Genomic DNA, 56,560 nt, shown 5'->3' on the forward strand with positions numbered 1-56,560 from the left:
CTTACGCTCCTGTTCAGTGAGGTTATAGTAGCGCCACATGGGGTTCTCATGGCTGAAGTCGATGTCGCTTATGCCATTGAGAAGCGTCTCAAGATTTTCCTCAGCTTGCGCACCGCGCCGGTTGCTGAACGCAAAGTCGTACACAAGTTTAGCCAGCGCCTTGAGTACAACCGGCTGCGCGGCGACAGTTTTTTCCCGTGCCTGCTCCTCGCCCAGCCCCTGGATTGCCCATGCCGCTTCCCAGAAGTGATAAGCGATCTCCGTCTTCGGCGTGACTGCAGCAGGGGTGGCTCCGCCAATGTTAGTCTTATTCAGGAACAAGATAGCATTTACGCCAACCAAGTCCTTGCGCGTGATTGCCCCTGTATCGTTATGCCAGTCCTTCTGGTCTTTTTCCTGAACCTGGATGTTCAACCCTTCGATAAGCCGTTCCTTGATAAAAAGGTTGATCGGATTCGAACTGTCGAAGTGAAGCGCCAAGCTAACTTCAACTTTCTTACCGAGACGGTTCAGGTCGTGGAACAGTTGGCGCTCCTGTTCAATGTCCAGTCCAAGGTGAATCTCAACAGCTACCGTGCAGAAGCTGCGAGCCACGTTGAAGCACTCATTCCAGAGCATCATCTCTGCCGCAGTAATTTCCTTTTCGGATGAGTAGAGACCGCCTTTTTTAGGATAAGCGCGCTTGCTCAGAACACTGTCCAGGAACTCAAAAACCAGTTCCATTGCCTTTCTACGGTGTTGGCCGTCGACGACCCACAACACGTGACGTTGGGACAGGAAAATCTTAAACGACGCTGTTTCTTGTTCCAGCGTCACCAGCCGGTGCCCGCGCAGCGACTGCCCGGAAGCATCACAGTCACGGATATTCACAACAATTGGCTGAAGCGTCAAGTATGGCTGTTTGCCCACGACATCCTGGACTGCAATGAACTCGGGCGGTACCCCCTTTCCGTCGATGGCGCGCTTTTTGATTGCGGAATCAACTAGACCCTTCAAAATGTAGATTGCCAGTTTCTGCGCATGCGCCGGGTCCAGCTTCCGCTGCGAAATCTGTTCACCATCACGAACCGGGTCATTCGCCACTTCCGACATCTTGTAAAACTCGTGCATCGGCACATAAACAACAAACGTACGAAAGCCTAGGTTATGGCCAATAAAAACCTTCATGGGACGTTCGGACGTGTCTCCATATTCCATCAGGTCGTCCAAGGATGCCAGGGGCGTAGGGGCACCTCCAACTGCGCTGTGCATTATTATTCTCCAGGGTGTGCAGGCAACATAGCCTGGAAGAATTATATGACAGTCCTGGAAGGAAAACAACAAGTTCCCAGGATGATTTCTGGCTGCTATCCAGGGATCGAAAAAGTGTTGAAGCCAGCACCCCAGCGGCTGAAGAAGCTATGGTCCTCCCCGCCCCGACGGGAACTTTCGATAGGTATGATATTCCTATCGGAGTTATTACATAGCACGTGAAAGAGGGTTACTTTCAGAAGAGTGCAAGCGCGAGGCACTCAAGCTGGTAGGCCAGCCCTAGCCCGATACAGTTTGAAAATCTAAAATGCGCCTCCGTATCGATGAAGGAAGGCTAGGTTGAAGTCACTGTTGAGGGTACGATCCGACTTACTTCGGACTCCAGACTATCTCGCTTGTTGACAGGTACGTTATTGCTTTGGTCCAACGATGTCTCGTAGCAGAGCGGCAGTTACTCAACAGAACTTTGAAGTGCAGGGATTGTTCGTCTTGCTCACACATTTATCAAGGCCCGACAGCAGCGGCAGTAGCCATCGAGCTTCGAAATTTGCGTCCGATTGCTAATTCAATTCTGGACACAACCGTATGCTGACGAAAGAACCCCGCATTTTGTGGATACGGGGCTGACCGGCCAAGCAAAACATGCAGCACCAAGCCTTGGCAAGCTGATGACAGCGACTGAGCCACGCGGATGATTACTGAGCAACATGGCGGTGCCTTGATTAGTCAGCACAAACGACATACCTTATGAGCCAAACTAATCAATTTCCCGGTTCGATTGGTGGCCCACAACCGTGCAAAGGCGAAGAACCTACCCCACCATTGTCAATCGGCTCGAGTTGGATAATGGCGGCAGCAGTAGACCGCCGCCCGGTCAGTGGCCGAGTTTTTCTGCAAGGATCACCGCAGTCCCGGCGCAGGCGGGACATTCGACTTTAATGACATAGGTGGGGTTGCGCGCCGAGTGGCTGCCAAAGCATCTTTTTCGCTCAAACGCTCATGGAAGCAGGTGCGACCGAAGTGCTCACGTAAACCCTGGAGGATCCCGCTACCATGATTGGCGGTTGTAAAGGTACACCTGCAACCTCGCTAAAATAAGTGAGATTGAAAGTTTTAGCGAAACAGCAGCTGTGGGGATTCTACCTCTCTCTTTCAACCGCCTTTGCTCGTGGCGTCTTTCCTTGGTCAGGGGAATCGGTTGCCGTGATGGTCTGGTCTCCTACATCAGGGGTCTTTGCAGGCGTCAGGTAAATTTTCGGCCCTTGAATATGCTCGCCGGCCAGGATCTTTTCGACCATGTGACGCTTTGCGATATCGACGAAATCGTCACGCGCAGCCTCAGGGAGCTTGTCGATAGCAAACGCCTTGGCAGCGGCGACGATTCCATAGGCTGCGGCCAGATCCGGATACTTCTTCACGACAAACGCCGGCTTGGCGTCTTGGAATGCCTGGGCCTTAACTACCAGCTCCTGGTCACGCTGCGGACCCTCGGGCCCTGGCGTCGTTGGCGCTGCCTCCGCGGTGGCCGGCGCTTGCGTAGAGTTAGCATGCGCTGTCTGCTTCTCGGAGAATGGCGACTTTATCCCGCCGCTCGTCTCCCGACCTGCTCCTTTCTCGACGGTATTATTTGCTGGCCGGTTAGCAAGCTCTGCCAGATCAAGGGGCGTGGGCTTGTAACCGGCCACGGCCAAGCCCATATGGGCCGCCTCGATCCAGACGCTTCGGCGAAACTCTTCAGTACCTTTAACGGTGATGGTGTCCCAGCCACGGGCCTTAGCGATCTCGACCAGCGAACGGACTACGTCAGGATCAGCGCCGTGCGTGGCCAGCTTGTTGCCTCTGTCCGAAAATGCTGGCGTTCTGTCGTGAAAATAATACTCGCGCTCGACTTTGAGAAAACGCCATGCGACCGACTCCGGCACAACGTCCGACTTAACGTCGGCCGCTGCTGGGCCAGCTGTAGACTTGTCTAGTAGCACTCGCGCGCCAGCGGCATGCTTCGGCCTATCCTGACCATTGCTTGACCACCAGCCGATCGCCCAATTCGCCACATCGCCAAGGACAAGCCCGAGACGTCGGCGGAAACTCGAACGTGGTGCGGGATCTAGTGCATGCTTTTCGCCTGATGCGTCGGTTGCAGTTGGCTGTTCAGGAAAGTTTTCCGCGGTCGGGGACGGTTGCGACGTGGCCACTCGGGGCGCAGTGGAACCATGCTGCACCGCTGTCACCAACTGTAGTGGACTCTGCTCGATCGAGTTTTCGAGCCCATGAAATACTTTCCCGCCAAGCGCCGTCTTAGCCTCTTCCGCCCTGTAGGCCGTATCCGCTAACGCAACAAGATCCGGAGCCTGACGGGAAAACGCTTCCTTATACAGCGGTTGCCAGTAACCGATCTGGTGGCTGAGCGCTAATGCATCTTGCCGGTATTGACGATTCTCGATCGCACGAATCGCCTCGATGGCCTTACTTGCTATCGTTGTTGTTTCTTCTTTGGTCAGAGGTTCGCCGGCTTCTGCGACGTAGCTGAGAGTACTGCTGACCTCATTGGTCAAGTGCCAATCAGCCATAATTGCCTTGTGCGCTTGCTTAGCCGGCTCTATCAAATCGGGGGGCTGCTTTACGAGCTCAGCCTGATACCGTGGCTGTGCAAGGCCACTCTCGCCCATTGCATTAAGCGCGATTCGCCGTCCGGCAATGCCCAACATGCCACGCACCTCCTCAACATCGCCCGCGACCAGATCAGTGGCCTCCTTTGGGGTAAGGTCGCTGACCCGAGCGCTCATTATGATACGCGCGGTCCCGAGTACATTATTTGCGCGCTTACGATCATCCAGCGTAGACTCACTGACCGGTGCCTGCACGGCCATCTTGTCGAAAGGGAGTTCAAGCTTGCGGAGTTGAACAACGACAGGTGCGTAAGCCGAGATAGTCACTGTCTGCTGGCTATACGATGAGATGGCTTCGTTCGCCGGTTGCCTCTTAATCAATTCTGGCACTTCAACTTTAGTTTGCACGGCCGTCTGGCTGCGCCCGTGGTTGCTTTGTTTCGCCAGCGCATCAAGGAAGTATTGGAAAGCCGGGCCGACCGGTCTAGCATTAGCAATGAGGTATGCGTTTGTCGATTGGCTAACCGCCTCGAGCTGTTGCATGTGCTTGAAGTGGTATTGGACGAACGCCAGGCTATCTGGAGCGAGCTGGAGGACGTCGGCAGCCGTAGCATCCTGCTTTCCCAGGAACTCGATTGCTGCGGGCGTGATCGGCGGTATGTCACTGCGAGCGGGCGTCGTCGGAGCGTCAGTAACGACAACCTTAGCGGCTTTTCTGGTCGATGTGCGCCTCGGCTTGCTTACAGTTTCGCTCTGATCTTTCACCCCCCTATCGGGCTGTGTTCTGGCGCGCTTTGGGGGCGACGGCTTGGCTGCTGGAGTACCAGGATCCAGAGCTTCCGTCTGCGCCTGCCCGCGGCTCTTACCCGCCCTTGTCCGGGCCGTTTTTTGGATATGGGCCATCCCTGCCACCGGATTGTCGACGACGCCTTGCCTGGCCCCCGCGGCTCTGGGCGTCTCCTGGGCAGATTCAGCAACTACTGCAACCCCTGCCTGGAGCTCTCCCTGCTCAAGCGTCGGATGCTCCATGGCTATGCTCAGCGAAAGCTGCTGGGTGTTGCTCTCTTCGTTCTGTGTGCTCATGTTTTCGGTCCTTAAGCTTCAACTGCTGTCATAAAGGAATCGAAAGTCTTTCGCAAGTCGTCACTGGTCAGCTGTTCTCCTTTCGGTACCTGGACCTTCGAAAAATCTGCCGCGAAGTCGGTCAGCTTCAATTTGCCGACCTTGGAAACGTCCTGGGGCGTGATGTCGCGCGGCGCCCTGCTCTTGCGCGAAATTTCCTCTGTCTCTTTGAGCGGCGGGGGCGGCGGCGGCATCGTGAGCTCGATCGGCCGGATCTGAGGAAGAGATCGGTTGGCGCGCCGAAGGAAAACTAAACGCTGCCAGTACCAGATCTTCCGACAGAAGATCGGCGGACAATGCTCGATGAATACGATCTCGTTATTAATCCCCATCATCTTCACTTCCTGGGGATTCAGCAGAGGCCGGGCCACTTTAGACTTGGTGACACTTCCAACCTGCGAACTCCTGGCTGGACGGGAATGCGAAATATGCTCGGCAGTAAAGGTCCCGAGCTCGCGGGATATATCGGCCGCATATTCGCTGTCATTGGGGGCGTAGACGACCCGCGCCCCACAGCACGCGATAATGTTCTTGGTCTGATCCGGGCCATACACAGCGCGCAACTGGGGGATCGAGTGCGCAATCAGTAGCGGACGTATCCCGTAGCCGCCCATCAGCTGGATGCTGTTCTCAATAATTGGCATGCGGCCTAACGCAGCAAATTCATCCATGATCGGCAACAATTCATGCTTGATGGTTGGATCGTCTTCCGGCATTGCGTCCATATTCGCGTCCAGCAACTGAGTGAAGAAGAGATTCATCAGCAGCGACAGACGGGTCAAATCTCCAGGATTGACGCCAAGGTAGATCGATAGGCGCTTACGGCGTAGGTCGTAGAAGTTGAAAGAATCGGCACTTGTGGCCGCGTCGATGAGCGGATTAGTCCATAGCTGTAGTTTGGCCGTGAAGGTTTTGCGCACCGATGACTGAGTCTGCGGGCTCAGGGCAATGAAGTCGTATAGCATTCGCTTGCAGGTCGAGGACAGGGGAGCGCTGGCCTCATCGCGCTCTCTGATAATTTTCCTCCAATGGTCGCTAACGGAGTCATCCGCACCATGCATGATCTGGCGGACCATTTCGCCCAAGGTGCGCGGAAGCGAAGGTGTCTCGATCACATACAGGCCGACGCCAAGGAACAGATCACGACAGGACGCTGGCCAGAACGGGTCGCCGGACGCGGGATCTGGCGAAAGCTGGTTGGCGAGCTTCTGCAGCGCGCTGACGCGCAGCGGTGGATCGTCCGGCACGTAGTGTGGCGATATCGGATTCCATTGGGCGGTAAGGCCTTCGGTCGACAGAGGATCGAACAAGTACACTTGGGAGAACAGACGGCGGTAGCCCGCCGTGATCCGGTAACACTCCCGGCGAACGTCATTGACAATCAAGCTCCCTTTCCAGGACAAAGCGTTGGGCTGGACGAGACCGGCCCCCTTCCCAGAACGTGGTGGGGCTACGACGATGGCCGCGAGCTGCCGGCCAAGGACCAGATACCGCCTCCCCCATCGTCCGAGCACGATCCCGAGTTCGCCAAACAGGCCGGCCTTGGTTACCTCGCGCAGCGTAGCGAAGCGCGCATCGCCGTGCAGCGATCGACTGATCGGCCTAAACAGATAGGATACGCCTGCAACTGCTGGCAAAGCGCCCGCGGTCAGGCATCCGATCAGCCACTGTCGGGTGTACGGGTCGGAGCCGTAGTGCTGCCAGTACCGTACCACCGTCATTGGCGTGGCGGCCGTAGGTGGAAGCACGGGACTGGAAAGCCTGATCAGGAATAGGTAGCTCGCCAGGTAGAGGGCGATGAGCACGCTTCCAAGCAGCAGTCCGCTAAAAGCCAGCGCTTTGTAACGCAGGCTGTCGATCGGCGTGATAAGCATTGGGTCTCCTATCCAAGTTGACGCGCCGCGAAAGCCGGGTCGTAGTACACCTCGGTTGCGACCCGGCGACCGCCGGGCAGGCGCTCCATCTGCACCACGATGTCGACCAGTGTGTACAAATTGTCGGTAATGTCTGCCAGCTCCAAGCCCGCGCCCTCCACGCTACCTTTGATTAGTAAGGCCAGGCGGCGAAACGCGAGCTTGGCGCGGGTGGCGTGTACAGTGGTAATCGTCCCCGGGTGGCCTGAATTGAGAACGTTTTGGATGAAGAAGAACGTTTCGTCCCCGCGGAGCTCGGCCAACAGCACGCGATCGGGACGCATCCGTAGCGTCGCTTCGAGCAGATCCCGCGCTTTCAGTTTCGACAGGCCGTTCTCGCCCTTTTTGTATTCGAGGTTGACCTGGTTTGGATGCGACAAGCGCATTTCCCGGGTGTCCTCGACAGTAATGATCCGCTCATGTGGTGGAATCATGGCAGCCAGGGCATTGCTGAGTGTGGTCTTCCCAGATCCGGTTGCTCCAGACGACACGATGTTCTTGCGCCCTCTAACGGCGGCTCTGAAGAAATCCGCCCAAGCACAATTGCGGAACAGGTCAAGCATCGCACGCTCGCCGTCTGGCAAGCTGTCTTCGAGTCTGGTTCGGTCCTCCGCAGCCAGCAGCAGCGATTGTTCACAGCGAGTGCTTTCGAAAGTGCCGCCGTCAATGATCTCATCCACTGTGAGTATCTTCCCAATCGGGCGCCGGGTCGTGAACGAGATCTTTCCCGCCTCGATCGCTGGCGGAATCACAACCTGGACGCGCAGGCCTCCTGGGATTTGCGCGCCAAGCAAAGGCCAACCCTCGGTCAGGTCCTGATTGGCCTGATTCCGCAGGAGCATGGCCAGTCCTTCGCACCACTTATAAGAGAGTGCGTCGTTGAGTACGGTCTCCCAGCCGTCGCGTCGTTCCAGCAGTACTTCACCTGGCCGATTGATCACGAGCTCGGTGACGGTCTCGTCGGCCAAGTGCTCAGCAATGGGCTGCAAGTGCAAGTCCAGTGTCGACGCGTTCGCGTCCAGAGGCAGATTCTCGGCTTTCATGCTTACCTCACTCTCTCAAGCTGGTAAACGTCGCGAAAGTCCACATCTCCGGCCAAATAGATCAGGACTTGGGCGGCGTGCGGCCGCGTAATGGTGGGCGGAATGTTGACCGTACTTTTCAGCACCTCGGACAAGACATCTTTTGGGCCCGTGATAGGCGGGAACGAAACCGTCGTATTGTTGCTTCCGCTCTGGTGGGTAGCGATCAGGTATGGGCCAATGTCCGTAATCAAGCTCAAGGCGATTGCCGCTCCGAAGCGATCCCAGAAGTGGTTATCAACTTGTCCGGGAATGCCTGGACGTCCAAGAAAATCTGCGGCGTCCGCAGTGAGAGGCACCATCACGTGTTGAGGAGTTTCGCAGCGGTGCCAAATGATTCCGACCCGGCGTTGGCCTTGGGTGATGCCTCCGCCCTGCCTGCCGATGCAGATTGTACCGCGGTCCATCAGCGATACCTTGTTGTCGGCGCCGGTTGCATCTTCGCCGGTAACGCAGCTGACGATGCCGCTCAGCGTAGTGTCGATCGCCGGCAGTACCGTGCACGGGATGAGCTTTCCACGGGTCATCATCAGAGTCGGGTCGGGCAACATATAAGCGCGCGAATCAGCGACGTTGGCCAATGCGGAATTACTGGTACCCGCCGGGTGTGACATGCCGTGCGCCTTTGCTTCAACCATCGGTGCGCCCGCTTCGATCGCCGCGGCATGATCGCCCGACACCGCGCCGCCAGCGGCGCTTAGATGGCCATCCAGGCTGAAGCGCACTTCGCCTTTCAGACGGCGCTCGCGCACCAGCTCAGTCACGGTTTTCGCAGGTGGCGAGCCAGGGGCGACGCCCGCGCAGCCCGTCATTCCGCCGCTCTGCTGCAGGGGCGGCGGTTTGCCAAGCGCGTCCCCTGGAGGCGCAACCGATACCAGCTCGGGGCCGGGATCTGGCATCGTCAGCGGCGGCAGGCCAACGGTAGCTACGGTACGACTGATATCCTTCGGCGGGACCTTCTCCTCCTGATATTTGTCGTACATGCTCGCGTAATACTTGTACAGAAAGACCACAGCCAGCGCGCAGGCCCCGCACGCGACAGTCCAGTTAATGACCTTGTTCTGCCGCGTAAGGCCCTTGTTGACTGAGCCAAGTTCACGTTCGCCCTCGATGCCTTCGTCTTCTTCTTCGGCGTCCAAAACCTGATGCCGGGATTTGAACAGGGACTTAAGCAGGTTCATTTTCCGGCTCCTTTCAGGACGCGGTTCACTTGAGGCGATGCCGTACTAGTGGCGGGGCGCGGGGCACCCGGGTCATAACCTTCATTGAATACGCAGGCGATCTCTTCCCCAGTCTGTAGAATAAGCTTGCGGCGTACGCCCTGAACATGCACAACATCGTCGCTAACGTTAATGTTCTCGATTCGCTTCACGGTACCGTCTTCGTCGGCCTCGTAAATACCTGGGATACTCGACCGGGCGCCAAAACGCAGGAATGTCGTCCGGCCGTCATCCCATGCCTCAATCGGAGCCAGATCGCTTGCCCCCTGAACCGAATAGCGGCGATTGGCAACCGGAGATGCGGCCTCGAGCAGGTCACGTATCTGTTCGGACTCCTTAGCTGCCGTCTCCGTGATCTGCGCGGGGACTGGGTAGCGGAAGTAGACGGTCATGAAAGCGATCTCGCCCTTCCCCTTGTTGGCCAACTTCAGGTCGAAGCTATAGGCGCGTTTGTTAGTCACGACATGCAGGTTTGCATCCGCCATTGCCGCAGCAGGCTTGAGGAACACGCCATCACGCGCCTTGCGGGTAGCAGCACCCCATGCCTCGACGTCGCCACCCGTCATGTCAACGATCTTCTCGTCCTGGTCAAAGACAATCTGGGTCAGGATGCCTACGCGGGTGTAGATCGTCACTACGTCGTGCGGATCGTAGGTGGCGAACCGAATTCTCGCGTCCTTTTTTCCGGCCTCAGGCAGTTGGGCGCCGTGCGCGGTGGCGGCCATTGACAGACCTGTTAGCGCACATAGAAGTCGCTTGTTCATGGCGTAACTCCCTGGGCGTTTCCCGGAGCAACCAGTGCCATTTGAGACCCGTGGGTCTGGTGGGAAGCCTGCCGCACTGGCGTAGGGGGCGGGGCAGGTTTGGTAGCAGTGAGGTCACGATCGGAAGTGTAGTCAGTGACTTCCATCCCCAGATCATTGACGCGGCGATCGCGCTCGTTCGTAGGTTGGTTTACCCAGCGGAACGAGAGGTTCGCAACCCAGGTGCTTGGCGAAGGATCCTCAACGCCGTTCAGCGTTTCAGTCCGCGTGAAGCTGGCGCGCGCGCCGATCGCCACGCCCAGCCCGTTGCGTAGAACCGTGATTGCACCGACCTTGGTGCGCACCTTGCGTTCTTTCTTGAATTTGTTCGGTGGGGACTCCGGGTTGGACTTGTCCCACTTCCGCGCCCACTCGGCCTGCAATTGCGGACTAAGGAAGGCCGCGCAGTGGTAGTAGTGCGTGTCGGCCTGCTCATAGCTGTAACCTTCGCAGGCTGTCACCAGGGTGTCGATGTTTCGGCGAATCGTGGCCTCTTCCGGTGACATCTGAAAATCAGCCAGGGAAATTAGCGGCTGCACGACGCCGCCGGCCTTGTCCACCACAAGTACTTCGGGCGGCGGTGCTGGCCGCATCGATGTCTGGACCGCTCCCCAGGCAATAGCGAATGCTGCGACTGCCAGGCCGCCGAACGCGCCGGTAACACGCCAGGCAATGCGGCGCGAGCGCTCATCCGTCACGGCACGCCGGTCGGCTTCGTCGGCTGCCAGATCCAGCAACTGCTGTACCTCCGTGTGGGTCTCGATCAGCTCGCGTATAGCGGCCATTTGACTGATTAATTTATCGGCATCACGTTGCTTTCTCATCACATGCTCCTTAAACGGCGGTCCCGCAGCTTGGATGAAACACGTCGGCATGGGCCGGGATATTGATCGGGCGACGGTCTCTGCCATCGCAGGTTCCGAGGGTGCTCGCACATCCGGCAAAGGTACTGGCCATGGCCAGCAGGATCAGTATTCTGCGCATGGTCTTCCTCACGGTTCGTAGGTAAGGTACATCGTCTCAGACCGGTTCTTAGCCGAGCCATACCCCTCATAGTTAAGGCACCTATCCGGCTTCTTCGCCTTAGCCGGTTGGATCGTATTGCGCTTGCGGTTGTGATACGAGTTCCAGGCGCTGCGGGCGATCTTCTTGCTAGCACGCTCCATCGGTCTACCTGCGTAGGCCCCAAGCCTTGCCCCTCCTTTGCCGAGCTTCAGACCGCCGCTTCTCAGTAATCCTGCAGTGAGCCGGCCCATACCGAACGAGGACAGAGATACTCCACCCGCAAGGCCTGCGGCGATGGTCAGGACTGAAGCAAGGGCAAGGAGCGAAACAAGTCCCATGGCAAAGAACGGGAATACCTGGGCCACCTCGGTGGTAGCCGTCATGGCGGCGGCGCCGCTCGCGGCGCGGGCGAACAGCTTCATAATGAGCAGGTTCACCATCACGACTAGCACAGGAATCAGGAAATAGTTTGCCAGCTGGCGGATCCATGAATTGAAGAAACCGGCTGTCGCCTGGAATAGTAGGCCGAGGAAGAATAGAGCTCCGAGCCCGATCAGCACGGTCAGCGCAACTTTCGAAAGTGACATCAGGAAGAAGCCATAAGCGGTAACAACGATGGTCAGAAACCACACCGCCAGCGCCACGAAGTACATGCCCATGTCGCCGTCGAGTACGCCAGCTTTCGCCCAGAACCGCGCGCCGAGATCGAAGCCTTGTGCGAGCATCGCATCGAGACCGTTCACTACACCGTTTGGTCCGCCCGACCTAGCCAAGCCAGCCACAAACTCGTCTGGACCGCGCAGAAGAGTATTGGTGATGAGGATGTTGTAGTTTGCGAGATTGAACCCGATCCCGAACACGACGCACACCATAATGATCCGGTTGATGAATTCGTTAGCCGGCTCCTTAATCAGTCCGCGGTAGTGAGCGAAGCCCCACATGGCCACGTACAGCGTCAACATGGTGAATGCGAACGGTCCGATGGCGCGCGTGACAGCGACGACGCTTTCGCCGACATAACTTTCGCAAACTGCATTGATGTAGTTAAGGCTATCTGTGTAGAGGGTTAGCGGCGCGGCCATGATGTCGCTCCTTATGGAACGGCTCGCGGCATGCCGGAAGCATTTCCTGCAGAAGCCACTCGGTCAGCACGATGCACATTGACGCAGTTCGGGTCCCGCCCGATGCGTCCAGGATCATTACTGCACGCGGCGCTGACGCGCAGCCGAAGGTCCGGGTGCGCCAGATATTCTTCGACGGTGTAAATGCGGTCTGCTGGTACCAGCGGTACTTCCCTCTTGCAGCCGGTCACCGCAAGGTGCATCAGCAAAATCGGAACTAAACGTTTCATCGAGTTCTCCTCTGTGGATGGATGCGGGTCCGTTAGAGTTCTGGCATATCGAATTTCGGGATCTCGGTACCAGCTGATGCAGCCCGCATCTGGCTGATCATCAGACGTTGCGCGCGCTCCTGTGCCGCGGCGGCGCCAGCGGCGGCCTCAAGCTGGTTCTGATCCTTGAGCAGCGCGGCGTGCTCGATGGCGATGCGATTTGCCAGGTCGTAGGCCGCTTTAGGGTCCTCAGTCGTGGCTAAGGTGCTGATTAAGGCTTGCAGGCGTGATTGCCGGGCGGCCGCATCGTTGAAAGCGGTTTGAGTCATCGCTTGGTTCGCGGCCGATAGATTTTGTGCCTGGGCCAGGAACTGCTGAAGTTGTAGGGTCATATGCGCCGCCTGCTGATGGTTTAGCACGGCTTGCGACTGGCGGATTTCCTGCGCGAGGGATGACAGGCTTCTCATCGACCGCTCCCAGTCAGCTGGCAATGCTGCGGTCATCGGAGGCAGCACTCTTTCCATGCCACGTGTACCGGTGAGCGCCCTGTATTGAGCGGTCATGCTGTCGATCTGGGCTCGCATCTGCTTGTACTGCTCAACCCAAGCCGCTACTTGCTTCGCGGCCTGTGCGGTGTTAATGGGGTCATTAACAATTAACGCCGCGCTGGCCTGGATCGATGTGCTGGCCAAGACGGCAGCGAGAAATATGACTCGGAAGTTCATGACGCTTTCCTTTCCTCGTTGAAGTGGGGAACCCAGGCATCCGGATCTTCGCCGTACTGCGCGATCATCCGGTCCATCAAAGCTAGATTGGTGGTCCGGGCCGAAAGCACGGCCATGTCGTCGTCCATCCCGTCCAAGGGAAGCCTGACTACTGTCGAATGCCGGCCCTGTTTAAGCAGGAACATGCCGCAGCCCTCGGGCAGGTCGGTCTTGATTAACTTGAATTCGCGCTCGGACAGACCGAGATATTCCCGGTACTCCTTTCGATCAGCCTGCGGGTTCGGGAACAGGATCAATGTAGGACATTGCTCGATGAGCGTGCGGGCGATCTCCAGCCTGAGTGCATCACTGGGCGACTGCGTGTCGAGGACGACAAAGCCGTTCAGCTTCCGCACAGTCTTCAGCGCCTTCTTGAAATAGGCTGCGTAGTGGGAGTCGCCAAGTGGCTTCCAGAACTCGGCAACGAACAACCCGAAGCGACGTCCGTCGACCAGGCGCGAAGCGAGGTGCAGCAGGTGCATATTGATCGGCGTACGCAGCTCCGGGTCGTCCAGATAAGCCGTAGTGTCGAAGGCCGTAACCGGTGCGTCCCCAAGCTCGCCGGCGATGGTGGGTACTGGATTGTCGAATACCCAAGCCAGCGGGCCGTCTTCCCGTCCCATTTCGCGTGAATGACACCAGCGCGCCAACCGATCGTAGATGTCTCCCTTCGGCAGAAAGTCCAGCACGCGGCCGAGACGCCTCAATTCACGCGGCTGGATATGCAGCACTGCGTCGATTGCCCTGTCGACGTCCTTACATTCCTGCACAGTCAGAGGCTTGGTATCGATCTCGATTCCGTTTTCAGTGACGACTGTTCTGCTCATCAGCTTGCGGACCAGAACTTGCAGGTGCCGCCGGGTTTCCGGCTCTTCTGGATCGAGCGCGAACGGCGCGAGCCCTGTTGGTTCGTTGAGACGCAGCGGATAGACCTTGCCACGCAAACGCCGCACGGCTATTTCAGTATCCCGATCGGTAGAGAACAATACCGAGGTCATTCCGAACTTCTGCATCATCGTCAGCGTGAAAGTAACGGTCGCTGTCTTACCGGACCCGGTTGGCCCCATCACCAGGGTGTTCGCGACATCCTTCTTGTTGCCGCCGTTCTTTGCTTTCGGGTCCGACGCATGCAGGTTGAAGTAATGGGGGGTGCCGGCGGCCGTCATCAGCATTGTGATCGCAGGTCCCCAATGGTTGTCGCTGCGACGGCCGGTCGGAAAATTGTGTAGGGGGATGAAGCCACAGAGATTGCGGCTGTTGATCGGGGATAGGCGCGGCCGCATCGCGAAATTCGCAGGTAGCTGTGCCCAATAGGCTGCCTCCACAACCAGGTCTTCGCGCGCCGGCTTGATGCCGGCATCGATCAGCACACCCCGAGCGTCGGCCACGTTCTCCTGCAGGTCATCCAGGTTGTCGGCTTTTACCATCACACTGTAGTGCTGGCCGCCCATGACAGTCCGGCGCGCGATCAGGTCGTCGGCCAGGGCAGGAATTTCATCTATCTGAGACTGCGCAGCGTCGCCAACGTTTTCCATGCGGCGGCCCTTGAGCTGCATTTTGAGCAATGCTGCATCCTTGGCATGGAACTCAAACGACTGGGTAACGACCAGTTCGAAGGGAAGCGTCAGCAGGTCATCCAGGAACAAAGGATTGGTTTCGGATGGATACGCTTCAATCCCCAGCATTGCAGCAAAGCGAGTGCCCGCAGGATTGAGTATCTTTACCGATTCGTCGCCGAAAACTGGGCGCATCCCGCCGACCAGATGCCTGAGAGGGACTGGAGCGTAAGGGACACGCTCCCACGTGCCGCTCAAGAGATAGTTGAAGAATTCGGCTGGTGCAGAGAAAAGTACGCCGTCGTGTTCATAAAGCCCCAGACATTCGGCCTCGTAGTAACCCAGAGCGGCGACTACGTCGGCCACCATCCGCTCCAGTTCTGCAACTTGCTTTATACGTGCTTTCCTGATCTCTTCCGGGCTGCGAGCCGCGAACAAAGCGGCGAGTAGGCCTTCCGTTCGACTCCCGTATGGACGCAGCACGACAGTGATATACAGTTCGTTCGCCATCAGCCGTTCAGCGCCGACTTTGGTCTTGTAACGTTCGTTAAGCTCACTCGCGTATCCTGGAGAAAAGTCTCCTCCTGGGTACCGGTTCTCTTCGCGTCGCACGATGTGCTGCCACATCGTGACCCGCGGGTCTGCCAAGCTCATTACGATCCTGTTCAAGCGGTCGTGCCGATTGTTGATGGCATCATCGTCGGCGCACTCGAATGCTGCGCCAGCCAGCCGCAGAACGCATAGGCATTCACCGGCAATGGTATCGACGATGCTGCGCGTCAGATGGCCTACGTAAGGTATGTGCTTGGCTGCAGGCGTTTCCCGCCGTGCAGCGCTTTGTCGCTTTTCGGAAGTAGTCATGCTTGTTTCTCCTTTTTCAGGCGGCGCTTGATGCGCCACCGATTGAAGAAGCCGAATCGTTCCCTGAACGTCAACGGGCTGTACGAGGCCGCGGACCAGTACCAGCGCGACGCAATGAGCGTGCCTAATGTTGTACGCGCCCACAACGCCAGCAGCTCGAAGGTGCGTGGATCTTTTAACGTGATGAGATAGAAAATTCCGTGGACCGGAATGCACATCAGGATCCATAGAAGGTTTTCGGTCAAAGCGAGCGCTTCGACCGAAACCAGCATGTTTAACATCACGGCCCCGTAGGGCACGCCCAAGACAGTCGAGGGCCGGGTGAGTCCGACCGCAAGCGTATCGATGTTGACGCCGTCCTCGTTGTCCATATCAGGTCCCCGTCCAGGCACGGAGCATCGTCACAACCTGGTCGCGGCCGAAGAACAACGCGGTGCCAACGATCGCCCCAACAAACCATCCCCAATTGACGCGTCCTGTCCACGCCAGCGTGCCCACCACGGCGACAGCGAGCGGAATGATTGGGGTTAGAAGTTGCACGAACCAGTTCGTGGCCTGTGTGCCGGCGCCGGTGAACTGAGCGAATACCGGTGATGTCTGCAAGGCACATAGAGTTGCCATCAGCATCAAGCTGACAGCGCGGTTGACGTTGATACGCATGGTGAAGCCCTCCTAAGGGGTGGTTGGAAAATCGGATATCTCGGGATCTGGAGCACGGTTGTACGGGTTCCAGAAAGTGGCTGCTCCGCTTGCGCGCTGAGCAGGCACATAGCTGGACTGGCGCTTGAGCTTGACAACAGGCCTGACGGGATCAAGCGGCCCCTGCCGACCGTGTACCGCGGCGATTTCTCGATGTAGCGCTTTGATGTTTTCTGAACGGCGGTGTACTTCCTCCGCTCGCTCGGTATTCGCTGCAGCACTGAAAGCTGCCTGCGCGTTTGCAAGCTTTTGATATTCCGCGATCAATTCCATGCGAAGAATCACGCGCCGATCATCGTCGCGTGCTTGCTGTTCCTCCATACCAACCGTTTTCTCAGAAGCCTGAGCTAACGCACATGTGGCATAAGGAATTAGTAAAAAAATAACACAAAAGAGCCTGTGCATAAAATCCCTTGAATCCAGGAAATTGAATGAGGTCGAATTCTTTAAAGTAATAATTAAATTTTTAAGCAAATCGCCTAGAATTGACTTTTGAATAACGTCTGAAAGTTAACCATCTGCGCCTCGGCCCGGCTTTGAGTAAACGCATATTTCGACCGTTGACTTAACACTAAAGTTACTTAGCGCCGAGCCGCGCAACACGGTGCGCCGATGGAGCCGAATCATGAGAATTAAAAAAAGATTAACGGCAACGGATTTCGAATTGCTTCGCGCTCATCTCAGGAATTTTGAAAAAAAGAATGTTCATGCACTTCGTCGCATCTTAGTTGACGGAATAATGCAGAAAGAACTTGCGCTCGAGCTTGGAATGAGTAAGGAAGCGGTCAGCGCAATGGTAGGCAGAGCGTGGAGAATCTATTTACAGCACGGTCAGAGGCCCGAAGGGTGGAGGACCGTAGAGGTCACGCTTCCCTTGGAATACGCCGACGTTATTGAAGAACTTGCAAATATTCTTAATGCGAGGAAGCACCGATGAAGAAATTTACGGCTGTGAACCAAAAAGGTGGGGTTGGCAAAACCAACACGAACTGTAATTTCGCGTTCTACCTTGCCGAGTGCGGACACCGTACGTTAATCATCAACGGTGATGAGCAGGAAGATGCTAACGACACAATGGCAGATTTTCTTCTTCCGGGATTGTTTACCCATCAACTGTTTGAGCAAAAGCTGCTCGAAGTGCCCGCTTTTTCAAATAAACTAACACTGATACCATCTCATCGGGAATCGTTGCGCGAAATTGAAGAGTCTGCCGTTGATGACATGGAGTTGGTGACTAATCTAATTTGCCGTTTGGGCGAACTAGCTCCCTATTTTGATTATGCGATCTTTGACACCGCAGGCGCTAACAGCCGAATTGCAAACGCTTTTCTGATCGCCAGCGATTTCGCAACTGTGCCCACCAAAATTGACGAACACAGCATTAGAGAAACGGTAGAAACCATCGGAAGAATTGGCGGAATAAAGTCTCATCCAGATCCACGGGTGCGAAACGAGAACCTTGTATTCTTGGGAATTCTCGTTAATGAGTACGACCCTCGACAGCCTTACCAAGTAAAACAGTTTTCTTCTCTGTTGAATACGCATGCCGACTTGATGGTGCCGTTCGCGATAACGGACCGCCAAGCATATCGGGAAGCAATCAGCTCCAGGGTGCCGGTCTGGCGATTGAAGAGTGAAGAAGGTCGCTGTATCAAGACTACCGCCAGAGAGGCCGGCAAGGAAATCCATGCGGTCTTTACATATTTCAAAAGAATAATCGACTCACCTACGGTGACGCGATGAGGGCATTGACTAAGCTAAATCAGGGCGGCAGTGTCGGCGGAAGAGCCGAAGGCACGCTTCCCGAGATGCCGTTGGCGAAGATCGTTCGCGACCCCGAAAATCCGCGACCCCCGCTGAACTTGCGCACGCTAGATGAGCAGAAGCGGCAAGCCGAGCTAAATGCAAATGTTCAGCAACGTGGGGTAAAGTCTCCTATATCACTGCGCCCACACCCGACCTTAGCTGACATGTGGGTAATCAATTATGGACACTGCCGTTACGATGCTGCTGAAGCAGCTGGTTTCGCGACGATCCCCTACTTCATCGACCCGAACTTCGACAGCTACGATCAAGTAGCTGAGAACCTGCATCGCTCTGACCTGTCGATTTGGGCAATTGCAGCGTTCATCAAGCGGAAGTTAGACGAAGGGCACTCGAAGTCGCATATTGCAGAAAGGCTGGGAAAAGAGGGCCAGAACTACGTCACGGAACACCTGGCCCTCATAGACGCACCGAACTGCGTTCATCAGGCATACGCCAGCGGAGTCAGGTCTCCGCGGACCCTTTACGACCTGCGCCGCGCGTACGACGAGTTTCCCGAGCATGTGGAGGAATGGTGCAACGGCGGGGGGCAGGTCACGAGGGATACCATCAGGGAGGAGTTAGGAAAACTACGTCATGACGTAGCAGGAGCGTCAGCGGCGAGCGATGTGGGTTCCTCTCTGCAAGAGTTCGGCGCTCCGCCCCAAGACGCTAGCGCAGCGAGAGACAGCGGTCAAAGCAGTCGGCAAGCAAAGGCAGGACCTGGCAAGCCGCTGCTATGTCATCACGTAACGCCGGCACCTGAAATCGACGATCGACCTCGCTCGTCTGGGGTACCTGATGGCGTAGAAGCTTCCTCCATCGTAGCCCCATCGCTAGCTGATACAAGGATGCTCCTTTCCCCCAACAATTGCACTGACATGCTCGTTTTCTATCGAGGTAGAAAAGCGAGACTTGTATGCAGCGCCACAGTCAAGATCATCGTTGAGGGGGACATTAATCCCTTAGAGGTACCGCTGACTGAACTCGTTTTCGAGTGGGCGAATCAACAGCGGCCGTTTGCCAGTCCAAATGATTAGTGAGGCTTAACATGTACAACGCAGGTAGGAAGATCGCCGGAGGCATAGGACGAGCCGCGTGGAGCCTCGTGCGGCTCGTGCTCTACGTGCTGCTGCTTTTGCTCGGTCGAGTAGTGCTTCCGATCGCCAGCTTGGCGACCACGGTTGGGATCGTCGTCTTCCTGTTCTGCCTGATGTTTCGGCCAGACCTTCCTATCGCCATGTGGGCTGGCGGGGGACTTGCCGTCGGCGCCGGCGCCACTTCAGCGTTCTACGAAGCTGCGTTGCGTGCTGTGGCTCCTACTGACGTCGTGATTGTCAGCGATGTTTAAGGTGTTTGCCCGCAGCCTCAAAGGGGCGAGGACCAGATTGTTAAGCTCGAAGAGGTTAACAATTTAAGACGGCAGTCTATCCTGCCCCCCAAGATTCCCCCCCCCAAGATTCAAAACCACAAGCAAGACGGGCTCGTTGGCGCCTAGGTGGGAAGTACTGGACCGTACCCAATTCGCGAATGCAGTTTTGCTTAGGAGACTTGTCATGCCAGTCATTGGAGCAAAGGTCAGTGCGGAGTTAAAGGTCAGTTTCGACTCGATAGCGGTGTCCCGGGATACGACTTCGTCGAGCCTCGCAGCGCTGCTGATCAAGGAGTTTATCAATCGGGAATTAAGGCAACCAGGGTGCGTCGACCTAAAGCCCCGCCCATCAGCGGTGCCATCGTACGGAACCGGCCAGGGAACGAAGACCGAGCAGGTATTCGTTCGCATGGAGCCCCAATATTTCTCCGAACTCGGCCGCTTGGCGGCACAGCGGCTCTGGCCACGGGGGACCTACCTCGGCAACCTATTTCGTGCTCATCTCGATCAGCGCCCGGTGTTGTGTGACCTCGAGATCAACGCCGTGCGTCAGGTTGCCCGCCAGCTGGCGCACATGGGTCGGAATATGAATCAGATCGCCAGCAAGCTGAACACATCGACCGAGCATTCGTATCTTGCGATGTCGATCGATTTCGAGTTGATCAAGATGCTGATCGAGCTCGAAACCAGTACGGTGAAGAACTTGTTGAAGGCAAACGTTCGCGGATGGGGGATCGGTAATGCCGAAACATGAGATTTTATGTCCAGACCGCCCTGGGCGCCGGTCCGGCATCCAGCGGCTGGTGTACCTGCCACAGACGCATGGTGGTTCGGGAGGGAGGACCTCATCTAAATCTGGGCAGCGCGACAATCGAGATTGGTCGACAATCAAGGCCCAGCTACGCCGAACAGTCAGGCGAGCACCCGAAGTCGTCATCAACGTCAAGGGTAGCCGTCGTGGGCCCGAAGGAGCCCAAGCCGCAAGCGAAGGCGTCATGCGCTATATGATGTACATCTCGCGCAATGGGCGCCTGTTGATCGTTAATGAACGCGGCGACCAGCTGAGTAGTCGCGCGGCGATCAGGGAAGCACACGCGTCTTGGGATCTGGACATGCAGCGGACGCGCGGCAGTAAGAACGAGCCGCTTCATCCGTCGTTCAACATCATCTTCTCAATGCCGGCAAAAACCGACCCGGACAAGATGCTGGCTGCAGTTCAGGCATTCGCACGCGATCGATTCCATAGACACCAGTATGTGTTGGCAATACATACGAAGGAAACCGATCCGGCAGACAATGCTCCTGAACATCCCCACGTGCATCTGATCCTGCGGGCAGAAGACGAAGATGGACGTCGTATTCATATCCGGAAAAGCGATCTGCGATCTTGGCGAGAAGGCTTCGCCGAACAGCTGCGCGCGCGCGGTATCAACGCCAATGCAACGTCGCGCGCAGAGCGCGGCCAGTCCTTCAAATCCATGAGCAGCGCTGAATGGCATATCCAGCGGCGGTACAAAGAAGGCTTACGCACTGGAAGGGCCTCCGAATCGCCGCGAGCGAAATCGCTTCGCTTCGTGGAAGCTGCCAAAGAGCTCCAAGACGGTGACAATAAACCGAAGCCGTGGGAAGTCGCCATGGCGGCGCGTCGACGTGATGTTGCACGCGACTTGGCTAAGAATGCCGCCCTATTGCGTCAGGAAGGGGACGACGAGTTGGCCGACCAAGTTGATCGGTTCATGCAGAACTTGCCACCCTTGGACACGGAACGGCGCCAGATTCAGCGAGCCCTGGTTGAGCAAGTCCGGAAACGCCAGCACGAACGCGGCCAGGACAAGCAGAATGATATCGAACCAGAGGTCTGACTGCCTACGACTGCTTGCAGAAAATTAGGTCGCTACGACCTAAGAAACCTCAAAAATCGATAAGTTAATTAGACTTATGATGCTCATGATTCCAGCATTGCTGGCGGGTTATCTAGGTCTGATAGACCTACCATCAGCGAAGCCGGCAATTTGTGACACGCGTCGGTATCAAAACTGATGTTGCGCATATCAACTACGCGAGGGCATTATGGTGTTTCTCATTTCGATACAAGAGCTTGAAGCGACGATAAATAGAATCAGAAATACCGCACCTCCAATCGACGGCGTTCTTTCGCCAGAGCTTCGGGTCTTGGCAGAGATATACGGTACGATGATTTACGAGCATTCTCTCTCGATTGATCTCGATCAGCTCAGCGAAAGCACGAAACTCATGGTCCTCTACTGCTTAGGTTTATACAGAGCGAGTGTATTACCTTAGAGAAATGAATTCCGCATTTCTCTTGACGACTGTAAGCCAGGGGCTTCTGATGCGCGCAAGTAAACGCACTAGGACTGATACCTGATAACCACAATTTCTTCAACCTATCAAGGAACTTGCCACATGGGTTTTCCAAAGGGATGGTCGATGAAGTACATATGGTACAAGGGTTGACGTCGCCGCATCTCAGGATATGCCTTGGCACGTGTGGGCTCCTCTTGGAGGTAGCTCGGCGCGTTCAGGAAGTGATCGTAAACGCTGTTCTAGCTATTCGACGTCGCGCAAGTACTCGCCCTTGCTAATGCAATTGTGAACAGCGGCACCGGCTTGTCTCCTGAGGTCGACTCGATAGTTAAGATGAGTCTGCAGAATTCTCATAAAATAACATTAGGGCTAAAGCAGACACTGTTTACTCTGACAGCTTGCTAGGTCAAACATGTTGCCTGTTACCAACTAGCCTTGCTCCTCATTCCCAACAACCACGCGCCAATCGAAAGGGCATGCTCTCTGAGCGTAAACAACTTCAGTGTTGAGACAACACACTAGGGAATGTGATCAATAATCTAACTTATACATAGCGAAGCGTAGACGCAGAGCGCATGTAAGTTGATTTTCAACATCCAACCGAGTGAACAGCACGGAGCCCATATGGAAAATCTCATGATTGACGAGCCAGTTCGACCACTAGGACGCGTTGTTATAAATCGCAAACAGCTTAAACAAAAAGTGCCCATGTGCGAGCGAACTATTCTTGAAATGGAGAAGCGAGGCGATTTTCCAAGAAGATTCTCCGTCACGCCTCGGCTAGTCGTTTGGGACCTCGCCGAAATTGATGCTTGGATTGCCCGCCAGTACCAGGCTGCCGTCCAGCAACCGGCACCAGGCTCTAAGGGCCGGTAGCTGTCCAGTTGTCGACCATATTAGCCCACGCTTGCATCATATGTCGGCGCTGTTCAGCGTACTCTGCCTTGTTATAGACAGCGCGAACACCGCGTTGTTCGTGTGCCAAGCATTTTTCAATCCAATCTGACTGAAAGCCAGCCTCGTGCAGTGCGGTCGAAGCTGTACGGCGGAAATCATGCGGAGTAAAAGGAGCAAGAGGCACTCCATCTTTATGTGCCTCTTCAATCACAGCAGTTAAAACACGATTAAGAGTCGCTTTGCTCATCGTTTGATCTCCGTCGTACCTTGATGGAAAAACGAACTGAGAGCCTCCTGCGCAGGTTCTAAGCGCTATAAGAATATCAAGAGCCTGCTCTGAGAGATAGACATTATGTGGATTGCGGCGCTTCATACGGGAAGCGGGAATTGTCCATATTCGATCAGTGAAATTCACTTCCGTCCAAAGCCCCTCGCTCATTTCGGACTTTCTAAGCATGGTTAGCAATAGCAATCTCACACCAAGGCGAATCGTTGGACTGGTGGCAGTACGCTCTAAGTACCTAAATAGGAGCCTTACTTCCTCTCCGCTAAGCGCGCGATCTCGCGGCTGAAAACGCGCGATTGAACTTGGCCGCACTTCATCGGCAGGATTGTCCACTTTCTCGCCCCGGTCTCGCGCATAGCGGTAGACCAGCATCACGATCTCGCGCGCGTGAACTGCCGTTGCCGGCGCACCACGCTCGACTATACGATCACACAACCTGCGAAGTTCATCTGATGTAATTTCGTCGAGCTTGAGCTTGCCAAATGGTCCCCGAAGATCACGCTCGTAGACAGAGCGGCGCATGTCCCTAGTGGACTCTGCCATCATGTAACGGTCAAGCCATTCATCGGCCCATTCAGCAAATGAGTTCTCATCACGCTTTTTGTCTCGGACGGCTGCCTTCTGTCGCGCCGGCGACCGTCCTGCCGCAATTGTCTTCTTTGCCTGCACGAGTAGCTCACGGGCTTCAGATAGCTTCAGCCCACCTGGACCATAACGTCCCAGCACTAACGTCTCCTGCCTCCCGTTAATCGAGTAGTTATACCTGAACGAGACCGTGCCAGACGTGAGCACGTAGACATACAGTCCATCTCGGTCGGAGACCTTATACCCTTTCTCCTTCGGTTTCAGCTTGCGCAGAGCTGTGTCGGTTAGCATCAGCCACCTCAAATACCATGGTTGAACGAGACACGTTTGACGGCAAATTTCTTCGAAAATTCAATTGGTTAGCCGTGCCAAGTACCATGTTTGAGTGAGCCAAATCAACATGGTACCTGTGCCTCGAATGGTACGTGGTTTCCTGCAGTGCCACTGCAGATACCATCAAAACCTGTTGCTTCCACATGCGTGCATTTTCCAGTCTTTGCCTCATTAAAATCAAAAAAGCCCCTGAAATCAGGGGCTTGCTTTACTCATAATGCCAGCGCTTGCCAGCTCCTGCCGAGCTGGAAATCATTCCCATTCGATCGTCGCCGGCGGCTTCCCCGAAATGTCGTACACCACCCGATTGATGCCACGCACCTCGTTGATGATCCGGTTCGACACCTTGCCCAGCAGCGAATGCGGCAGGTGCGCCCACTGCGCGGTCATGAAGTCCAGGGTCTGCACCGCGCGCAGCGCCACCACGTATTCGTAGGTGCGGCCGTCGCCCATCACGCCCACCGATTTCACCGGCAGGAACACGGCGAAGGCCTGGCTGGTGGCTTCGTACCAGTTGACCGGCGCCTTGCCCGCGTCGATACCCGGCACGTGCGGCACTTCGAACGGGGTCTTGCGCAGTTCCTCGATGAAGATGGCATCCGCTTCGCGCAGCAGGTCGGCGAATTCCTTCTTCACCTCGCCGAGGATACGCACGCCCAGGCCCGGGCCCGGGAAGGGGTGGCGGTAGACCATGTCGTGCGGCAGGCCGAGGGCGATGCCCAGCTTGCGCACTTCGTCCTTGAACAGCTCGCGCAGCGGTTCCAGCAGCTTCAGGTTCAAGGTCTCCGGCAGGCCGCCCACGTTGTGGTGGCTCTTGATGGTCTGGCCCTTCTTGCCCTTGCCGGCCGATTCGATCACGTCCGGATAGATCGTGCCCTGGGCCAGCCAGCGGGCGCTGGTCAGCTGCTTGGCCTGTTCCTGGAACACTTCCACGAACTCGCGGCCGATGATCTTGCGCTTCTGTTCAGGATCGTTGACGCCGGCCAGGTGGCCCATGAACTGGTCTTCGGCATCGATGCGCAGGACCTTGACGCCCAGGTTCTTGGCGAACATGTCCATGACCATCTTGCCTTCGTCCTTGCGCAGCAGGCCGTGGTCGACGAAGACGCAGGTCAGCTGGTCGCCGATGGCGCGGTGGATCAGGGCCGCGGCCACGCTCGAGTCGACACCGCCGGACAGGCCCAGGATCACCTCGTCCGTGCCGACCTGCTCGCGGATCTTCTGCACCGCTTCGCCGATGTAGTCGGGCATGTTCCAGTCCGACTTGCAGCCGCAGATCTCGTGCACGAAGCGGCCGATGATGGCTTCGCCTTGCGAAGTGTGGGTGACTTCCGGGTGGAACTGCAGCGCGTAGAAGCGGCGCTCTTCGTCGGCCATGGCCGCGATCGGGCAGCTGTCGGTGGAACCCATCAGCTTGAAGCCCGGCGGCATGTCCAGCACCTTGTCGCCGTGGCTCATCCAGACCTTCAGCATGCCGTGGCCTTCGCTTGTCACGAAGTCGTTGATGCCGTTCAGCAGGGCCGTGTGGCCGCGGGCGCGTACTTCGGCGTAGCCGAATTCGCGCACCTTGCCGTTCTCGACCTTGCCGCCCAGCTGGGCCGCCATGGTCTGCATGCCGTAGCAGATGCCGAGCACCGGCACGCCGGCTTCGAACGCGGCTTGCGGGGCGCGCGGCGAGTCGCCTTCGAGGGTCGAGTTGTGGCTGCCCGACAGGATGATGCCCGAGGCGCCGTAGTTGCGCACGAACTCGTCGCTGACGTCGTAGGGGAAGACTTCGGAGAACACGCCGGCGTCGCGCACGCGGCGGGCGATCAGCTGGGTAACCTGGGAACCGAAGTCGAGAATGAGGATTTTGGAATGCATGGGGCGTCGCTATAGTCGGTGATCGGGACGTAGGGCGGACGGGTTTCCCGTCCACGCGGTGAAAGTTAGCGGAAAAATCATCCGGCACGATGCCGGAGGGTATAACTATCACCGCGTGAACGGCAGAGCCGTCCACCCTACGAAAACGCGGCCGTTTCAAGGCCGCGTTTCATATTCTTTACTCGGAACGGTAGTTCGGAGCTTCCTTGGTGATCTGCACGTCGTGCACGTGCGATTCGCGCATGCCCGCCGAGGTGATCTCAACGAATTCGGCGCGTTCGCGCAGTTCGTCGATGGTGGCGCAGCCGCAGTAGCCCATCGACTGGCGCACGCCGCCGATCAGCTGGAAGATGATCGCCAGCACGCTGCCCTTGTAGGCGACGCGGCCTTCGATGCCTTCCGGCACGAACTTGTCGGCCTTGCTTGATGCTTCCTGGAAGTAGCGGTCGGCCGAGCCTTCGGCCATCGCGCCCAGGCTGCCCATGCCGCGGTAGGACTTGTAGCTGCGGCCCTGGTACAGGATGACTTCGCCCGGCGCTTCCTCGGTGCCGGCGAACATGCTGCCCATCATGACGGTGTTCGCGCCGGCGGCCAGCGCCTTCGAGATGTCGCCCGAGTAGCGGATGCCGCCGTCGGCGATGCAGGGCACGCCGGTGCCGGCCAGGGCTTCGGCCACGTTCGAGATCGCGGTGATCTGGGGCACGCCCACGCCGGCCACGATACGGGTGGTGCAGATCGAGCCGGGGCCGATGCCGACCTTGACCGCGTCCGCGCCGTGCTCGACCAGCGCCTTGGCGGCGGCTGCGGTGGCGATGTTGCCGCCGATGACGTCAACATGCGGGTAGCGTTCCTTGATCCATTTCACGCGGTCCAGGATGCCCTGCGAATGGCCGTGGGCGGTGTCGACCACCAGCACGTCCACGCCGGCCGCGACCAGCAGTTCGATGCGCTCCTCGTCGCGCTGGCCCACGCCCACGGCCGCGCCGACCAGCAGCTTGCCCTGCGAATCCTTCGATGCCAGCGGGTGCTCGTGCGACTTCTGGATGTCCTTCACGGTGATCAGGCCGCGCAGTTCGAAGTTGTCGTTGACGACCAGCACGCGCTCCAGGCGGTGCTTGTTCATCAGGCGCTTGGCCTCGGCGGTGTCCGCGTCCTCCTTGACGGTCACCAGCTTCTCGCGCGGGGTCATCTTGGCGCGCGCCTCCGCGTCCAGGTCCTCTTCGAAACGCAGGTCGCGGTTGGTGATGATGCCCACCACCTGGTTGCCTTCGACCACCGGGAAGCCGCTGATGCCGTGCTGTTGCGACAGCGCCATCACTTCGCGGATCTTCATGGTCGGCGGGATCGTGATCGGATCGCGCAGCACGCCTGCCTCGAAACGCTTGACTCGGGCTACTTCGCGGGCCTGGTCGGCCGGGCGCAGGTTCTTGTGGATGATGCCGATGCCGCCTTCCTGGGCCATCGCGATCGCGAGGCGCGACTCGGTGACGGTGTCCATCGCCGCGGACAGCAGCGGAATGTTCAGCGTGATGTTCCGGGTCAGCTTGGTACGCAGGGAGGTTTGGGCCGGAAGAACGTTGGAGTAGGCCGGGACGAGCAGCACGTCATCGAAGGTGAGTGCTTTTTGGAGGAGACGCATAGTATTTTCCTATAGGCGCAAAAGTGAATTATACAGAAAGTCGCAATTCCCGTCGCAGGGGAGGCCAAAAATTTCTCTCGACGGTGAGTTTTGGAATTGACTTCCTGCGCGCGGCATGGCGAAATCAGCTTGCTCATCAAGGAAACACATCATGCCTATCAGCACTTCTCTGCGCCGCGTTGGCGCCGCCCTGCTCTTCCTCGCCGCCGGCTTGGCCCATGCGCAATACGTGTGGATCGATGCGAACGGCACACGGCAGTATTCGGACCGCCCGCCGCCCCCAAACACGCCGCCGCACAAGATCCTGAAGGCGCCCGGCCGCCTGGCCACGGCGCCCACGCCGCAAGCCACGGCCGAGGCCGCGAAGCCGGCGGACGCACCGAAGCGTGCGCCGACCCTGGCCGAGCGCGAGACAGCCTACAAAGAGAGAATCAAGCAGCGCGAAGAACAGGAGCGCAAGGAGGCCGACGAGTCGGTGCGCAAGCGCGACCTGGCCGCGCGTTGCGAGGCGGCGCGCGATGCGCGCGCCCAGCTGGCGTCCGGCATCCGGATCCGCCGCTTCGATGCGAACGGCGACCAGGGCTATATGACGGAGGAGGAAAAGGCCGCGCGTACGGCCCAGGTGAACCAGGTGCTGAAGGACTGCCCTTAGGCTGAAGGCGCCGCGTTCTGCTCTTTCTTGGCGGCGCGCTTGCGGCGCGAATCCTTCGGGTCCGCCACCAGCGGGCGGTAGATCTCGATCCGGTCGCGCTCGCGCAGCACGGTGTCGAGCATCTTTTTCTTGGCGTAGATGCCGACCGGCTGGGTGGTCAGGTTAATTTCAGGAAAATCCTGCAGCACCCCGCTCTGCTCGATCGCCTCGCCGATGGTAGTGCCGGGCGCCACCTGCATGGGACGGATCCATTCCTGCTGCGCATGGGCGTAGCAGACAGTGACCTGGACCGCCTCACTCATAGATCGCCTCCGCGCGCTTGCAGAAGGAATCGACCATGCTGTTGGCGATCATGCCGAACACCGGGCCGATGATCTGTTCCAGGATGATGCTCGAGAACTCGTAGTGCAGGTCGAAGTCGATCTTGCAGGCGTCGGCGCGCAGGGACTTGAAGGTCCAGGTGCCTTCCAGCATCTTGAACGGCCCGTCGACCAGGTGCATCTTCATCTGGGTCGGACGCTGGTTGTGGTTGGCCGTGGTGAAGCTCTGCTTCACGCCGTGGAAGTTGATGGACAGGGAAGCCACCAGTTTCTCGTCGGTGCGCTCGATGATTTTCACGCCGCCGCACCAGGGAAGAAACTTCGGATAATCTTCCACCTTCGCCACCAGGTCGAACATCTGTTCCGCGCTATACCCGAGGAAAACTGATTTGTGTACTACTGCCATTGGTCAACCGTTTGTTATGATGTTGGTTAAGTTGCATATGTCGCCACATTGGCGCGATGGCAGTAGTTTAACCGACACGCGAATTTTCGCTATTTCATGAGTATCGCAGACAATAAAAAAGCTTTTTTCGACTACTTCATCGAGGACCGCTACGAAGCCGGCCTGGTGCTGGAAGGTTGGGAAGTCAAGGCCATCCGCGAAGGCCGGGTGCAGATCAAGGAAGCTTATGTGATGGTGCGCAACGGGGAACTATTCCTGTTCGGCGCCCACGTCAGCTCGCTCCCCACCGCATCGGCCTGGAGCCATCCGGAAGCGCTGCGCACGCGCAAGCTGCTGCTGCACCGCGCCGAGATCGACAAGCTGGTCGGCAAGGTCGAGCGCTCGGGCTATACGCTCGTGCCGCTCAACCTGCATTTCAAGAAGGGGCGCGTGAAGTGCGAGATCGGCCTGGCCAAGGGCAAGAAGCAGCACGACAAGCGCAATACGGAGAAGGACCGCGACGCCAAGCGCGAGGTCGCGGCGGCGATGAAGCAGCACCGGCGCTGATCGTCTTCACGGCTGCGGGATCGCAGGGTGGACGGCAGAGCCGTCCACCCTGCGGCTTACGTCGCCGAACGCACCGACGCCCGCCAGGCCACGAAGCTCAGCACCAGCCCCACCGCCACGCCCAGCGCCAGCTTGAAGGCGCTATCGAACAGCAGCGGCGCAACCAGCCCCGACACCAGGGCGAAAGACATCATCTGGATGAAGCCCACCATCGACGCCGCCAGCCCGCGGTTGTGGGGGAACAGGCCCATCGCCATCAACTGGATCGCCGGCATCGCCACCGCCAGGCCGAAGGTGTAGACGAAGAGCGGCAGCACCGCCCACGGCACTTGTGCCGGGAATAGCGCGTTGTAGCCCACGTTCAGCACCGCCGCCAGGCCCATCACCGCATAGCCGATCCACATCTGGCGCGCCGGCGCCACCTTGGCCGCGCGCCTGCCGCCCCAGGCCGAGCCGATCACCATGCCGCCGATCAGGGGAATGAACATCCAGGCGAAGGCCGTCTCGGGCAGGCCCAGGATCTCCATCACGAAGTTGGCCGCCGAACCGATATACAGCGACAGGCCACCGAAGGCCATGCCCACCGCCAGCGACAGCAGCACGAACTGCGGATTGCGCAGCACCATCAGGTAGTTGCGGGCAATGGTCACCGGGTGGAAGGCCTGGCGCTTCTCGCGCGGCAGGCTTTCAGGCAGGAGGCGCAGGCAAAGCACGATCATCGCGGAGCCGAAGATGGCCAGGAACACGAAGGTCGAGCGCCAGCCGAAGCTCACGTGCAGCCAGCCGCCCAGCACCGGCGCGATGGCCGGGGCCAGGCCGAACACCATCATGATGTGCGACAGGATCTTCTGCGCCTGCGGGCCGGCGAAGCGGTCCTGGACGATGGCCTGGCCGATCACCGAGCCGGCGCCGGCCGACAGGCCCTGCAGGGCGCGGCAGGCCAGCAGCGCGCCGAAGGTGGGCGCGAAGGCGGCGCCGATCGAGGCCACGGTGTACACCGAGAGCGCTACCACGATGACCGGACGGCGTCCGAACGAGTCGGACAGCGTGCCGTAGAACAGCATCATGAAGGCGAAGCAGAACAGGAAGACGCTCAGGGTCTGCTGTACCGCCACCGGGCCGACGCCGAATTCGACGCCGATCGCCGGCATGGAGGGAAGATAGGTGTCGATCGCCAGCGCCCCGATCATGCCGAGGCAGGCGAGAATGACGGTCAAGAGTCGTTGCATGTGCTATGCCTTTCCAGATAAAACCGGCACCGCAGCATGCAGAATCCCGGGCCCGGGATTTTACTTTATTTCACAGAATTAATTTTCTGCAGCCTCGGCGCGCAGCGACTTGCCGAAGCGCCCTAGGCGCGGCATCCAGTTGCCCTGGTAGTCGGCCGAGACCAGGATGCGCTCGGCGCGCCCGATCAGCTTCTCGCGCGGCACCAGGCCGACAACACGCGAGTCGCCGCTGTCGTCGCGGTTATCGCCCAGCATCAGGTAATGGCCGGCCGGGATGCGCACCGGACCGAAGTTGCGCAGCGCAAGCTTTTGCGGCAGTACCTGGATGCGCTGGCGCGTCCCGCCGACGGTCTCGTCCATGCGCACCGCCTCCAGCTCGGCGCCGTGCGAACGCTCGCGCGTCACTTCCGCCACCCGGTACTTGCCGGGCACGCCGTTAATGATCAGCTGCTCGTTGCGCATCTCGATCACATCGCCCGGCAGCGCCAGCACGCGCTTGATCAGGCGGGTCTCGTCCGGCTGGGGCGAGGTGAAGGTCACCACGTCTCCCCTACCCGGCTCGCCAAGGCGCGCCACGATCACATCAGTCAGTGGTATCTTCAGGTCGAAAGCCAGGCGGTTGACGAAGACCACGTCGCCCTCCAGCAGGTTGGGCCGCATCGAGGCCGAAGGGATCGGGTTCCAGTCGGCGACCGCGGTGCGGAACACGCCGAACAGGCACATGAACAGGATGAAGCCCTTGTTGGCGCGCAGCAGGTCTTTCACGGTCAACCCCTTGTTGTGTTGTAGAGCTGTCTTTATACGCCGGCATACTTTAACGATGCTTAAAGTTTAACTCTCTCTTCTGTCTGAGCCGATCGTGGATGTCACCAAGTTGTCATATCTTCCATCTACACTGCCTGCGCGACTACTCAAACGCAGACACATGGACATGAAAACCAGGGCCATCGAGGCTGAGCTCAAGCATCTCCCCGATGGCGGCGCCTTCCTCAACCGCGAACTCTCGCTGCTGGAGTTCAACCGCCGCGTGCTGGCCCAGGCCGAGGATCCGTCGATCCCCCTGCTGGAACGCCTGCGCTTCCTGTGCATCGTCTGCAGCAACCTGGACGAATTCTTCGAGGTGCGGGTGGCCAGCCTGCTGGCCCAATACCAGTTCGACCATGCCCACGGCGGCCTGCCCGACCACCTGGCCGCCACCCTGGAGCGCGCCAGCGCCGAATGCCGGCACCTGATCGCGCGCCAGTACAGCCTGTTCAACAACGAAATCGCGCCCCAGTTGTCCGAGCACGGCATCCACCTGCTGCGCCGCAGCGACCGCAACGCCGCCCAGCGCGCCTGGGTCAAGCAGTTCTTCGACCGCGAGGTGCGCCCGCTGCTGACGCCGATCGGCCTGGACCCGGCCCATCCCTTCCCGCGCGTGATCAACAAGAGCCTGAATTTCATCGTCGAACTGGCGGGCAAGGACGCCTTCGGGCGCGGCACCGGCATCGCCATCATGAAGGCGCCGCGCGTGCTGCCGCGCGTGATCCGGCTGCCGGACGAACTCTCCGACAAGAAGGGCGCCTCCTACTGCCTGCTGTCCTCGGTGATCCAGGCCCACATGGCCGACCTGTTCACCGGCCGCGAAGTGGTGTCCTATTCGCAGTTCCGCGTCACCCGCAACAGCGACCTGTGGGTGGACGAGGAAGAGGTCAAGAACCTGCGCCAGGCCCTGCAGAGCGAGCTCCATAGCCGCAACTACGGCTTCGCGGTGCGCCTCGAAGTGGCGCGCGCCTGCCCCGAGCACCTGTCCGCCTTCCTGCTCGACCAGTTCGCCATCGACCGCTCGCGCCTGTTCACGGTGGACGGCCCGGTCAACCTGGGGCGCCTGCTGGAGGTGGTCAACACCAACAACCAGCCGGAGCTCAAGTTCCCGCCCTTTGTCGCCGGCTATCCGCCCAAGCTGGCCGCCCCCGACATCTTCGCCACGCTGCGCAAGGGCGAGGTGCTGCTGCATCACCCTTACGAAACCTTCCAGCCGGTGATCGACTTCATCCAGAGCGCGGCGAACGACCCGTGCGTGGTGGCGATCAAGCAGACCATCTACCGCGCCGGCATGAATTCCGACCTGATGGAAGCCCTGATCGGAGCCGCCCGGCGCGGCAAGGAAGTCACGGTGATCGTGGAACTGATGGCGCGCTTCGACGAGGAAGCCAACATCAACTGGGCCGAGAAGCTGGAACAGGCCGGCGCACAGGTGGTGTACGGCGTGGTCGGCCTCAAGACCCACGCCAAGATGGCCCTGGTGCTGCGGCGCGAACCGAGCGGCCTACGCCGCTACGCCCACCTCGGCACCGGCAACTACAACCCGACCACGGCCAAGTTCTACACCGACTTCGGCCTGCTCACGGCGAACGCCGACCTGACCGCCGACGTCAACGAGGTCTTCATCCACCTCACCAGCATGACGCGCCCCAAGCAGCTGACCAGCATCTGGCTGGCGCCATTCTCGCTGCAGAAGGAACTGGTGCGCGCCATCCGCAACGAGGCCGAGCTCGCGCGCTCCGGCAAGGCGGGACGGATCATCGCCAAGATGAACTCGCTCACCGACGAATCGGTCATCAAGGCCTTATACGACGCCTCCCAGGCGGGCGTGCGCATCGACTTGATCGTCCGCGGCGCCTGTTCGCTGCGCCCCGGCGTGAAGGACCTCTCGGACAACATCAAGGTCCGCTCGATCGTCGGCCGCTTCCTCGAGCACACCCGGGTGTTCTACTTCCGGAACAACCTGAAGCATGACATCTGGCTGAGCAGCGCCGACTGGATGAACCGCAACCTGTTCCGGCGCGTGGAGATCGCCTTCCCGATCCACTCGCCCGCGCTCAAGCGGCGCGTGATGCGCGAAGGCCTGCACCCCTATCTGAAGGACAACGTCAACGCCTGGGAGCTGGCCAGCGACGGCCGCTACCGCCGCCGCAAGCCGCGCGGCAACCAGAAAACCCTGAGCGCCCAGCAAACCCTGATGGACATGCTGGGCGACGCCCAACGCCCGGCCAAGGAGAACGAGCATGGAACTGATCCTGTGGCGCCACGCTGAGGCCGAACCGGCGGCGCCGGACGGCGACGACAGCTCACGCGCGCTGACGGCCAAGGGCCAGCGCCACGCCGCCCGCGTGGGCGCCTGGCTGAACCGCGTGCTGCCCGAGGATTGCCGCATCCTGTCCAGCCCCGCCAAGCGCTGCACCCAGACCGTCAAGGCGCTGGGCCGCCGCTACGAGGTGGTCGAGGCGCTGGGCACGGAATCCGACGCGGAAGCCATCATCCAGGCCTGCGGCTGGCCCGGACACCGCCAGCCGGTGCTCGTGGTGGGCCACCAGCCGCTGCTCGGCGAGGTGGCGTCCTCGGTGCTGTGCGGCCGCAAGCAGGACTGGCGCATCCGCAAGGCGGGGGTGTTCTGGATCGAGCACAAGGGCTCGGACGGGGTGCCGTATATCCGCCTGGTGGCGGGGCCGGACCTGATCGGCAAGCTGCGCTGATTCACCGAATTCGATTGGCGAGCTGCGCTGATTGAATTGTTACCCTAGAGACCGTCGCACCGGCGAAGGCCGGTGCGACGGTTTTGACGCTTGTGGCGAGAAGTCAGTTGGTTTTCAGCGTGCCTTCTCGCCATACTCCCAGCGCCAAGGCATGTCGTTCTCCCCCAGCGCCATGCGCACCAGCTCGGGGTAGATGCGCTCGGCACGCACATCGTTCGCCAGCAACACCACGCAGCGCTTGCGCGCCTCCAGGCAGACGGCCATGTTGCCGGTCGAGTCGTTATGGCCGCCCTTGAACCATCCAGGACCGCTACGGTCCCTGAAGGTCACCACTCCCAGCCCCGCCGCGATGCCCTCCTGCGGCGCCCCGGCCTCCGGCGCCAGGGTCGGGAACTGGCTGCGCGAGCGGATCGGCAGCTGCGCGCGCACCATCTCCGCGCGCATGCGCGCGCTCAGCCCTTCGCCGCGCTGCAGCGCGGCCCAGAAGCGCGCCTGGTCGGCGATGGTGGTATCCATCGATCCGGCCGCGCTGACATTGCTGCGCTCGTCGTGCGGTTCGAGCTTGCCGTCGACCGTGTAGCCATCGGCCAGGTTGGCGGCAAAGTCGGGGCGCCAGCGCATGCTCGTATTGCGCATGCCGAAACGGTCGAAGATGCGGGTTTGCATCTCACGCGCGACGTCCAGGCCCAGGCCTTGCTCGAGGATGTATTGCAAGAGGTAGATGCCCTCGCCCGAATAGGCGTAGCGGCTGCCGGGTTCGAAGTGGATGCGCAGTTTCTGGTCCGGCTCGATCCAGCTGAAGTTGGCGAAGCCGGCGCTGTGGGTCAGCAGGATGCGCGGCGTCAGCCGCCGCCAGCGCGGGTCGCTGGCCAAGGGGGCGTAGTCGGTGCGCTTGTTCCTGTAGTCGGGCAGCGGCCTGGGGAGCAGCTGGGTGACGGGGGCGTCGAGGTCGATACGGCCCTCGTCGGCCAGTTGCAGGACCAGATAGGCGAAGACCGTCTTGGTCAGGGAGGCGCCGTACATGACGGTGTCCGCCTGGAGCGGCAAGTTCCGTTCGACGCTGCGTTTGCCGTAGGTGGCGATCTGGCTGACCTTGCCGTCGTCGATGATGGCCAGCGCCAGACCCTGGACCTGTTCGCGGCGCATCAGGGTTTCGACGTGGGCATCGGAAACCATGGCGCCGGAAGGCGATGATGATGCGCACGCGCTCACGACGACACAGGCAGCAAGGAAGGCGATGAGTCGCATGGGAATCTCCGTAGGGTCGGCGGGTCCCCGCCGACGCGGTGATAGTTATCGGCGCCGTTTCAGCACACGGACCGGCAAACGTGATTTGAACGCGTCGGCGACTGTAATTCGGGCCACTGGCCCGAATTACCCCGCCAACCCTACCGCACCTGGAAGGGCAGGCCAATATCGTTCCAAAAACCCTCTTCCTTCTCGAACCACGGCGCCAGGGTCGGATGCTTCGCCAGCAAATCCGGCGGCAGCTCGATCTCCACTTTCCCTTTGAGCCGCAGCCTGAGCCCGGCCAGGTCCTCGTCCGCCCGCGCATGCATGAACACCACCGCCAGCCGCAGCGCCAGCATCGCCTTGGCCAGGTCCGCCTCGCCCAGGGACTCGCGCACCTTGCGCAGGTTGCCTTTCTGCCCCAGCACCAGGGTGCTCATCAAGCGCTGCTCGCGCGTCGTGAAACCGGCCAGGTCCGCATGCTCGACGATATAGGCGCCATGCTTGTGCGCCCCCGTCATCGACACCGCCAGCCCGATCTCGTGCAGCATGCCGCTCCAGGCCAGGTAGAGGTGCAGGCTGTCCCCCTGCGGCTGCAGCTTCCCGTATATGGCGGCGGCAATGGCGGCGGTGCGCATGGCGCGCTGGGGGTCGGCGCCGAAGCGGCGCAGGCAGGCGCGGATCGCGGCGTCGCGCCGGTCGCGGTGGGTGGCGCGCAGTTCCAGGTCGGACAGCACGCCCAGGCGCAGGCCCGCATTGATGGCCGTAAGCCGGGGAATCCCCAGCTCCTGCATCACGCCGATCAGGACCGTCAGCCCGCCCACCATCACGGGCACCCGCTCCTTCTTCACGCCCGGCAGCAGGAAGGCATCGACATGGCCCAGCTCCAGCAGGATGTCGCGCAGCGCATGCAGGCTGGCCTGGGACACGCTGCCATCGCCGATCTGGTTGCGAGCGATGACCTCGGAGATCGCCCGCATCGTACCCGAGGACCCGTAAGCCGCGTCCCAGCCTTGTGCCTGGTACTGCGCGGCGGCATCCTCGAAGCGGGCGCGCGCGGCGGTGACGGCGGCGTCGAAGTTGCTCGCCAGGATGCGGCCGTCGGCGAAATAGGCCGCCGTCTGCGGATGGGTGCCGATGCCGAAGGATTCGACCAGGGTGATCTCCGGCCCCGTGCCGGTGATGACTTCGGTGGAACCGCCGCCGATATCGACCACGATGCGGCGCTCGTCCGGCTTGTCGATGGCGCGCGAGACGCCCATGTAGATCAGGCGACCCTCTTCCTCGCCCGAGATGATCTCGATGGGGTAGCCGATCGCCTGCTCGGCCAGCGGCAGCAGGACGTCGGCGTTGCGCGCCACGCGCAGGGTGTTGGTGGCCACCACGCGCACAGCGTCGAGGTGGTATTCGTCGAGGATGGCGCGGAAGTCCTGCAGGCAGCGGATGGCGGTGCGCATCGCCGCCTCGCTCAGCATGTTGCCGGCGTCCAGCCCGGCCGCCAGGCGGATCGGGTCGCGCGCGGTGCGCACGATGTGCATGCGGCCGCCGGCCGGTTCGCCGATGTGCAGGCGGAAGCTGTTGGACCCGAGGTCGACTGCTGCGAACATGGTGCCCCTTCGGATGAGTGTTCGAACGGGCGGTCCAGGCGCCGCCCTGCCACGCGGAGTATACCGCCTGGCAGGGCGCACGGCGAGCGCTAGGCGCGCGGACGCGTGCGGCGCAGGCTGAACCAGGTGCCGACGACGACCGGCGCGCCGAGGGCCAGGGCGGACACGACATCCCAGATGTCGTCGCCGAGCAGCGCCGAGGTCAGGCCGACGATGGTCAGGACGGCCAGCAGCAGCGGCGCGCCCCAGATTTGCATGGTGGTGCGGGTCATGAAGCCTCCTTGCGCACGAGCGCGGGAATCTCGCGTTCCGGCGCGGCTTGCGCGTGCGCGGGTGCGGCGGCGGCAGCCTTGGCATGGCGGCCGCGTTTGAGCCACAGGTACAGGCCCGTGACGAGAATGACGATGGTGGCGATGTCGAGCATGGCCCAGAAGAATTTCATCCACTGGCCGCCGTAGTCGCCGAAGTGCAGCGGCTGCGACAGCAGCAGCGCGGTGAGGTACCAGGGCAGCTCGCGGCGGTCGGTGATCTGGCCGGTCTCGGCGTCGATCAGGACCGGCTTGTACAGGCGCGAGCTGAAAGCCTCGTCGCCGCGCATATAGATGCCGTAGTGGTGCGAGCTGGTGAAGGGCGTGCCGGGGAAAGCCACGAAACCGACCTTCATGCCCGGCTCCGCGCTTTCCGCGCGGTGGATCGCCTCGTGCACCGAGGCCATCCTGGTCGGCGGCGGGCTGCCCTCGTAGGGTTTCAGCATCTCGGCGATCTCGGTGGTCTGCCAGACCTTGAGCAGGACGTCGGCCCAGGTATTGACCATGCCGGTGGCGCCGACCACGAAGGCCCAGACCAGGGTCACGATGCCCAGCAGGTTGTGCATGTCGAGCCACTTCAGGCGCGGGCTGCGCTCGCGCCGCACGGCGCCGAACTCGAGCTTGCGCATGAACGGCGAGTACAGCACCGCGCCGCTGACGATGGCCACCAGCAGGAGCAGGCCCATGAGACCCAGGAACAGCTTGCCGTACAGGCCCGCGAACAGGTCCACGTGCAGGCGGAACATGGTCGACATGAAGGCGCCCCCTTCGAAGGCGGGCTCGGTGATGACCTTGGTGGTGCGGGCGTCGACCGCGATCGGCTTGTAGTGCTCGTCGTTTGGATGGTCGCCCAGGGTGACGTTCCAGATCGCGGGCTCGTCGGCCTCCTGCGACATGTACATCATGATCTTGTTGGGATACAGCTCCTTGGCGGACGCGATCACGGCGTCGATGTTGCCGCGCGGCGTATCCACCGGCATGACGGGTGCTTCGACATCGGTGCCGAGCAGGTGGCCGATTTCGTGGTGGTAGATCAGCGGCAGGCCGGTCAGGCACAGCAGCAGCATGAAGACGGTGCAAACCAGGCTGCTCCACTTGTGGATCCAGCCCCAGCGGCGCAGGGAAACGGGCGACATGAATAGGTGGTCGGATGAGGTCGACAAATAATAATGGTTCTCATTTACAGAAGCAAGCGTTAGCGCTAAAATGATAAGCATTCTCATTTAGAAAAAGAGCAACATCCATGCGTTCGCAACACTTCCGCCGCACTCCCCTGGCGCTTGCCGCCGCCCTCCTCGCCGTCGCCACCGCCCACGCCCAGGAAACCGCCGAGCAGCCGATCCAGACCGTGGTCGTCAGCGCATCGGCCGACGCCTCATCGCAAGGCCTGCCCTCGGCCTACGCCGGCGGCCAGGTGGCCCGCGGCGGCCGCCTGGGCCTGCTGGGCAACGTCGACATCATGGACGCGCCCTTCAACGCAACCAACTACACCCAGGCGCTGATCCAGGACCAGCAAGCGCGCGGCGTGGCCGACGTGCTGCAGAACGACCCGTCGGTGCGCGTGGCCCGCGGCTTCGGCAACTACCAGGAGCTGTACATGATCCGCGGCTTCCAGGTGAACTCGGACGACCTGGCGTATAACGGCCTGTTCGGCCTCTTGCCGCGCCAGTTCGTGGCGTCCGAGCTCCTCGAGCGCGTCGAAGTGCTGCGCGGCGCCAACAGCTTCGTCAACGGCGCGGCCCCGGGCGGCGGCGGTATCGGCGGCGCCATCAACCTGCTGCCGAAGCGCGCGCCGAATGCGCCGTTGTCGCAGGTGACGGTGGGCGTGGAAACCGGCGGCCAGGCTTATGTCGCGGCCGACGTGGCGCGCCGCTTCGGACCGGAGAACCGCGCCGGCATCCGCGTCAACGCCGTGCGCCGCGACGGCGACACCGCGGTCGACCGCGAAGCGCGTGAACTGAGCGTGTATTCGGTCGGCATGGACTACCGTGGCCGGGGCTTCCGCTTGTCGGCCGACGTCGGCCACCAGGACCACAGCCTGACCGGCGCGCGTCCGAGCGTGACCTTGGCCGCGGGCGTGCCAATGATCGCGGCGCCCGAAGCAGACAGCAACTTCGCCCAGCCCTGGACCGTATCGGAAGAGCGCGACACCTTCGGCACCCTGCGCGGCGAGATCGACCTGCCTGGCGGCGCCGTTGCCTGGGCGGCCTTCGGCATGCGCAAGGGTGACGAGTTCAACATTATTTCGTCGCCGACCGTGACCGCCCCCAATGGCGGCGGCACCATGAGCCGCTTCGACAACGTGCGCGTCGACCACGTGCGCACCGGCGAAATCGGCGTGCGCGGCGAACTGCGTACCGGCCCAGTGAAGCACAGCCTGAGCGCGACCGCCTCGGGCTTTCATTCCGAATCGAAGAACGCCTACGGCATGAGCGACTTCTCGGGTTTCGCGGCCAATATCTACCGCCCTAGCGACGTAGCCGCGCCCTCGGCGCGCTTCTTCACCGGCGGCGACATGAACGACCCGCTGCTGACCGCCAAGACGATCCTGTCGAGCTATGCGGTGGCGGATACGCTGTCCTTCGCCAACGACACCATCCTCCTGAGCGTGGGCGCACGCCACCAGAAGATCAAGGACTTTGGCTACGACTACAACAGCGGCATCCAGTATTCGGCCTACGAAGAGAGCGAAGTTACCCCGCTGGCGGGCCTGGTCTTCAAGCCTGTCAAGAACGTCTCGCTGTACGCGAACTACAGCGAAGCCCTGCAAAAGGGCCCGGTCGCATCGGGCACCGACATCGTCAACGTGGGCGAAGTGTTCGCGCCTTTCGTCTCGCGCCAGAAGGAAGTCGGCGTCAAGTATGACGGCGGCCGCCTGGGCCTGAGCGCCGCGCTATTCAGCACCAGCCAGCCTTCGGCCTACGTCGAGAACCGCCGCTTCGGCGTGTATGGCGAACAGCGCAACCGCGGCCTGGAAGTCTCGGTCTTCGGGAGCCCGCTGCGCGGCCTGCGCCTGCTGGGCGGCCTGACCCTGCTGGACGCGGAGCAGCGCCGCACCGCCGGCGGCGCGAACGAAGGCAAGGACGCCATCGGCGTGCCGAAGACCCAGCTCAACCTGGGCGTGGACTGGGACGTGCCGGGCGTGCAGGGCCTGGCGCTGAACGCGCGCACCGTCTACACCTCGGGCCAGTACGCGGACGCGGCCAACACCCAGAAACTGCCGTCGTGGGCGCGCCTGGACATCGGCGCCAGCTACGACCTGCGCGTCATGGAGCGCGACGTGACCCTGCGCGCGCGCATCGACAACGTGACCGACAAGAACTACTGGGCCTCGGCCGGCGGCTATCCGGGTTATGGCTACTTGGTGTTGGGCGCGCCGCGCAGCGTGGTGGTGTCGGGGTCGATCGACTTCTAAGCCGCTCCCATGCAGGCCGGCTGAGCCCCGGCGTCAAGCCGCCTGACGGTGTTCGCGCACCATCCGCTCGAAGTCGCGCCCGTGCAAGGGGCGGCTGAAGTAATAGCCCTGCACCTCGTCGCAGCCCCGGCCCACCAGGTAGTCCCACTGGGCCTGGGTTTCGACGCCCTCGGCGATCACGCGCAGTCCAAGCTCGTGGGAGAGCGAGATCATGGCCGACACCATGGCCGAGCTGCTGGCATCCTGCCCGATATCCCGGACGAAGGACTGGTCGATCTTCAGCACGTCCACCGGGAAGCGCTTGAGGTAGGACAGGCTGGAGTAGCCCGTCCCGAAGTCGTCGATCGACAGGTGCACGCCCATCGCCTTCAGGGCGCGCATCGTGGCAACCGCCATTTCCACGTCTTCCATCATCAGGCTCTCGGTCAGTTCGATCTCGAGGCTGGTGGCCGGAAGCCCTGTCTCGCGCAGGACCTCGGCAATCAGGGCGGGCAGCGCGGCGTCCCTGAACTGGCGCGACGACAGGTTGACCGCGATGCGCAAGGCCCCCAGGCCGGCGCGCTGCCAGGTGGCTGCCTGCGAGCAGGCGGCGCGCAGCACCCACGTGCCAAGCGGCACGATCAAGCCGGTTTCCTCGGCCAATGCGATGAACCGGTCGGGGCGCATCATGCCCAGCTGCGGATGGCTCCAGCGGATCAGCGCTTCCATGCCGATCACGGCGCCGCTGGCCAGGTCGACCTGGGGCTGGTAGTGCAGTTCGAACTCCTCGGCGTTCATCGCATGGCGCATCGCATCCACCATCGCCAGGCGTTCGAGCGCGCGCTCGTTCATGCTCGGCAGGTAGAAGCGGAAGGTGTTGCGCCCGCTTTCCTTGGCCCGGTACATCGCGATCTGCGCATGCTTGACCAGGCTGTCGGCATCGCCGCCGTCGCCCGGGTAGCCCGCGATACCGGCGCTGCCGGTCAGGAAGACACGCTGTCCGCCTTCGCCAAAGGGCTCGGCGATCGCCGCCAGCACCTTGCTCACCGTGGCCGCGGCCTGGCTCTCGTCGGCGCGGTTCTCGAACAGCAGGACGAATTCATCGTCGCCGGTGCGGGCCACGGTATCGGTGGGCCCGACCGCGGCCAGCATGCGCTCGCCGGCCTGGCGCAGCAGGCGGTCGCCGGCGGCCGGGCCCAGGCTGTCGTTGACGTGCTTGAAGTAATCCAGGTCGAGCACGGCCACCCAGACCGGCGCGGCGTCCGAGCGCGCGAACGCCAGCGCGCGGTCGATACGGTCGGCCAGCGCGACCCGGTTGGGCAAGCCGGTCAGCATGTCGTGGCGGGCGCGGTGTTCCAGCGCGGCCTCGTATTGCTTGGCGGTGGTGACGTCGTACTCGAAGATGACGAAGTAGTCGGTGACGCCGTGCTCGTTCCTGATGGGGGCCAGGTAGGCTTCCTCGAAGTAGGATTGGCCGTCCTTGCGCCGCAGTTGCAGCAGCACGTGGGCCTCGCGCCCTTCGACGATGGCGTTGCGCAGCTCGTGCAGGCCCGGCTGGTCGTCGACCCCGAAGGCCAGCAGTTCCAGCGGCCGGCCGAGCACTTCCTCGGGGCCGTAGCCATGCATGCGTGTAAAGGCCGGGTTGACAAGGATGATGGGCGCGCCCGGAGAACGGGCGTCGACCAGGGTCACCGAGTTGGCGCTCGATTCGATGGCGCGCTGGTGCAGCCGGAGCGCCTCGGTGGTGCGGTCCAGGTCGGCCGTGCGCTGCTCCACCAGGTCCTCGATCAGGCGGGTGCGCTGTACCCGGCCGTGCACATAGGCGGCCGCCACGCAGCCCAAGGCCAGGCGGGTGAGCAAGGCCAAGGCCGATTCCGGATGGGCGGGCGCGCGGTCGCGTCCACGCCTCTTCAGTTCCATACCTGCTCCGCTGTGAAGCCTTGGCACCAGTGTACGCCTCGCCTCACGTTCGGGGAAAAGAAAAAAGCCACCGTGCGGTGGCTTTCGTTTTGGAAACTCGGTGACTATTGCTGCCCTACCGCGGCCGCGCCTCATCCTTGACCGCGGCCAGCGCCATCTTTTCCACCAGTCCAGGCGCCAGCAGCTTGAGCAGGCGTCCGAGCTTGCCCTTTACGCTCATCACGACCTCGCGCCGGCGCCGCTCCATGCCGTCGATGATCAGGCGCGCGCACTCCTCCACCGGCATCGCATTGTCTTCCTTCAAGCCGCTGACGCCGGCCGCTTCGCCCTTCGCGTTGTAGCCGCGGTAGCGGATCCGGGTCGCCACCACGCCGGGATAGGCGGTGGTCACGCTCACCCCGGCGGCTTTCAGCTCGATGCGCAGGGCTTCGAAGAAACCGGTCATGGCGAACTTGGTTGCGCTGTAGGCGGTGCGTCCCGGCACGCCCACCAGCCCCGCGAGCGAGGACACCGCCACGATACTGCCGCGCGCCGCCTTGAGGTGCGGCAGCGCCGCCCGGGTGCACCACACGCTGCCCCACAGGTTCACGCGCATCAGGTCCTCGTACCAGCCGAGGTCCTCGACCTGCTCGAACAAGGCATGCGCCGAGCGTCCGGCATTGTTGACCAGTATGTCGATGCGGCCGAAACGCGCGACCGCGCCGTCGACCAGGGCGCGGCAGTCTTCCTGGCGCGACACGTCGGTCGGGATGGCATGCGCCTGGGCGCCAAGCGCCCGGCATGCGGTGGCGACGGCCTCGAGCTGCGCGGCATTGCGCGCCGCCAGCACCAGCGCCAGCCCTGCGCCTTCCCTGGCCGCCATCTGGCGCGCCATCTCGGCGCCGATGCCGCTTGATGCGCCGGTGATGATCGCCACGCGCATCATTTTTGCGCCTTCACGATCTGCAGCGCGCTCGCAATCACGGTGCTCATGTCGCCCATGTTGGCCGGCACGATCAGCGAGTTGTTGGTCTTGGCGAGCTTGCCGAAGGCGTCCACGTAGTGTTCGGCCACGCGCAGGCTGACGGCGTCCATGCCGCCCGGCTCGCGGATGGCGGCGCCGACCTGGCGCAGCGCCGAGGCGCTTGCCTCCGCCAGCGCGACAATGGCGTTCGCTTCGCCCTGCGCACGGTTGATCGCGGCCTGGCGTTCGCCTTCCGAGCGCGCGATGGCGGCTTCGCGCTCGCCGCTGGCGATGTTGATCTGCTCCTGGCGTCTTCCTTCAGACGCCGCAATTAATGCCCGTTTTTCGCGTTCGGCCGTGATCTGGCGCTGCATCGCGTGCAGGATCTCGGCCGGCGGAGTCAGGTCCTTGATTTCGTAGCGCAGCACCTTCACGCCCCAGTTGGCGGCCGATTCGTCGATCGCGTTGACGATGGTGGTGTTGATGTGGTCGCGCTCCTCGAAGGTCTTGTCCAGCTCCATCTTGCCGATCACCGAACGCAGGGTGGTCTGGGCCAGCTGGGTAATCGCCTGGATGTAGTTCGACGAACCGTAGGAGGCGCGCATGGCGTCGGTCACCTGGAAGTACAGGATGCCGTCCACCTGCAGCTGGGTGTTGTCGCGCGTGATGCAGACCTGGGGCGGCACGTCGAGGGGGATCTCCTTCAGGCTGTGCTTGTAGGCGATGCGGTCGATGAAGGGCACGACGATGTTCAGGCCCGGAGCCAGGGTCGCATGGTACTTGCCGAGGCGCTCGACCACCCAGGCGTGCTGCTGGGGCACCACATTGATGGTCTTGAAGACAAAGACCAGGGCGATCCCGAAGATCACCAGCGCGACGATACTGAACATTTCCATTGGCATCCCTTGGCGTGGAGTGGGTTAATCGTGTTTACTTATGCTTCGGCGACCACCAGGCGGTTGCCGTGGACCTCGACGATGCGGAAGTCGCCCGGACGGTCCGAAGCGCCAGGCCGCAGCTCGACGTCCCATAGCGCGCCGCGGTACATCACGCGGGCGCGCCGGTCCTGCCATTGCGGCACGCTGACGCGCTGGCCGATGTCGAGGTTCATGTTCGGGTCGTTGGCGGCTTCGCCGCGCGCGGCCCGGCCGAAGCGGCTGCGGCGCAGCACCAGGGTGGCCGCCACGCCGAGCGCCGCGGCCACCAGGGTTTGCAGCGGACCGCTGGCCCCGGCAAGCGCCGCCAGCGCGCCGGCGCACAGGCCGAGCGCGATCATCAGCAGGTAGAAGGTACCGGTGAACAGCTCGGCGATCACCAGGATCCCGGCGCCGATCAGCCAGATCGTCCAGTCGGACATGATGCGGTCTCCTCGTCAGGTAAAAAAGAAAAAACCCCCGGTACCCGGTACGGGTAGCGAGGGTTCTGCGTCTTCGGTGCAGAGCGATGGTGTGGTCTAAGCGGCAACGAAATCATTGAGCCCAGTGTAGCACCTGCAGCCACACTGGGGAAGACTTCCTTTGCCGAGCTACCTGCTCACCGCGGGCCGGCTTGCATCGACGCCAGCTTCTGCCAGGTATCGATCACCGAGTCAGGGTTCAGCGACATCGATTCGATGCCCTGCTCCATCAGCCAGACCGCGAAGTCCGGGTTGTCCGACGGGCCCTGGCCGCAGATGCCGATGTACTTGCCCTGCTCGCGGCAAGCCTTGATCGCCATCGACAGCATGGCCTTGACGGCCGGGTCGCGCTCGTCGAAGTCCTTGGCCAGCAGCTCCATGCCGGAGTCGCGGTCCAGGCCCAGGGTGAGCTGGGTCAGGTCGTTCGAACCGATCGAGAAGCCGTCGAAGAACTCGAGGAAGCGCTCGGCCAGGATGGCATTGGACGGCACTTCGCACATCATGATCAGGCGCAGGCCGTTTTCGCCGCGCTTCAGGCCGTTCTTGGCCAGCAGCTCCACCGTCTTCTCGGCCTGGCCCAGGGTACGCACGAAGGGCACCATCAGCTCGACGTTGGTCAGGCCCATGTCGTTGCGCACGCGCTTCATGGCCTCGCATTCCATCTCGAAGGACTCGGCGAAATCCTCGGCCAGGTAGCGCGCGGCGCCGCGGAAGCCCAGCATCGGATTCTCTTCGTCCGGCTCGTAGCGCGAGCCGCCGATCAGCTTCTTGTACTCGTTCGACTTGAAGTCGGACAGCCGCACGATGACGGGCTTTGGCCAGAAGGCGGCGGCAATGGTTGCCACGCCTTCGGCCAGCTTGTCGACGTAGAAGGCGCGCGGCGAAGCATGGCCGCGGGCTACCGACTCCACCGCCTTCTTCAGGTCGGCGTCGATGTTCGGGTACTCGAGGATGGCCTTCGGGTGCACGCCGATGTTGTTGTTGATGATGAACTCGAGACGCGCCAGGCCAACGCCGGCGTTCGGCACCGACTGGAAGTCGAAGGCCAGCTGCGGGTTGCCGACGTTGAGCATGATCTTGGTCTTGAGCGGCGGCAGCGTGCCGCGCGAGACTTCGGTGACCTCGGTTTCGAGGATGCCGTCGTAGATGCGGCCTTCGTCGCCTTCGGCGCACGAGACGGTGACGAAGGTGCCGTCCTTCAGCACGTCGGTGGCGTCGCCGCAGCCGACCACCGCCGGCACGCCCAGTTCACGCGCGATGATCGCCGCGTGGCAGGTACGGCCGCCGCGGTTGGTGACGATGGCGGAAGCGCGCTTCATCACCGGCTCCCAGTTCGGATCGGTCATGTCGGCCACCAGCACGTCGCCCGGCTGCACGCGTTCCATCTCCGACGGGTCGGTGATGACGCGCACCGGACCGGCGCCGATCTTCTGGCCGATCGCGCGGCCATGGGTCAGCACGGTGCCCGAGCCCTTGAGGGTGAAGCGCTGCTGCGCGTCGGTCGCCTTCTCTTGCGACTTCACGGTTTCCGGGCGCGCCTGCAGGATATAGAGCTTGCCGTCGCGGCCGTCCTTGCCCCACTCGATGTCCATCGGACGGCCGTAGTGGTTCTCGATGATGACGGCGTACTTGGCCAGCTCGACCACCTCGGAGTCGAGCAGCGAGTAGCGGTTGCGCAGTTCGATCGGCACGTCCACCGTCTTGACCGAGCGGCCTGCCTTGGCTTCCTGGGTGAACTCCATCTTGATCAGCTTGGAGCCGATGTTGCGGCGGATGACCGGCGACTTGCCCTGCGCGAGCATCGGCTTGTGCACGTAGAACTCGTCCGGGTTGACGGCGCCCTGGACCACGGTCTCGCCCAGGCCGTAGCTCGAGGTCACGAAGACCACGTCCTTGAAGCCCGATTCGGTATCGATGGTGAACATCACGCCGGCCGCGCCCAGGTCGGAGCGGACCATGCGCTGCACGCCGGCCGACAGCGCGACCTCGGCGTGGGTGAATCCCTTGTGCACGCGGTAGGAAATCGCGCGGTCGTTGTAGAGCGAGGCGAAGACGTGCTTCATCGCTTCGAGCACGTTGTCGATGCCGACCACGTTCAGGAAGGTCTCCTGCTGACCGGCGAAGGAGGCGTCGGGCAAGTCCTCGGCGGTGGCCGAGGAACGCACGGCGAAGGACATCTCGGTGCTGGAGTCCGCCACCAGGCGTTCGTAGTAGGCGCGGATTTCCTGCTCCAGGCGCGGCTGGAACGGGGTCTCGATGATCCATTGGCGGATCTCGGCGCCGGCGCTCGCCAGCGCGCGCACGTCGTCAATGTCCAGGCTCTCGAGGCGGGTGGCGATGCGGTCGGCCAGCGAAGGACCGCCATTCACGCTGTGCGACAGGAAGTCGCGGAAGGCGTCGGCCGTGGTGGCGAAGCCGCCCGGCACGCGCACGCCGGCTTCGGCGAGCTGGCTGATCATCTCGCCGAGCGAGGCGTTCTTGCCGCCGACCGACTCGACGTCGGTCATGCGCAGGTTCTCGAACGCGGCCACGTAGACCTTGTCCGCACCGCTTGCCTGGTCAGGCTCCTTCAACACTCCAGTTGCTAGGTTAGTCATGGTAAAACACCCTTACTTGATGATAGAAACCTGTTGGCGCCAGTGCCGGGCAGCGGAGATGGTTTCTTGTTATTCTGTCCGCGGTGCAGCACAATGCACATCCGTTGCCAAGCATTTTAACCCGCGAAAGGGTGATGTACAGCACACAATCCTGCAAGTTTGTCACCATTGCCCAGCGTTTGCACACAATGACCGAAGAAATCCGCCCCGCCTTCCCTCCCTCGTCGCGCACCGTGTTCTTCGTCTCGGACGGCACCGGCATCACGGCGGAGACCTTCGGCCACGCCGTGCTGAGCCAGTTCGAAATGCGCTTCCGCCAGATCCGCATTCCCTTCATCGACTCGATCGACAAGGCCTACGACGCGGCGCGCCGCATCAACGAGAGCTTCGTGCGCGACGGCCAGCGCCCGATCGTGTTCTCGACCCTGGTGAAGCACGACCTGTCGAGCGTGATCCGGGCGGCGAACGGCATGCACATGGACCTGTTCCAGACCTTCGTCTCGCCGCTCGAGCAGGAACTGGGCATCAAGTCGACCCACACCATCGGCCGCATCCACAACGCGGTGGACACCGAGGAATACAAGAACCGCATCGAGGCCATCAACTTCTCGCTAGCGCACGACGACGGCCAGTCGCACAAGAACCTGGCCGAGGCCGACGTGATCCTGGTGGGCGTGTCGCGCTCGGGCAAGACGCCGACCAGCCTCTACCTGGCAATGCAGTACGGCCTGAAGGCGGCCAACTACCCCCTGATTCCCGACGACTTCGAGCGCGGCAAGCTGCCTTCCTCGCTGCCGCCCTTCAAGGCCAAGCTGTTCGGCCTGACGATCACCCCCGAGCGCCTGTCGCAGATCCGGAACGAGCGCCGCGCCGGCAGCAAGTACGCGTCGATCGAGAACTGCCGCTACGAGGTGAACGAGGCCGAAGCCATGATGAAGCGCGAAGGCATCCGCTGGCTGTCCTCGACCACCAAGTCGATCGAGGAGATCGCCACCACGATCCTGCAGGAGATCAAGCCGGACCGCAGGGAATACTGATCATTTGACAATTGGTGTGGCCGGAATGCCACGGCTTCCTCCGGGACGCCGTGCGTGTCTGTGGTTTTATAGTTGCCTGACAGATAGAAAATTCCTTTACGTGTAAAATTCGTCCACGTGATCGATTCAAGGGCAAGCCATGAAGGGCATCGTTTTCAATCTCCTCGAAGAGGCGGTGTCGACCGAATTCGGCGAAGCCACCTGGGACCGTCTGCTCGACGACGCCGGGCTCGATGGGGCCTATACCTCCCTCGGCAGCTATGACGATGCCGAGATCGTCCGCCTGGTCGGCGTGGCCTCCGCCGCCCTCGGCCTGCCGCCGCAGGACGTGCTGCGCTGGTTCGGCCGCGCCGCCATGCCGATCCTGGTGCGGCGCTTTCCCGCCTTCTTCGCCGGCCATGATTCGGCGCGCAGCTTCCTGCTCACGCTGAACAACCTGATCCACCCGGAAGTGCGCAAGCTATACCCGGGCGCGACGCCGCCGGTGTTCGACTTCGACACCAGCAGCAGCGACGAGCTGGTGATCGGCTACAACTCGCAACGCAAGCTGTGCGCGCTGGCCGAAGGCTTCATGCAGGGCGCGGCGGCCTACTTCGGCGAGCAGACCGAGATCCACCAGTCCCAGTGCATGCACGAACACGCCGACAAGTGCGTGTTCCACGTGCGCTTCGCCAAGTGAATCCGCTTCCGACGGCCGGCGCGCAGGACGACCCTGCCGCCGAGATCGCGCGGCTGCAGCGGCGCCTGAAACGCGAGACCGCGGCGCGCCAGGAAGCGGAAGCCATCGCCGAACACGGCTTGCGCGAGCTGTACCAGCGCCAGCAAGAGATCGCCCTGCTCGAGAGCATCGCCGCCGCGGCCAACGAGGCGGCCAGCGTCGAGGACGCGATGCGGCACGCCCTGGCCGCGGTGTGCCGCTATACCGGCTGGCCGCTGGGCCACCTGCTCCTGATGCCGGCGCACGGCGCGGTGCTCGACTCGACCGCGATCTGGCACGACGAGAGCGGCGGACGCTTCGCGGCGCTGCGCGCGCAGACCGAGGCCACCGCCTTCACCAGCGGCGTCGGGCTGCCGGGCGCGGTGCTGGCGACGGGGGCGCCGGCATGGATCGACGTCGATGCCGCCACCGGGGCGGAACGGCTGCCGCGCATGCGGGTGCTGGTGGAGACCGGCATGGCGTCGCTGTTCGCCTTCCCGGTGATGATCGGGGCCGAAGTGGTCGCCGTGCTCGAGTTCTTCGGGCTGGAGCGCCAGGCGCCGCAAGAAGGCATGCTGCGCCTGATGGCCCAGGTGGGCACCCAGCTGGGACGCGTGATCGAGCGCCGCCGTGCCCAGGAACGGCTGGTGCACGACGCCCTGCACGATCCGCTGACGGAGCTGGGCAACCGCAAGCTGTTCCTCGACCGCCTCGAACACTTCCTGCTGCGCGCGAAACGCATGCCCGAATACCAGTTCGCGGTGCTGTTCGTCGACCTGGACCGCTTCAAGGCCATCAACGACGGGCTGGGGCACCAGGCGGGCGACCAGGTGATCGTGGCCACGGCCCAGCGCCTGACGGCCTGCCTGCGCGAGACGGACATGGTGACGCGCGACACGGTGGCGCGCGACCAGATGACGCGCGACGGCGCCGACGGCCGCCATGTGGTTTCGCGCCTGGGCGGCGACGAGTTCACCATCCTGATCGACCACGTGAGCGACGCCGCCACGCCGATCCGCATCGCCGAGCGCCTGCTGAAGGCCCTGGCCACGCCGCTGCAGGTCGGGCAGCACCAGGTGTATGTCACGGCCAGCATCGGCATCGCGATGAGCTCGAGCGGCTACAGCGACGTGCAGGTGATGCTGCGCGACGCCGACATCGCGATGTACCACGCCAAGCAGAACGGGCGGGCGCGCTGGATGATGTTCGACCAGACCATGCAGGAAGGCGCCCTGCGCCGCCTGACCCTGGAAGCCGAACTGCGCCTGGCGCTGCCGGCGAACCAGTTCCATCTGCAGTACCAGCCGATCGTCTCGCCGCAGGACGGCGTGATCCGCGGCTTCGAAGCGCTGCTGCGCTGGCGCCATCCGGTGCTGGGCATGATCTCGCCGGTGGAGTTCATCCCGGTGGCCGAGGAAGTGGGCCTGATCGGCCAGATCGGCGGCTGGGTGCTGGTGGAAGCCTGCCGCCAGCTGCGCGCCTGGCAGGACGCGGGTTCGCCGGCGCTGAGCATGAGCGTGAACGTGTCCGCGATCCAGCTGGCCGACGGCGAGCTGGTGGACCTGGTGAAACGCGTGCTGGCCGACATCGGCATCACGCACGGGAGTCTCAAGCTGGAGCTGACCGAGAGCGCGGTGATGGCCGACCCCGAGCATGCGCTGGCCGTGTTCCAGCAACTGAAGACCCTGGGTGTGCGCCTGAGCCTGGACGATTTCGGCACCGGCTATTCCTCGCTGAGCCACCTGCGCCGCCTGCCGATCGACACCCTCAAGATCGACCGCTCCTTCGTGAGCGCGATGGACAGCCACGCCGACAAGCGCGAGATCGCCGGCGTGGTGGTGATGCTGGCGCGCGCGCTGGGCCTGGACGTGGTGGCCGAGGGCGTCGAAACGACTGCCGAGGTCGACATCCTGCGCGAGATGGGCAGCGACTTCGTGCAGGGCTACTACTTCTTCCGCCCCCTCGACCACGAGGCCGCCACCCGCGCCCTCGCTCTCCAGCTTTCCCCCGAACCCCTCCTCACCTAAAACCGGGGTAACACCGGGGGTAACACCGGGGTCAGAGCCGAATTGTTGAGCAATTCCCCAAAGTTGCCAAACAATTCGACCCTGACCCCGGTTTCCGCCGGCTTGGCTTTCATCTCGACAAATAGGGTCGGAGCCGCATTCTTTGGCAATTCTGAGAAATTGCCCAACAATTCGACTCTGACCCCAATTAATTTTCGGGAGGTTTCGAGGCTTAGTGCGGCCGAGCTTGGCTGATTATTGACGATCGAAATGGATCGCCCATGCCGACGCCCGTTCCGGCCCAAAAACAATTAGGGTCAGAGTCGAATTGTTTGGCAACTCTGAGGAATTTCCCAACAATTCGACTCTGACCCTAATTTGTTGCTGGGGTCATTGATCGCAGGTAAATGGGGTCGGAGTCGAATTGTTTGGCAATTCTGGGGAATTTCCCAACAAGTCGACTCTGACCCTCGCTGAAAGGGATCAGAAGAAGTGGCGCCAGTCTTCGAGCCAGCCGGGGAAGGAGGCGGCTTCCATGGGGTTGGCGATGTGGTAGCCCTGGGCGTAGGTGCAGCCCAGGTCTTGGAGGAAATCCCAGTCCTGGCGGGTTTCGACGCCGACCGCGACCGACATGCGGTCCAGGCTGTGCGCCAGGCCCAGGCAGGAGCGCAGGACCGTGCCCAGGGGACGGCGTTTGGAGGCGCCGTCGACGAAGCTGCGGTCGATCTTGAGTTCCGAGAAGGGGATGCGGGCCAGCAGCTGCAAATTGGAGCGGCCGGTGCCGTAGTCGTCGATCGCCAGGCCGAAACCCATCATCCGCAGGCGCACCAGGCGCTCGATGAAATGCGGATCGGTGTCGAGCGCCGAGGATTCGCTCATCTCGAAGGTCACATAATCCGGCATCAGCTTGTGGCGGCCCAGGCAGCCGGTGATCTGGCGCATGAAGGCCGGATGGCCCAGGGTCTCGGGGGCGATGTTCACCGAGATCGACATCGGGATGCCCTGGTCGTGGAAGGCGCGGCACTGCTGCACCGACATCTCGATCATGCTCCAGTCCAGGAAGTCCACCCGCCCGCTCTCGATCAGCGCGTCGATGAAGGCGGCCGGGCCCAGCACCCCGTGTTCCGGATGGCGCCAGCGCGCGAAGGCTTCCAGTCCCTTCACCTGCCCCGTCGCCAGCTCGATCTTGGGCTGGAAGAAGGGCTCGAACTGGCGCTTCTGCAGGCCGACGCCGATCTCCTGGAACGAGAAGCGCGGGGTGTCGGCGCGCGGATCGCGCTTGGGCAGCGGGGTGTAGTTGTCGAGCAGGGGCTTGAGCTTGGCGGCAGTGACCGGCTTGGAGATGGTGCCGAGCAGGTCGACCCCGTAGGCCTGGGCCAGGGTCTCGACCGAGAACAGCAGGCCGGCCGGCTGGGCGCCGGTGACGACCAGGCGCACCGGCGAGCCCGCCGTGCCGAGGTTGCGGATCAGTTCCAGGCCGTCCATCCCCGGCAGCGCCAGGTCGACGATGGCCACCTGCACCGCCCCGGGGCCCGGCTCCATGCCGGGGTCCAGGCTCTGCATGGCGATATGCCCGTCGGGCACGTCCGTGACCTGGCTGGCGCCCAGCTGGCCAAGCAGCTCCACCAGCGCGCGGCGCTGCGCGGGGTCGGCTTCCGCCACCAGAAAATGCAAATGCGCGATGTCCATCCTTGCTCCAGTCTCTACGCTCTCGGCTCAGGTATGAGATTACCCCGAAGCCCGCGCCGCCGTCTATGCCTGCCCGCGCTCTGTTTTCAGTGCTGCCGCTGGCGCAGCGCCTCGAAGAAGCACACCGCGGCGCAGGCCGCCACGTTCAGCGATTCGACCTGGCCCGCGTGCGGGATCGCCACCCGGTGGGTGGCCAGGTCCAGCAGTTCGCCCGAGACGCCCTGCCCTTCATGGCCCAGCACCCAGGCCACCGGCTGCTTCAGGTCCATGGTGTACAGCGACGCGCTGGCATAGCCGCTGGTCGCCAGCACCGGCACCCTGGCCGCGCGCACCAGCGGCGCCAGCTCGACATTCTCGAAGATGTCGAGCACGAAGTGGGCGCCCATGGCCGCGCGCAGCACTTTCGGCGACCAGCAAAAGGCCGTGCCGGGGCTGCAGTAGACCTGCTTGACGCCGCTCGCCGCCGCGCTGCGCAGGATGGAGCCGACGTTCCCCGGGTCCTGCACGCCGTCCAGCAGCACGCTCGCGTCCACCAGGCCGGCCGGCTTGGCGGGACGCGGGGTGGCGATCACGAACACCAGGTGCACGCCATGCTCGACCTGGCTGACGGCGTTGAACAGCGCCTCCGGCAGCGCCGTCACCGGTGCATGCACGGCCTCGCAGCGGGCCACGATCGCGGCGACTTCCGGATTGGCCATGGCGCCTTCCGAGACCACGCAGTGATCCGGCGCGCCGCGCAGGTCCAGCCAGGTCTGGCACAGGTGGACGCCGTCCAGCAGGCTCTGGCCCACCTTACGGCGCGCCTGGGAGCTGGTGGCGAGCTGTTTCAGGTCCTTGTAGAAGGCGTTGTCACGAGAGGTAACCGTCTTCATGCGGGCAGGCCCTCTGCCGCGGCGAAGAAGTCCGCCTGCAGCAGCGAACGCACCGGGGCGAACGAGCGGCGGTGCACCGGCGACGGCCCGTGGGCGCGCAGCTGCTGCAGGTGCAGCGGGGTCGAATAGCCCTTGTGCTGGTCGAAGCCATACTGCGGATACAGCGCGTGCAGACGCACCAGCTCGGCGTCGCGCGCGGTCTTGGCCAGGATCGAAGCCGCCGAGATCGCGTGCACCTTGTCGTCGCCTTCGACGACGGCGTGGGCGCGCACGGCCATCGGCGGACAGCGGTTGCCGTCGATCAGGGCGATGGTCGGGATCGTCTGCAGGGCCTCCACCGCGCGGCGCATGGCCAGCATGGTGGCGTGCAGGATGTTCAGGCTGTCGATCTCGTCGCAGGAGCATTCGGCGATGGCCCAGGCCAGGGCGTACTCCTTGATCTGCGGCGCCAGCTCGTCGCGGCGCGCCTCGGTCAGCTTCTTGGAGTCGCGCAGGCCATCGATCGGACGGCGCGGGTCGAGGATGACCGCGGCCGCGTACACGGGGCCGGCCAGCGGGCCGCGCCCGGCCTCGTCCACGCCGCAGACGATGTCCTCGGCGGTGAAGGGACGCAGCCGCGGCGGCAGGCCGGGATAAAAATTGACTTTCTTCTTGCTCATGTCTTTGACTTCGCGCGTTCTGTTCGGCGCATTCCCATCAGCGCATGCCGATGACTCTCAATACCGCTTCCGCACTCTCCTGCGCGCTGTTGCGCAGCAGGCTGTGATGCATGTCGGTGAAGCGCCGCGCCAGCCGCTCGCAGCCGGCCGGATCGTCGAGCTGGCGCCAGACGGCGTCGGCCAGGGCTTCCGGGGTGGCCGCGTGCTGCAGGTATTCCGGCACCACGAATTCGCGCGCCAGGATGTTGGGCAGGCCGATCCAGGGCTGGTAGCCCATATGCCGCATGATCTCCCACGAGGCGCGCATCACCTTGTAGGCGATCACCATCGGCTTCTTGAACAGCGCCACTTCCAGGGTCGCGGTACCCGATGCTACCAGTACCGCATCCCCGGCCGCAATCGCGGCGTGCGAAGCCTCGTCCACCAGTTGCACCGGCACATCGCCCAGGCCGGCCCTGTTCACGATGTCGAGGAAATAAGCCCGCTGGCGTTCGCCCGCCATCGGGGCCACGAACACGAGCTTGGGGTCGCGCGCGCGCAGCAGCTGGGCGGCGCGCACGAAGGGTTCGGCCAGGTACTTGAGCTCGGCCATGCGGCTGCCGGGCATGAGGGTGACGACCCGCGCATCCTCGGCGATGCCGAGCTGGCGCCGCGCCGCCGCCACGTCCGGCTTCAAGGGAATCATCTCGGCCAGCGGATGGCCGATATAGGTGGCCGGCACGCCGGCCTGGCGGTAGATCGCTTCCTCGAAGGGGAAGATCAGCAGCATGTGCGAGACCGCGCGCTGGATCTTCTTGATCCGCCCGCCTCGCCAGGCCCAGATCTGGGGACTGATGAAGTGGATGGTCGGGATGCCCCCGGCGCGCAGCTGCTCTTCCAGCCCCAGGTTGAAGCCAGGGTAGTCGGCGCCGATGAAGGCGGCCGGCGGGTCGGCCAGGAGGCGGTCGCGCAAGGTGTTCTGGATGCGTTTCAGTTCGCGGTAGCGCGGGATGACTTCGAACAGGCCGCGCACCGTCAGCGTTTCCATCGGCACGCTTGATTCCATGCCCTGCTCGATCATGCGTGGTCCGCCGATGCCCTGGAAGCGGGCGTTCGGCAGCTGCGGTCGCAGGCCGGCCAGCAGGCGCGCCGCCAGCATGTCGCCGGAGGCTTCGCCGGCGACCAGGGCCAGCGAACAGTTAGCGGACGATGCCACGGGTGGCGGCGCCGAGGAACTCGCGCATGGCGCGGATATCGCCGGCAGCGCCCGTCGCGGCCGATTCCTCGGCGAGCAGCGCGGCCTTGGCTTCTTCCAGGGTCAGGTTGGAGCGGTAGATCAGCTTGTAGGCGGTCCGGATGCCGTCGATCTGCTCGCGCGAGAAGCCGCGGCGTTTCAGGCCTTCGATGTTCACGCCGCGCGCGCCGGCCGGGTTACCCGAGACCAGCACGAAAGGCGGCACATCCTGGGTCAGGCTGGTGTACATCCCGACGAAGGCGTGCGCGCCGATCTTGCAGAACTGGTGCACCCCGGCGTAGCCCGACAGGATGGCGTGGTCGCCCACGTGCACGTGGCCGGCCAGCTGGGCGTTGTTCGAGAAGATCGTGTGGCTGCCGACCTGGCAGTCGTGCGCCAGGTGGACGTAGGCCGAGATCCAGTTGTCGTTGCCCAGGCGGGTCACGCCTTCGTCCTGGGTGGTGCCCAGGTTCATGGTGACGAATTCACGGATGGTGTTGCCGTCGCCGATCTCCAGGCGGGTCGGCTCGCCCTTCCATTTCTTGTCCTGCGGCGCGCCGCCGATGGAGCAGAACTGGAAGAACTTGTTGTCCTTGCCGACCGTCGTGTGGCCCTCGATGACCACGTGCGGGCCCACGACCGTCCCGGCGCCGATGCGCACGTTGGGGCCGATGATCGAATACGGGCCGACCTCGACCGAGCTGTCCAGCTCGGCCTTCGGATCGACAATCGCGCTTGGATGGATCTTGCTCATTCCGTCGCCGCTCCACGCGCACTCATTTGTCCCTCGGCGGCGCCGCGGATGGTGCACATCAGTTCCGCCTCGACCGCGACCTTGCCGTCGACGCTGGCCACCGCCTTGTACTTCCAGATGCCGCGCGAGGTGCGCAGGATCTCGACATCCATCTTGAGCTGGTCGCCCGGCTCGACCGGACGCTTGAAGCGCACGCCGTCGATGCCGACGAAGTAGACCACCGAGTTCTCGTCCGGCTTCACACCCATGGTCATG

General features: G+C 61.9%; 52 protein-coding genes (2 of these 52 only partly in view). 16 read left to right on the top strand and 36 right to left on the bottom strand.

Annotation, left to right across the window (positions count from 1 at the left end; genetic code table 11):
- The 14 genes from V7778_RS02165 to V7778_RS02230 form a co-directional block, all read right to left on the bottom strand.
- On the bottom strand, nt 1–1,209 hold the 5' portion of the coding sequence (locus V7778_RS02165) for a DNA sulfur modification protein DndB (protein WP_335551710.1). The gene continues 177 nt to the left of window position 1, outside the view; the window shows 1,209 of its 1,386 coding nt (coding positions 1–1,209); its start codon is at nt 1,207–1,209; its stop codon lies beyond the left edge, outside the window.
- A 1,181-nt stretch (nt 1,210–2,390) separates the two neighbouring features.
- Nucleotides 2,391–4,940, bottom strand: coding sequence for an LPD7 domain-containing protein (locus V7778_RS02170; RefSeq protein ID WP_335551711.1), 2,550 nt, complete (start codon nt 4,938–4,940; stop codon nt 2,391–2,393).
- 11 nt (nt 4,941–4,951) lie between these two features.
- Nucleotides 4,952–6,853, bottom strand: coding sequence for a type IV secretory system conjugative DNA transfer family protein (locus tag V7778_RS02175; RefSeq protein ID WP_335551712.1), 1,902 nt, complete (start codon nt 6,851–6,853; stop codon nt 4,952–4,954).
- A gap of 8 nt (nt 6,854–6,861) precedes the next feature.
- Nucleotides 6,862–7,935: a P-type DNA transfer ATPase VirB11 gene (gene virB11 / locus V7778_RS02180; protein ID WP_335551713.1), complete on the bottom strand. Its 1,074-nt coding sequence runs from the start codon at nt 7,933–7,935 to the stop codon at nt 6,862–6,864.
- Nucleotides 7,936–7,937: 2 nt separating this feature from the next.
- Entirely contained in the window at nt 7,938–9,155 is a 1,218-nt protein-coding gene (locus V7778_RS02185) for a TrbI/VirB10 family protein (RefSeq protein ID WP_335551714.1), read from the bottom strand.
- Nucleotides 9,152–9,958, bottom strand: a complete 807-nt coding sequence (locus V7778_RS02190; RefSeq protein ID WP_335551715.1) for a TrbG/VirB9 family P-type conjugative transfer protein — start codon at nt 9,956–9,958, stop codon at nt 9,152–9,154. The genes V7778_RS02185 and V7778_RS02190 overlap by 4 nt, the downstream gene beginning before the upstream one ends.
- Nucleotides 9,955–10,821, bottom strand: coding sequence for a virB8 family protein (locus tag V7778_RS02195; protein ID WP_335551716.1), 867 nt, complete (start codon nt 10,819–10,821; stop codon nt 9,955–9,957). The genes V7778_RS02190 and V7778_RS02195 overlap by 4 nt, the downstream gene beginning before the upstream one ends.
- A gap of 168 nt (nt 10,822–10,989) precedes the next feature.
- On the bottom strand, nt 10,990–12,084 hold the full coding sequence (locus V7778_RS02200; protein WP_335551717.1) for a type IV secretion system protein: 1,095 nt from the start codon (nt 12,082–12,084) through the stop codon (nt 10,990–10,992).
- An 11-nt stretch (nt 12,085–12,095) separates the two neighbouring features.
- Nucleotides 12,096–12,353 carry an EexN family lipoprotein gene (locus tag V7778_RS02205; RefSeq protein WP_335551718.1) on the bottom strand — a complete coding sequence of 86 codons (258 nt, stop codon included), beginning with the start codon at nt 12,351–12,353 and terminating at the stop codon, nt 12,096–12,098.
- Between the two features lie 32 nt (nt 12,354–12,385).
- On the bottom strand, nt 12,386–13,057 hold the full coding sequence (locus V7778_RS02210; RefSeq protein ID WP_335551719.1) for a type IV secretion system protein: 672 nt from the start codon (nt 13,055–13,057) through the stop codon (nt 12,386–12,388).
- Nucleotides 13,054–15,513 (bottom strand): VirB4 family type IV secretion/conjugal transfer ATPase, encoded by a 2,460-nt coding sequence (locus V7778_RS02215; RefSeq protein ID WP_335551720.1) that lies wholly within the window; start codon nt 15,511–15,513, stop codon nt 13,054–13,056. Before V7778_RS02215 ends, V7778_RS02210 begins: the two co-directional genes overlap by 4 nt.
- Entirely contained in the window at nt 15,510–15,884 is a 375-nt protein-coding gene (locus V7778_RS02220) for a type IV secretion system protein VirB3 (protein ID WP_335551721.1), read from the bottom strand. Before V7778_RS02220 ends, V7778_RS02215 begins: the two co-directional genes overlap by 4 nt.
- Before the next feature lies 1 nt (nt 15,885).
- Nucleotides 15,886–16,173 carry a TrbC/VirB2 family protein gene (locus V7778_RS02225; protein ID WP_335551722.1) on the bottom strand — a complete coding sequence of 96 codons (288 nt, stop codon included), beginning with the start codon at nt 16,171–16,173 and terminating at the stop codon, nt 15,886–15,888.
- Between the two features lie 12 nt (nt 16,174–16,185).
- On the bottom strand, nt 16,186–16,533 hold the full coding sequence (locus V7778_RS02230) for a hypothetical protein (protein ID WP_335551723.1): 348 nt from the start codon (nt 16,531–16,533) through the stop codon (nt 16,186–16,188).
- 304 nt (nt 16,534–16,837) lie between these two features.
- On the opposite strand from V7778_RS02230, the gene V7778_RS02235 reads away from it, so the two are divergent.
- The 8 genes from V7778_RS02235 to V7778_RS02265 all read left to right on the top strand — a co-directional run bounded on the left by V7778_RS02235 (nt 16,838) and on the right by V7778_RS02265 (nt 22,588).
- A complete protein-coding gene (locus V7778_RS02235) occupies nt 16,838–17,149 on the top strand; it encodes a TrfB-related DNA-binding protein (RefSeq protein ID WP_335551724.1) in 312 nt (103 codons plus the stop codon).
- The gene (locus V7778_RS02240; protein ID WP_335551725.1) at nt 17,146–17,955 is read left to right on the top strand and encodes a ParA family protein; all 810 of its coding nucleotides are present in this window, start codon (nt 17,146–17,148) and stop codon (nt 17,953–17,955) included. The genes V7778_RS02235 and V7778_RS02240 overlap by 4 nt, the downstream gene beginning before the upstream one ends.
- Complete coding sequence (locus V7778_RS02245) at nt 17,952–19,055, top strand: ParB/RepB/Spo0J family partition protein (protein ID WP_335551726.1); 1,104 nt, start codon at nt 17,952–17,954, stop codon at nt 19,053–19,055. The genes V7778_RS02240 and V7778_RS02245 overlap by 4 nt, the downstream gene beginning before the upstream one ends.
- 11 nt (nt 19,056–19,066) lie before the next feature.
- Nucleotides 19,067–19,366: a hypothetical protein gene (locus V7778_RS02250; RefSeq protein WP_335551727.1), complete on the top strand. Its 300-nt coding sequence runs from the start codon at nt 19,067–19,069 to the stop codon at nt 19,364–19,366.
- Nucleotides 19,367–19,571: 205 nt separating this feature from the next.
- Entirely contained in the window at nt 19,572–20,141 is a 570-nt protein-coding gene (locus V7778_RS02255) for a hypothetical protein (RefSeq protein ID WP_335551728.1), read from the top strand.
- Nucleotides 20,142–20,382: 241 nt separating this feature from the next.
- A complete protein-coding gene (locus V7778_RS02260) occupies nt 20,383–21,249 on the top strand; it encodes a relaxase/mobilization nuclease domain-containing protein (protein ID WP_335551729.1) in 867 nt (288 codons plus the stop codon).
- 208 nt (nt 21,250–21,457) lie between these two features.
- Nucleotides 21,458–21,688 carry a DUF3717 domain-containing protein gene (locus V7778_RS25105; RefSeq protein WP_442920683.1) on the top strand — a complete coding sequence of 77 codons (231 nt, stop codon included), beginning with the start codon at nt 21,458–21,460 and terminating at the stop codon, nt 21,686–21,688.
- Nucleotides 21,689–22,348: 660 nt separating this feature from the next.
- Nucleotides 22,349–22,588, top strand: coding sequence for a helix-turn-helix transcriptional regulator (locus V7778_RS02265; RefSeq protein WP_335551808.1), 240 nt, complete (start codon nt 22,349–22,351; stop codon nt 22,586–22,588).
- Here V7778_RS02265 and V7778_RS02270 read toward each other — a convergent pair.
- The 3 genes from V7778_RS02270 to guaB form a co-directional block, all read right to left on the bottom strand.
- Nucleotides 22,575–23,771 (bottom strand): tyrosine-type recombinase/integrase, encoded by a 1,197-nt coding sequence (locus V7778_RS02270; protein WP_335551730.1) that lies wholly within the window; start codon nt 23,769–23,771, stop codon nt 22,575–22,577. The two genes, V7778_RS02265 and V7778_RS02270, sit on opposite strands and share 14 nt — an antisense overlap.
- 294 nt (nt 23,772–24,065) lie before the next feature.
- Nucleotides 24,066–25,676 carry a glutamine-hydrolyzing GMP synthase gene (guaA, locus tag V7778_RS02275; protein WP_335551731.1) on the bottom strand — a complete coding sequence of 537 codons (1,611 nt, stop codon included), beginning with the start codon at nt 25,674–25,676 and terminating at the stop codon, nt 24,066–24,068.
- Between the two features lie 178 nt (nt 25,677–25,854).
- Nucleotides 25,855–27,315, bottom strand: coding sequence for an IMP dehydrogenase (guaB, locus tag V7778_RS02280; protein ID WP_335551732.1), 1,461 nt, complete (start codon nt 27,313–27,315; stop codon nt 25,855–25,857).
- A gap of 151 nt (nt 27,316–27,466) precedes the next feature.
- Between guaB and V7778_RS02285 the strand changes: the two genes are divergently transcribed.
- Entirely contained in the window at nt 27,467–27,967 is a 501-nt protein-coding gene (locus V7778_RS02285; protein WP_335551733.1) for a DUF4124 domain-containing protein, read from the top strand.
- On the opposite strand, the gene V7778_RS02290 is transcribed toward V7778_RS02285, so the two are convergent.
- Together V7778_RS02290 and V7778_RS02295 are read right to left on the bottom strand one after the other, a co-directional pair.
- Nucleotides 27,964–28,269, bottom strand: coding sequence for an RnfH family protein (locus V7778_RS02290; RefSeq protein ID WP_335551734.1), 306 nt, complete (start codon nt 28,267–28,269; stop codon nt 27,964–27,966). The genes V7778_RS02285 and V7778_RS02290 overlap by 4 nt on opposite strands.
- Nucleotides 28,262–28,693: a type II toxin-antitoxin system RatA family toxin gene (locus V7778_RS02295; RefSeq protein ID WP_335551735.1), complete on the bottom strand. Its 432-nt coding sequence runs from the start codon at nt 28,691–28,693 to the stop codon at nt 28,262–28,264. The genes V7778_RS02290 and V7778_RS02295 overlap by 8 nt, the downstream gene beginning before the upstream one ends.
- Before the next feature lie 96 nt (nt 28,694–28,789).
- Between V7778_RS02295 and smpB the strand changes: the two genes are divergently transcribed.
- Nucleotides 28,790–29,239 carry an SsrA-binding protein SmpB gene (gene smpB / locus V7778_RS02300; RefSeq protein WP_211522551.1) on the top strand — a complete coding sequence of 150 codons (450 nt, stop codon included), beginning with the start codon at nt 28,790–28,792 and terminating at the stop codon, nt 29,237–29,239.
- A 56-nt stretch (nt 29,240–29,295) separates the two neighbouring features.
- Here the strand turns inward: smpB and V7778_RS02305 are convergent, their stop codons facing one another.
- Both V7778_RS02305 and lepB read right to left on the bottom strand, forming a co-directional pair.
- Complete coding sequence (locus V7778_RS02305; RefSeq protein ID WP_335551736.1) at nt 29,296–30,468, bottom strand: multidrug effflux MFS transporter; 1,173 nt, start codon at nt 30,466–30,468, stop codon at nt 29,296–29,298.
- A gap of 78 nt (nt 30,469–30,546) precedes the next feature.
- A complete protein-coding gene (gene lepB, locus V7778_RS02310; RefSeq protein ID WP_335551737.1) occupies nt 30,547–31,233 on the bottom strand; it encodes a signal peptidase I in 687 nt (228 codons plus the stop codon).
- A 160-nt stretch (nt 31,234–31,393) separates the two neighbouring features.
- Here lepB and ppk1 point away from each other — a divergent pair, with 160 nt between their 5' ends.
- Both ppk1 and V7778_RS02320 read left to right on the top strand, forming a co-directional pair.
- Nucleotides 31,394–33,544, top strand: a complete 2,151-nt coding sequence (gene ppk1, locus V7778_RS02315) for a polyphosphate kinase 1 (protein ID WP_335551738.1) — start codon at nt 31,394–31,396, stop codon at nt 33,542–33,544.
- Nucleotides 33,516–33,983, top strand: a complete 468-nt coding sequence (locus V7778_RS02320; RefSeq protein ID WP_335551739.1) for a SixA phosphatase family protein — start codon at nt 33,516–33,518, stop codon at nt 33,981–33,983. Before ppk1 ends, V7778_RS02320 begins: the two co-directional genes overlap by 29 nt.
- A gap of 114 nt (nt 33,984–34,097) precedes the next feature.
- Here V7778_RS02320 and V7778_RS02325 read toward each other — a convergent pair whose 3' ends face one another.
- The 4 genes from V7778_RS02325 to V7778_RS02340 all read right to left on the bottom strand — a co-directional run bounded on the left by V7778_RS02325 (nt 34,098) and on the right by V7778_RS02340 (nt 38,264).
- Complete coding sequence (locus V7778_RS02325) at nt 34,098–35,231, bottom strand: serine hydrolase domain-containing protein (protein ID WP_335551740.1); 1,134 nt, start codon at nt 35,229–35,231, stop codon at nt 34,098–34,100.
- Nucleotides 35,232–35,371: 140 nt separating this feature from the next.
- Nucleotides 35,372–36,820 carry a Ppx/GppA phosphatase family protein gene (locus V7778_RS02330; RefSeq protein WP_335551741.1) on the bottom strand — a complete coding sequence of 483 codons (1,449 nt, stop codon included), beginning with the start codon at nt 36,818–36,820 and terminating at the stop codon, nt 35,372–35,374.
- An 89-nt stretch (nt 36,821–36,909) separates the two neighbouring features.
- Nucleotides 36,910–37,092 carry a hypothetical protein gene (locus V7778_RS02335; protein ID WP_335551742.1) on the bottom strand — a complete coding sequence of 61 codons (183 nt, stop codon included), beginning with the start codon at nt 37,090–37,092 and terminating at the stop codon, nt 36,910–36,912.
- Nucleotides 37,089–38,264, bottom strand: coding sequence for a PepSY-associated TM helix domain-containing protein (locus tag V7778_RS02340; RefSeq protein WP_335551743.1), 1,176 nt, complete (start codon nt 38,262–38,264; stop codon nt 37,089–37,091). Before V7778_RS02340 ends, V7778_RS02335 begins: the two co-directional genes overlap by 4 nt.
- 107 nt (nt 38,265–38,371) lie before the next feature.
- Between V7778_RS02340 and V7778_RS02345 the strand changes: the two genes are divergently transcribed.
- Nucleotides 38,372–40,543, top strand: coding sequence for a TonB-dependent receptor (locus V7778_RS02345; protein WP_335551744.1), 2,172 nt, complete (start codon nt 38,372–38,374; stop codon nt 40,541–40,543).
- A gap of 33 nt (nt 40,544–40,576) precedes the next feature.
- On the opposite strand, the gene V7778_RS02350 is transcribed toward V7778_RS02345, so the two are convergent.
- From V7778_RS02350 to ppsA, 5 genes are all read right to left on the bottom strand, one after another.
- Nucleotides 40,577–42,442: a putative bifunctional diguanylate cyclase/phosphodiesterase gene (locus tag V7778_RS02350; protein ID WP_335551745.1), complete on the bottom strand. Its 1,866-nt coding sequence runs from the start codon at nt 42,440–42,442 to the stop codon at nt 40,577–40,579.
- A gap of 115 nt (nt 42,443–42,557) precedes the next feature.
- A complete protein-coding gene (locus V7778_RS02355) occupies nt 42,558–43,364 on the bottom strand; it encodes an SDR family oxidoreductase (protein WP_442920686.1) in 807 nt (268 codons plus the stop codon).
- Nucleotides 43,364–44,275 carry an SPFH domain-containing protein gene (locus V7778_RS02360; protein WP_373888903.1) on the bottom strand — a complete coding sequence of 304 codons (912 nt, stop codon included), beginning with the start codon at nt 44,273–44,275 and terminating at the stop codon, nt 43,364–43,366. Before V7778_RS02360 ends, V7778_RS02355 begins: the two co-directional genes overlap by 1 nt.
- Before the next feature lie 44 nt (nt 44,276–44,319).
- Nucleotides 44,320–44,742 carry an NfeD family protein gene (locus V7778_RS02365; RefSeq protein WP_335551747.1) on the bottom strand — a complete coding sequence of 141 codons (423 nt, stop codon included), beginning with the start codon at nt 44,740–44,742 and terminating at the stop codon, nt 44,320–44,322.
- Between the two features lie 176 nt (nt 44,743–44,918).
- Nucleotides 44,919–47,378 carry a phosphoenolpyruvate synthase gene (ppsA, locus tag V7778_RS02370; protein ID WP_335551748.1) on the bottom strand — a complete coding sequence of 820 codons (2,460 nt, stop codon included), beginning with the start codon at nt 47,376–47,378 and terminating at the stop codon, nt 44,919–44,921.
- A gap of 188 nt (nt 47,379–47,566) precedes the next feature.
- Here ppsA and ppsR point away from each other — a divergent pair, with 188 nt between their 5' ends.
- The 3 genes from ppsR (at nt 47,567) to V7778_RS02385 (ending at nt 51,139) form a co-directional block, all read left to right on the top strand.
- Nucleotides 47,567–48,415 carry a posphoenolpyruvate synthetase regulatory kinase/phosphorylase PpsR gene (ppsR, locus tag V7778_RS02375; protein WP_335551749.1) on the top strand — a complete coding sequence of 283 codons (849 nt, stop codon included), beginning with the start codon at nt 47,567–47,569 and terminating at the stop codon, nt 48,413–48,415.
- A 139-nt stretch (nt 48,416–48,554) separates the two neighbouring features.
- On the top strand, nt 48,555–49,094 hold the full coding sequence (locus V7778_RS02380; RefSeq protein ID WP_335551750.1) for a heme NO-binding domain-containing protein: 540 nt from the start codon (nt 48,555–48,557) through the stop codon (nt 49,092–49,094).
- The gene (locus V7778_RS02385) at nt 49,091–51,139 is read left to right on the top strand and encodes a putative bifunctional diguanylate cyclase/phosphodiesterase (protein ID WP_335551751.1); all 2,049 of its coding nucleotides are present in this window, start codon (nt 49,091–49,093) and stop codon (nt 51,137–51,139) included. The genes V7778_RS02380 and V7778_RS02385 overlap by 4 nt, the downstream gene beginning before the upstream one ends.
- A gap of 462 nt (nt 51,140–51,601) precedes the next feature.
- Here the strand turns inward: V7778_RS02385 and V7778_RS02390 are convergent, their stop codons facing one another.
- From V7778_RS02390 to fabZ, 6 genes are all read right to left on the bottom strand, one after another.
- Nucleotides 51,602–52,807 (bottom strand): EAL domain-containing response regulator, encoded by a 1,206-nt coding sequence (locus V7778_RS02390; RefSeq protein WP_335551752.1) that lies wholly within the window; start codon nt 52,805–52,807, stop codon nt 51,602–51,604.
- An 86-nt stretch (nt 52,808–52,893) separates the two neighbouring features.
- A complete protein-coding gene (locus tag V7778_RS02395) occupies nt 52,894–53,679 on the bottom strand; it encodes a TrmH family RNA methyltransferase (protein ID WP_335551753.1) in 786 nt (261 codons plus the stop codon).
- Nucleotides 53,676–54,338 carry a ribonuclease HII gene (gene rnhB, locus V7778_RS02400; protein ID WP_335551754.1) on the bottom strand — a complete coding sequence of 221 codons (663 nt, stop codon included), beginning with the start codon at nt 54,336–54,338 and terminating at the stop codon, nt 53,676–53,678. The genes V7778_RS02395 and rnhB overlap by 4 nt, the downstream gene beginning before the upstream one ends.
- Before the next feature lie 37 nt (nt 54,339–54,375).
- Complete coding sequence (lpxB, locus tag V7778_RS02405; RefSeq protein ID WP_335551755.1) at nt 54,376–55,533, bottom strand: lipid-A-disaccharide synthase; 1,158 nt, start codon at nt 55,531–55,533, stop codon at nt 54,376–54,378.
- Nucleotides 55,517–56,305, bottom strand: coding sequence for an acyl-ACP--UDP-N-acetylglucosamine O-acyltransferase (gene lpxA, locus V7778_RS02410; protein ID WP_335551756.1), 789 nt, complete (start codon nt 56,303–56,305; stop codon nt 55,517–55,519). Before lpxA ends, lpxB begins: the two co-directional genes overlap by 17 nt.
- Nucleotides 56,302–56,560, bottom strand: partial view of a 3-hydroxyacyl-ACP dehydratase FabZ gene (fabZ, locus tag V7778_RS02415; protein ID WP_335551757.1) — the 3' portion only. 236 nt of this gene lie beyond the right edge of the window; 259 of the gene's 495 nt are visible here — the last part of the coding sequence; its start codon lies off the right edge, out of view — the gene reads right to left on this strand; its stop codon occupies nt 56,302–56,304. Before fabZ ends, lpxA begins: the two co-directional genes overlap by 4 nt.

Source organism: Massilia sp. DD77, from assembly GCF_036961685.1.
GTDB lineage: Bacteria > Pseudomonadota > Gammaproteobacteria > Burkholderiales > Burkholderiaceae_D > Telluria.

Excerpts from the sequence above, each read along its gene's own strand:
- V7778_RS02355 (WP_442920686.1), bottom strand. The coding sequence starts at position 43,364 with ATGCGCGTGGCGATCATCACCGGCGCATCAAGCGGCATCGGCGCCGAG.
- ppsR (WP_335551749.1), top strand. The coding sequence starts at position 47,567 with ATGACCGAAGAAATCCGCCCCGCCTTCCCTCCCTCGTCGCGCACCGTG.
- V7778_RS02330 (WP_335551741.1), bottom strand. The coding sequence starts at position 36,820 with ATGTTCGCAGCAGTCGACCTCGGGTCCAACAGCTTCCGCCTGCACATC.
- V7778_RS02210 (WP_335551719.1), bottom strand. The coding sequence starts at position 13,057 with ATGAACTTCCGAGTCATATTTCTCGCTGCCGTCTTGGCCAGCACATCG.
- V7778_RS02220 (WP_335551721.1), bottom strand. The coding sequence starts at position 15,884 with ATGGACAACGAGGACGGCGTCAACATCGATACGCTTGCGGTCGGACTC.
- V7778_RS02175 (WP_335551712.1), bottom strand. The coding sequence starts at position 6,853 with ATGCTTATCACGCCGATCGACAGCCTGCGTTACAAAGCGCTGGCTTTT.
- V7778_RS02365 (WP_335551747.1), bottom strand. The coding sequence starts at position 44,742 with ATGTCCGACTGGACGATCTGGCTGATCGGCGCCGGGATCCTGGTGATC.
- ppsA (WP_335551748.1), bottom strand. The coding sequence starts at position 47,378 with ATGACTAACCTAGCAACTGGAGTGTTGAAGGAGCCTGACCAGGCAAGC.
- V7778_RS02255 (WP_335551728.1), top strand. The coding sequence starts at position 19,572 with ATGCCAGTCATTGGAGCAAAGGTCAGTGCGGAGTTAAAGGTCAGTTTC.
- V7778_RS02285 (WP_335551733.1), top strand. The coding sequence starts at position 27,467 with ATGCCTATCAGCACTTCTCTGCGCCGCGTTGGCGCCGCCCTGCTCTTC.
- guaA (WP_335551731.1), bottom strand. The coding sequence starts at position 25,676 with ATGCATTCCAAAATCCTCATTCTCGACTTCGGTTCCCAGGTTACCCAG.
- rnhB (WP_335551754.1), bottom strand. The coding sequence starts at position 54,338 with ATGAGCAAGAAGAAAGTCAATTTTTATCCCGGCCTGCCGCCGCGGCTG.
- V7778_RS02170 (WP_335551711.1), bottom strand. The coding sequence starts at position 4,940 with ATGAGCACACAGAACGAAGAGAGCAACACCCAGCAGCTTTCGCTGAGC.
- V7778_RS02360 (WP_373888903.1), bottom strand. The coding sequence starts at position 44,275 with ATGTTCAGTATCGTCGCGCTGGTGATCTTCGGGATCGCCCTGGTCTTT.
- V7778_RS02230 (WP_335551723.1), bottom strand. The coding sequence starts at position 16,533 with ATGGAGGAACAGCAAGCACGCGACGATGATCGGCGCGTGATTCTTCGC.
- V7778_RS02350 (WP_335551745.1), bottom strand. The coding sequence starts at position 42,442 with ATGGAACTGAAGAGGCGTGGACGCGACCGCGCGCCCGCCCATCCGGAA.
- V7778_RS02205 (WP_335551718.1), bottom strand. The coding sequence starts at position 12,353 with ATGAAACGTTTAGTTCCGATTTTGCTGATGCACCTTGCGGTGACCGGC.
- V7778_RS02390 (WP_335551752.1), bottom strand. The coding sequence starts at position 52,807 with ATGGACATCGCGCATTTGCATTTTCTGGTGGCGGAAGCCGACCCCGCG.
- V7778_RS02345 (WP_335551744.1), top strand. The coding sequence starts at position 38,372 with ATGCGTTCGCAACACTTCCGCCGCACTCCCCTGGCGCTTGCCGCCGCC.
- V7778_RS02380 (WP_335551750.1), top strand. The coding sequence starts at position 48,555 with ATGAAGGGCATCGTTTTCAATCTCCTCGAAGAGGCGGTGTCGACCGAA.
- V7778_RS02235 (WP_335551724.1), top strand. The coding sequence starts at position 16,838 with ATGAGAATTAAAAAAAGATTAACGGCAACGGATTTCGAATTGCTTCGC.
- smpB (WP_211522551.1), top strand. The coding sequence starts at position 28,790 with ATGAGTATCGCAGACAATAAAAAAGCTTTTTTCGACTACTTCATCGAG.
- V7778_RS25105 (WP_442920683.1), top strand. The coding sequence starts at position 21,458 with ATGGTGTTTCTCATTTCGATACAAGAGCTTGAAGCGACGATAAATAGA.
- V7778_RS02270 (WP_335551730.1), bottom strand. The coding sequence starts at position 23,771 with ATGCTAACCGACACAGCTCTGCGCAAGCTGAAACCGAAGGAGAAAGGG.
- lpxA (WP_335551756.1), bottom strand. The coding sequence starts at position 56,305 with ATGAGCAAGATCCATCCAAGCGCGATTGTCGATCCGAAGGCCGAGCTG.
- V7778_RS02305 (WP_335551736.1), bottom strand. The coding sequence starts at position 30,468 with ATGCAACGACTCTTGACCGTCATTCTCGCCTGCCTCGGCATGATCGGG.
- V7778_RS02245 (WP_335551726.1), top strand. The coding sequence starts at position 17,952 with ATGAGGGCATTGACTAAGCTAAATCAGGGCGGCAGTGTCGGCGGAAGA.
- V7778_RS02295 (WP_335551735.1), bottom strand. The coding sequence starts at position 28,693 with ATGGCAGTAGTACACAAATCAGTTTTCCTCGGGTATAGCGCGGAACAG.
- V7778_RS02325 (WP_335551740.1), bottom strand. The coding sequence starts at position 35,231 with ATGCGACTCATCGCCTTCCTTGCTGCCTGTGTCGTCGTGAGCGCGTGC.
- V7778_RS02200 (WP_335551717.1), bottom strand. The coding sequence starts at position 12,084 with ATGGCCGCGCCGCTAACCCTCTACACAGATAGCCTTAACTACATCAAT.
- V7778_RS02290 (WP_335551734.1), bottom strand. The coding sequence starts at position 28,269 with ATGAGTGAGGCGGTCCAGGTCACTGTCTGCTACGCCCATGCGCAGCAG.
- V7778_RS02340 (WP_335551743.1), bottom strand. The coding sequence starts at position 38,264 with ATGTCGCCCGTTTCCCTGCGCCGCTGGGGCTGGATCCACAAGTGGAGC.
- V7778_RS02260 (WP_335551729.1), top strand. The coding sequence starts at position 20,383 with ATGCGCTATATGATGTACATCTCGCGCAATGGGCGCCTGTTGATCGTT.
- V7778_RS02215 (WP_335551720.1), bottom strand. The coding sequence starts at position 15,513 with ATGACTACTTCCGAAAAGCGACAAAGCGCTGCACGGCGGGAAACGCCT.
- V7778_RS02335 (WP_335551742.1), bottom strand. The coding sequence starts at position 37,092 with ATGACCCGCACCACCATGCAAATCTGGGGCGCGCCGCTGCTGCTGGCC.
- V7778_RS02240 (WP_335551725.1), top strand. The coding sequence starts at position 17,146 with ATGAAGAAATTTACGGCTGTGAACCAAAAAGGTGGGGTTGGCAAAACC.
- V7778_RS02320 (WP_335551739.1), top strand. The coding sequence starts at position 33,516 with ATGGAACTGATCCTGTGGCGCCACGCTGAGGCCGAACCGGCGGCGCCG.
- V7778_RS02195 (WP_335551716.1), bottom strand. The coding sequence starts at position 10,821 with ATGAGAAAGCAACGTGATGCCGATAAATTAATCAGTCAAATGGCCGCT.
- V7778_RS02190 (WP_335551715.1), bottom strand. The coding sequence starts at position 9,958 with ATGAACAAGCGACTTCTATGTGCGCTAACAGGTCTGTCAATGGCCGCC.
- guaB (WP_335551732.1), bottom strand. The coding sequence starts at position 27,315 with ATGCGTCTCCTCCAAAAAGCACTCACCTTCGATGACGTGCTGCTCGTC.
- V7778_RS02265 (WP_335551808.1), top strand. The coding sequence starts at position 22,349 with ATGATTGACGAGCCAGTTCGACCACTAGGACGCGTTGTTATAAATCGC.
- ppk1 (WP_335551738.1), top strand. The coding sequence starts at position 31,394 with ATGGACATGAAAACCAGGGCCATCGAGGCTGAGCTCAAGCATCTCCCC.
- V7778_RS02250 (WP_335551727.1), top strand. The coding sequence starts at position 19,067 with ATGTACAACGCAGGTAGGAAGATCGCCGGAGGCATAGGACGAGCCGCG.
- V7778_RS02185 (WP_335551714.1), bottom strand. The coding sequence starts at position 9,155 with ATGAACCTGCTTAAGTCCCTGTTCAAATCCCGGCATCAGGTTTTGGAC.
- V7778_RS02225 (WP_335551722.1), bottom strand. The coding sequence starts at position 16,173 with ATGCGTATCAACGTCAACCGCGCTGTCAGCTTGATGCTGATGGCAACT.
- virB11 (WP_335551713.1), bottom strand. The coding sequence starts at position 7,935 with ATGAAAGCCGAGAATCTGCCTCTGGACGCGAACGCGTCGACACTGGAC.
- V7778_RS02395 (WP_335551753.1), bottom strand. The coding sequence starts at position 53,679 with ATGAAGACGGTTACCTCTCGTGACAACGCCTTCTACAAGGACCTGAAA.